This window comes from Streptomyces sp. NEAU-174, from assembly GCF_052665095.1.
In genome coordinates, this window is the sequence record NZ_JBQTCE010000015.1 from 174214 (window position 1) to 231884 (window position 57671).

At 70.5% G+C, this 57671-nt stretch carries 25 protein-coding genes (2 of these 25 only partly in view); 10 read left to right on the forward strand and 15 right to left on the reverse strand.

Going from position 1 to position 57671, the window contains the following annotated elements:
* Positions 1 to 405, forward strand: partial view of a polyprenyl synthetase family protein gene (locus tag ACT2CW_RS36455; RefSeq protein WP_445519640.1) — the 3' end only. It extends 615 nt beyond the left edge of the window; only the last 405 of its 1020 coding nucleotides appear in the window; the start codon falls outside the window, past its left edge; the stop codon is at positions 403 to 405.
* A 66-nt stretch (positions 406 to 471) separates the two neighbouring features.
* On the opposite strand, the gene dpgC is transcribed toward ACT2CW_RS36455, so the two are convergent.
* The 3 genes from dpgC to dpgA are packed head-to-tail and all read right to left on the reverse strand — an operon-like array spanning position 472 to position 3706.
* Positions 472 to 1842 carry a (3,5-dihydroxyphenyl)acetyl-CoA 1,2-dioxygenase DpgC gene (gene dpgC / locus ACT2CW_RS36460; protein WP_445519641.1) on the reverse strand — a complete coding sequence of 457 codons (1371 nt, stop codon included), beginning with the start codon at positions 1840 to 1842 and terminating at the stop codon, positions 472 to 474.
* A complete protein-coding gene (dpgB, locus tag ACT2CW_RS36465; protein WP_445519642.1) occupies positions 1839 to 2579 on the reverse strand; it encodes an enoyl-CoA-hydratase DpgB in 741 nt (246 codons plus the stop codon). Before dpgB ends, dpgC begins: the two co-directional genes overlap by 4 nt.
* Positions 2580 to 2599: 20 nt before the next feature.
* Positions 2600 to 3706 carry a 3,5-dihydroxyphenylacetyl-CoA synthase DpgA gene (gene dpgA, locus ACT2CW_RS36470; RefSeq protein WP_445519700.1) on the reverse strand — a complete coding sequence of 369 codons (1107 nt, stop codon included), beginning with the start codon at positions 3704 to 3706 and terminating at the stop codon, positions 2600 to 2602.
* Between the two features lie 850 nt (positions 3707 to 4556).
* On the opposite strand from dpgA, the gene ACT2CW_RS36475 reads away from it, so the two are divergent.
* Positions 4557 to 6986 (forward strand): ATP-binding protein, encoded by a 2430-nt coding sequence (locus tag ACT2CW_RS36475; RefSeq protein ID WP_445519643.1) that lies wholly within the window; start codon positions 4557 to 4559, stop codon positions 6984 to 6986.
* Here ACT2CW_RS36475 and ACT2CW_RS36480 read toward each other — a convergent pair.
* The 7 genes from ACT2CW_RS36480 to ACT2CW_RS36510 all read right to left on the reverse strand — a co-directional run bounded on the left by ACT2CW_RS36480 (position 6893) and on the right by ACT2CW_RS36510 (position 20278).
* Positions 6893 to 9124 carry a pyridoxal-phosphate dependent enzyme gene (locus ACT2CW_RS36480; protein WP_445519644.1) on the reverse strand — a complete coding sequence of 744 codons (2232 nt, stop codon included), beginning with the start codon at positions 9122 to 9124 and terminating at the stop codon, positions 6893 to 6895. The two genes, ACT2CW_RS36475 and ACT2CW_RS36480, sit on opposite strands and share 94 nt — an antisense overlap.
* Positions 9114 to 10034, reverse strand: coding sequence for a GHMP family kinase ATP-binding protein (locus ACT2CW_RS36485; protein ID WP_445519645.1), 921 nt, complete (start codon positions 10032 to 10034; stop codon positions 9114 to 9116). The genes ACT2CW_RS36480 and ACT2CW_RS36485 overlap by 11 nt, the downstream gene beginning before the upstream one ends.
* Entirely contained in the window at positions 10031 to 11521 is a 1491-nt protein-coding gene (locus ACT2CW_RS36490; protein WP_445519646.1) for an argininosuccinate lyase, read from the reverse strand. Before ACT2CW_RS36490 ends, ACT2CW_RS36485 begins: the two co-directional genes overlap by 4 nt.
* Positions 11512 to 13161 (reverse strand): condensation domain-containing protein, encoded by a 1650-nt coding sequence (locus ACT2CW_RS36495; protein WP_445519647.1) that lies wholly within the window; start codon positions 13159 to 13161, stop codon positions 11512 to 11514. The genes ACT2CW_RS36490 and ACT2CW_RS36495 overlap by 10 nt, the downstream gene beginning before the upstream one ends.
* A gap of 40 nt (positions 13162 to 13201) precedes the next feature.
* Positions 13202 to 16384 carry a non-ribosomal peptide synthetase gene (locus tag ACT2CW_RS36500; protein WP_445519648.1) on the reverse strand — a complete coding sequence of 1061 codons (3183 nt, stop codon included), beginning with the start codon at positions 16382 to 16384 and terminating at the stop codon, positions 13202 to 13204.
* Positions 16385 to 16532: 148 nt separating this feature from the next.
* Entirely contained in the window at positions 16533 to 18368 is a 1836-nt protein-coding gene (locus ACT2CW_RS36505; protein WP_445519649.1) for an ABC transporter ATP-binding protein, read from the reverse strand.
* 152 nt (positions 18369 to 18520) lie between these two features.
* Positions 18521 to 20278, reverse strand: a complete 1758-nt coding sequence (locus ACT2CW_RS36510; RefSeq protein WP_445519650.1) for an ABC transporter ATP-binding protein — start codon at positions 20276 to 20278, stop codon at positions 18521 to 18523.
* A 299-nt stretch (positions 20279 to 20577) separates the two neighbouring features.
* On the opposite strand from ACT2CW_RS36510, the gene ACT2CW_RS36515 reads away from it, so the two are divergent.
* Positions 20578 to 21039 (forward strand): Ohr family peroxiredoxin, encoded by a 462-nt coding sequence (locus ACT2CW_RS36515; protein ID WP_182473575.1) that lies wholly within the window; start codon positions 20578 to 20580, stop codon positions 21037 to 21039.
* Between the two features lie 68 nt (positions 21040 to 21107).
* Here the strand turns inward: ACT2CW_RS36515 and ACT2CW_RS36520 are convergent, their stop codons facing one another.
* Together ACT2CW_RS36520 and ACT2CW_RS36525 are read right to left on the reverse strand one after the other, a co-directional pair.
* On the reverse strand, positions 21108 to 22028 hold the full coding sequence (locus ACT2CW_RS36520) for a sulfotransferase domain-containing protein (protein WP_445519651.1): 921 nt from the start codon (positions 22026 to 22028) through the stop codon (positions 21108 to 21110).
* Positions 22029 to 22192: 164 nt separating this feature from the next.
* Positions 22193 to 41326 carry a non-ribosomal peptide synthase/polyketide synthase gene (locus ACT2CW_RS36525; protein WP_445519652.1) on the reverse strand — a complete coding sequence of 6378 codons (19134 nt, stop codon included), beginning with the start codon at positions 41324 to 41326 and terminating at the stop codon, positions 22193 to 22195.
* Positions 41327 to 41808: 482 nt separating this feature from the next.
* On the opposite strand from ACT2CW_RS36525, the gene ACT2CW_RS36530 reads away from it, so the two are divergent.
* From ACT2CW_RS36530 to ACT2CW_RS36560, 7 genes are all read left to right on the forward strand, one after another.
* Positions 41809 to 42795 (forward strand): class I SAM-dependent methyltransferase, encoded by a 987-nt coding sequence (locus ACT2CW_RS36530; RefSeq protein WP_445519653.1) that lies wholly within the window; start codon positions 41809 to 41811, stop codon positions 42793 to 42795.
* 18 nt (positions 42796 to 42813) lie between these two features.
* Positions 42814 to 43602, forward strand: a complete 789-nt coding sequence (locus ACT2CW_RS36535; protein ID WP_445519654.1) for a 2-keto-4-pentenoate hydratase — start codon at positions 42814 to 42816, stop codon at positions 43600 to 43602.
* Positions 43603 to 43679: 77 nt separating this feature from the next.
* Positions 43680 to 44588 (forward strand): acetaldehyde dehydrogenase (acetylating), encoded by a 909-nt coding sequence (locus ACT2CW_RS36540; protein ID WP_445519655.1) that lies wholly within the window; start codon positions 43680 to 43682, stop codon positions 44586 to 44588.
* Complete coding sequence (dmpG, locus tag ACT2CW_RS36545) at positions 44588 to 45664, forward strand: 4-hydroxy-2-oxovalerate aldolase (protein ID WP_445519701.1); 1077 nt, start codon at positions 44588 to 44590, stop codon at positions 45662 to 45664. Before ACT2CW_RS36540 ends, dmpG begins: the two co-directional genes overlap by 1 nt.
* A 20-nt stretch (positions 45665 to 45684) precedes the next feature.
* On the forward strand, positions 45685 to 45942 hold the full coding sequence (locus ACT2CW_RS36550) for an acyl carrier protein (RefSeq protein WP_445519656.1): 258 nt from the start codon (positions 45685 to 45687) through the stop codon (positions 45940 to 45942).
* A gap of 134 nt (positions 45943 to 46076) precedes the next feature.
* Complete coding sequence (hisC, locus tag ACT2CW_RS36555) at positions 46077 to 47150, forward strand: histidinol-phosphate transaminase (protein WP_445519657.1); 1074 nt, start codon at positions 46077 to 46079, stop codon at positions 47148 to 47150.
* 50 nt (positions 47151 to 47200) lie between these two features.
* Positions 47201 to 48175, forward strand: a complete 975-nt coding sequence (locus ACT2CW_RS36560) for an LnmK family bifunctional acyltransferase/decarboxylase (protein WP_445519658.1) — start codon at positions 47201 to 47203, stop codon at positions 48173 to 48175.
* Positions 48176 to 48238: 63 nt separating this feature from the next.
* Here ACT2CW_RS36560 and ACT2CW_RS36565 read toward each other — a convergent pair whose 3' ends face one another.
* From ACT2CW_RS36565 to ACT2CW_RS36575, 3 genes are all read right to left on the reverse strand, one after another.
* Positions 48239 to 49507: a cation:proton antiporter gene (locus ACT2CW_RS36565; RefSeq protein WP_445519659.1), complete on the reverse strand. Its 1269-nt coding sequence runs from the start codon at positions 49505 to 49507 to the stop codon at positions 48239 to 48241.
* Between the two features lie 9 nt (positions 49508 to 49516).
* Positions 49517 to 50953, reverse strand: coding sequence for a tryptophan 7-halogenase (locus ACT2CW_RS36570; RefSeq protein ID WP_445519660.1), 1437 nt, complete (start codon positions 50951 to 50953; stop codon positions 49517 to 49519).
* 166 nt (positions 50954 to 51119) lie between these two features.
* Positions 51120 to 57671: the 3' portion of a type I polyketide synthase gene (locus ACT2CW_RS36575; RefSeq protein WP_445519661.1), read on the reverse strand. It continues 4500 nt past the right edge of the window; the window shows 6552 of its 11052 coding nt (coding positions 4501-11052); its start codon lies beyond the right edge, outside the window; its stop codon occupies positions 51120 to 51122.

Consider the following 57671-nt stretch of genomic DNA (forward strand, 5'->3'; position numbering starts at 1 on the left):
GTACACGCGCTGCGGAAGTTCGGACACCACCTGGGCCTGGCGTTCCAGCTCGTCGACGATCTCCTGGGCATCTGGGGTCACGACGCCGTGTCCGGCAAGCCTGTCGGATCCGACCTGCGGCGACGCAAGAAGTCCCTGCCCGTCGTGGCGGCGCTCACTTCGGACCGCCCGGAGGCCCGGAAGCTGGACGAGCTGTACCGACTGGAGGCCGGTCCGCTGACCGAGGACGGGATCCGCGAGGTGGCTCACCTGATCGAGCGAGCGGGCGGACGGGCCTGGGCGGAGCGCGAGGCGAAACGTCAACGGGCCATGGCCGTGGCCGCGCTGGAGGCCGCCGCTCCGGCGGAGGAGGGCGCACAGGCACTCGGCTCGCTCGCCCGGATCATCACGCACCGCGACCGCTGAGCGGTATGCCATCGCCCCGGCCGGCGCGGGCCGGGTGCGGTGGCCGGTGCGGGCCGGGTGCGGTGTTCACCGCGCGCTCCCCCGTGCCGCGCGCCGCCGTTCGCGCTCCTGCCAACGCCGTTCGACCTTGGCCAGAACGTCCGGGGCGTAGATGCGTTCGGCCTGTACGACGGCGAACTCGGCGAGGTAGGCGCGGTACAGGTCGAGAGGTTCCTCGGCGACGGTGAGCATGTGGCGGTTGGCCGAGACGGCGGGCGCGCGGAGACCTTCGACAGCCCTCTCGACGGCGCCGTGCATATCCTCGGCAGGCACCACGGTGTCGCACACATAACGGGCCTCCGGTTCGGTCGCGGCGATCCGGCGTCCGCCGAGCACCACCTGACGGGCCAGCCGGGCTCCGGTGAGCCGGGTGAGCCGGAGGTTGCCGAGGCCGGGCACGATGCCCTCCTCGGCGGCGGGCAGGCTGAGGTAGGCGTTCTCCTCGGCGATGACGTGGTCGAGGACCAGCAGGAGCTGCATACCGCCGCCGATGGCGAAGGTGTCGACGGCGCCGATCCACGGCTTGCCCACACTCCGTTCGCATCCGTCACCGGGCGACGGGGCGGTGAGCAGACCGCGAAGCATCTTGTTGACGTAGCCGAGCTCGCGGCCGAGGAGGAACTCGACGAAGGAGATCCGCCCGTCGCGCAGGTCGGTCAGGTTGACTCCGGCGCTGAAGACACGGCGCCCCCGGTACGTGGGATGGTCGACGGTGCCGCCGCGCACCACACCGACCTTGCTCGCGTCGTCGAGCAGGACGAGGTCGACGGCGGTTTCCAAGTCGGCGATCAGCCGGTCGTCCTCCGCGTTCAGCCGGGCGGCGTTGCGGAACTCGATATGGCCGGCGACACCCCGGCGTTCGAGGTACACGGTGTCCAGCTCGATCCGGCCCTCGGTGCGGAAGCCGTCGAGGAGCGTGCGGGCGCGCGGGGTGGGCCCGAGCATCGTCTCGACGAGGTGCCGGCCGGCGGTGGGCGAGCGCAGCACCGCGCCGCAGAAGATGCCCTGGTCGATCTCCCGGCCCTCCTTCTCCGCCTGGACGAAGCGGCGTTCGGCCGCCATCTGGGCACGGGTCGGCACCAGGCCCGGGAACCGGTCGGCGGCCTCGTACACGAGGTCCGCCAGGCGTACGGGACGGGTCAGCCCGTCGGTGAGCACCCCGTAGACGGTCTCGGTGTGCCGGGCGAGGAAGGCCCGGCGGGCCCTGCGGGCGCGCGCGTGGACCGCGACGGCGCGGTCCCGGTCGTGGGGGGCGCGGTCGGGAACGGGCGGCAGCGCCGCGAGCCGCCGCTCGGTGCCGCCGATGTACTCGGCCAGGCGGCGGGCGTCCGCCTCGATGCCGCCGGTCGGCTCGGGTACGGGACCGAGGGAGCCGCCGCCGGGCGCACCGGCGCTCATCCGGCCGCCTCGGCGTGGCCCGCCGCCGTCCCGGCCGGGCTGCCGGGTCCGCTGTTCCGCAGGCGGCGCAGCTCGCGGTCGCAGGCGGCGAGATGCGCGCCGAGGGCGTCCTGGTACTCGGCGGACGCGGCCTCCGTCAGCAATCGGCGGCGGATCCCGGCCTCACGGCCGGAGAGCCGTCCGCGCAGCACGGCCGCGTGACGGACGGCTTCGGTCACATCGTCGCTGACCTCGTCGACGATGCCGAGTTCGACGGCGTCGGGGAGGGGGATGTCGGAGTCCCACAGCACCATGCGACGGGCACGGGCCGGACCGATGTGCTGGACGAGCCGGTAGAGGGCCATACCGGGCCAGAACTGCCCCTCGTTGACCGGAAGCAGCAGCTTCAGGTCGGGGGTGCCGATCCGGTAGGCGGCGGCCAGCAGCACGTCGAGGACGGGGCCGCCACATGTGCCCTGGGCCACGGCGATGGTGATGTTGTCGAGGCGTTCCAGGCGGCGGACGGCCCGTTCCCAGCGGTTGACCTCATGGATGGAGACATCGCCGGGCCATTCGCGGGCCCCGGGCGGTGGCGGCGCGAACCGGAGGACCACGACCGTCCGTTCGCGCTGTTCCTCCGCCTCCTCACACACGGCATTCACCGCCGCGGTCAGCTCGGGCAGCGGGCTGCCGCCGTCCAGCCGGGCCAGGATGCCCGGGCCGTCGGGCAGCGGGGGCCGGTCGGGCTCGGTCTTCATGTCGGCGAACCTTCCTTCCGTCACCAGCCCACCAGGGCGGTCTCGATGGTCGACCCGGGCCCCATCGTCATCAGCACCCCGAGGTCACCGGGTACCGCGACCCTCTCGTCACGCAGCCGCTTGTAGGAGAACAGGAACGAGCCGCTGGAGAGGTTGCCGTGGTCGCGCAGGACCCCGGTGGTGTGCCGCACGTCGTACCGGGACAGCCCGAGGTTCACCCGGACCGAGTCGATGACCTTCTTGCCGCCGGAGTGCACCACCCAGTGGGCGATGTCGCCGATGCGCAGTCCGGTACCCTCCAGGAGCCGTGCCACGGCGGTCTCCGCGTTGGCCCCGACGACGTAGGGGACCTCCGGGTCGAGGTAGAAGCTGAACTTGCCGTGCTCGTCGTCCCAGTCGTAGCGCATCGCGTCGACCGCCTCGGGGATGATGTGGCTGGTGAACCTCAGCAGAGCCGAGTCCGGCGGGGGCTCCTGTGGAGTGGCGCGGACCGCGACAGCCGCCGCGCCGTCGCCGAACAGGCTGTTGACCACGGAGGAGCGCATGGTGCCGTCGAAGACGTAGGCGGCGGAGCAGACCTCGACGCATACCATCAGGGCGAGCTCGCCGGGGTGGCCGGCGGCCCAGCCGACGACGGCGTTGAGGGCATTCAGCCCGGCATTACAGCCCATGCCGACGACGTCCAGGCGCTGGCAGGACTGTTCGATGCCCAGGTCCTTGATGAGCAGCGCGGAGAATCCGGGGGTGAGCAAACCGGTGGAGGTGACGCAGCACAGGTATCGCACGTCGCCGAGCGCGGCGCCCGCGTCCTTCAGACAGTGTCCGACGGCCTCCCGGCCCAGCTGTAGCCCGCTCACGGTGTGTTTGCTCAGCAGGTCGCCCTGGGACTCGACGGCGGGGAGCCCGTCGGGGCCGGTCGGGGGCAGGGTGAGGTTGCGGCGTTCGATGGCACCGCCGAGGAAGACGGAGCGGATCCGCCGGTCGGTGATGCCGAAGGTGTCGAGAATTTCCCCTTGCGTGTAGGAGGTCGGCGGCACAGCGGTGCCGACGCCGGCGATACCCGGGGCACCAGAGCCTGTCCGCTCCGGCGGGTCTTCTGGAGCCGAGAGGACAGTTCCCGTTCGCAAATTGCTCAGACGCACGCGACAGACCACCCGCACTTCATTCGCCTCGACATGGACGTGATGTTCCAGGAAACTTCCGTAAACGGCACCAGTGCTAGCCACAGTTACGGGACGCCGAATGTCCGTAACGCCACGGTCGTCTGCGCCGCCCACGTGACGGCCGTCGGACGCGCCTACTGCGCTCCCGGCACAAAAGGAGCATTTCACGGCAGCATACGGGCATGATTCGGGCAGTAAAGGAGGCGGAAACGGGCTTGGGGCATGCGTTTGGTCATGCCTAGAATCCGGATGCGGCGTGATTGGCACGGGACGCCGAACTGACGGGGGCACAACTGCCACGCGGTCACGGGATACGTGACGTCGAGGTTCGGAACGCCGAAAGGAAGCCCCGGTTTGCGCCTTACCCACGTGAATGAGCCAATCAGCGGCTTCTCGTCTCCCGGAAAGGGGAGGGCGTACGCGCCGTGGGGATCGACCAGCCAAAAGCTCCGGCGTCCCGTAGCAAAAGGTACCAGAAGGTACAGACCTTCCTTTCACTGACTGCCGGTGCACCCTTTTCAATTCTGCACCCATGGCCGGAACCCATAAGACACCCGGTCACACCATTCGCGACGAGCGACGCTGTGCCGCACCCCAGAAATCAGTGACGCGGGGCGGCGCCGCAAGGCAAGGCAGCACTTATGGAAAGGTGTCAGGATTGATCTCCAAATCCTCTACCACCACTATTTCCTGCGATATGTGCGGCAAGCACATCGACAAGAGAAACCCGGAAAGCGCGAGCCCGCTTCGCTCCCGATACTGCTCGAACGCCTGCCGACAGCGTTCCTATCGGCAACGGCAGAAAGCCGGTGGAATGGGCACAGCGGTTGACGGCGGGCCGCTGACCCAGTTGAGCAGCTTCGTCGGCCGAACCGACGAGATGGTGGAGCTGGGCCGGTTGCTCCACGGCGTACGGCTGCTGACGCTGACGGGGCCCGCCGGTGTGGGCAAGACGCGTCTGGCGCTGGAGCTGGCCGGGCAAGAGCAACGCAGCAGGCACTGCGAAGTCGTCGTGGTGAAGTTGGCGACGCTGACCCACATCGACCAGATACGGCGGCAGATCCTGATCGCCCTCGGCGAGCCGGCCGAAGACGGTGCTCCGCACGCACCGCGGGCGGCCCCGTACGCGAACGAGAGTGAACGCCTGCTGGTGCTCGACGACTGCGAGCACGTCCTGGACGAGTGCGGGTTGATGCTGAGCGAGCTGCTGCCCAGCCACCCGTATCTGCGAGTCATCGCCACCAGCCGGGAACCGTTGCGTCTCCCGGGGGAGGCGATGTTCTCACTGTCCGGTCTGGCGTTACCCGATGTGGACGGCGATGCGTCTCTCTCGGAGTGTCTGCGGTCGGACGCCGTGCTTCTGTTCCTGGACCGGGCGCGAACGGTGGTGCCCGATTTCCAGCTCACCCGGGAGAACGCCGGGCACGTGGGCGAGATCTGCATCCGGCTCGACGGCCTGCCGCTCCCCATCGAGATGGCTGCCCGGCTGATCAGGGTGTTTCCGCCGGCCGAGGTCAGGGCTCGCCTGGACGACCGCCTGTCCCTGCTGACAAACGGATGGCGGCTGGCGGACCAACGGCACCAGAGTCTGCGGGCCTCCCTCCAATGGGGCTACGACCTGCTGAATCCGGCCGAACGGTCGCTGCTGCGCGGGCTGTCCGTACTACCGGGCGGCTTCGGGTTCGACACGGCTGCCGCGGTGGCCGCCGGCGGCGGCGCCGCGGAACCGGGAACGTCCGAACTGCTGATCGCCCTTTCGGTCAAGTCCGTCATCACGCCGTACACCGATCAGGACGGTCCGGCACGGTTCCGGCTGCTGGAATCGATGCGAGGTTTCGGCCATGAACGGCTGGTTGCCGAAGGTGAGGACACCGAGACGTACGGGCGGCTGGTGACATGGCTGACACACCTGTCAGAACCGCTCCACAGGGAAACCTTCCTCCAGCCCGCGGCGCTCCAACATCTGGCGGCGGAACACGACAATCTCACCCATGCCCTCCACTGGCTGACCCCCGGCACCGACGAGCGGCAACTGCTCCTGGCCGGCGCGCTGGCCACGGTGGAGCTGTCACCGGGACCCGGGGACGACACGCTGACCCTGCTCTCGCAGATCCTGGACCGCGGCATCGAGTCATCGCCCTACCGGAGCGTCGCTCTTGAGTGTGCGGCCGCGCTGGCGGGGCGGCAGGGGGACTACGGCACGGCCATGCGCCATGCCGAGCAGGCCGTGGAGCTGGAGCGCGGCTACGACCGCGATCCGCTCCTCGGCCGTCTCCTGCTGTTACGCAGTGCGCTCCACGAAACACACGGCGACCAAGGCGGTGCGGTGGCGGACCTGCGGGAGTGCCTGAAGATCGGCCACCGGCTGCGGGACGAAACGCTGACGGCTCTCTGTCGGGTCGGTCTCGCCCGGTACCAGCTGCTCAACGGTGAACCGGACCGGGCCGAGCAGGTGATCGAGGAGTTCCTGCCCCTTCTGCGCACGAGTGTGCCGCCACGGTGGCTGCACGCGGTTCTCGTCACGGCGGGCGCGCTCGCTCTCGAGAAGGACGACCTGCCGACAGCGGAGGCGTACTTCACCGAGTCGTTGCGCAGTCCCGCGGAGCACACGCGCGGACCGGCCGACGCGCTCCAAGGGCTGGCCATCGTCGCCGCCCGCGCCCGCCGGTTCGAGAGAGTGCTTCAGCTGCTCGGGGCAGCCGAGCAGCTCGGTCGGCCTGCTCCGTGGGGTGGCGCGTGGTGGCGGGAGCGGGTGAACGCGGCGCGGTCCGCGGCGCTGAAGGCCCTGCCGCCGAACCGGGCCGGCGCCTCGCTCGAGGCCGGACGCGCGATGCGGCACCGTCATGTCCTCGCCCTCGCCCTCGGCTCCCAGGCGACCGGCGCGACCGCGGAGGACTCCGACAACCTGCTGAGCAAGCGGGAGCGGGACGTGACCGCTCTGGTGGTCGAAGGGCTGACCAACCGGCAGATCGCCGCCCGGATGCATGTGTCGGTGCGCACCGTCGAGACGCATATCCGCCACATCAGAACCACCCTGGGCCTGCGCTCGCGTGCCCATATCGCGGCATGGGCCGCGGAGCGAAGAACAGCGACGGTGCGCCCCGCCGTGCTGTCTCCCCCGGGCCGGAGGCCGCTGGTTGAGGGCGGCGGTCAGTCCTGGACGGTCACCACGTCCACCAGCCGCACGGCGGCGTCCAGGGTCTCCTCGACCTCCCGGGCCGAGCCGCCGGCCGCGATCACGTAGCCGAGTCGGTCATAGGCGTCCCGCGGCGGCCGTACCGCACGGCCCGGGGACCCGGTGGTCACCACCCGCTCGACGCCGGGCACACGCTCCGCCTCCGCTGTTCCCGTGATGGCCACGAGGCGTCCTGTCCGAGGCGCGACCAGGAATCTGATGCCCGCGTGCCGGGCCCTGTCGGCGATCAGCCGCACCGGGTACCCGGCCGCGGCCCGCACCTGCTGCTCCAGCAGGTCGATCCCCGTCGCCGCACGGACGAGTTCGGGGATCATGCCGCCGGCGAGCCTGGCGTTGATCTCGATGACCACGGGGCCCATGTCCGTCATCCTGATCTCGACGTGTGCGGGACCCCGGTCGAAGCCCACCGCCTTGAGCGCCTGGCGGGCCGACTCCGCGAGTTCGCCGGAGGTGGCCTCCGGCAGCTCGGCGGGAAAGACATGGCCGGTCTCGACGAAGTAGGGCAGCGCGCACGCGGTGCGCTGGGTCACCCCTATACAGGCGGCCTGCCCGTTGTCGCAGAACATCTCCACGCTGTATTCCGGCCCGCGGGCGTACTCCTCGATCAGGACCTTGCCGGCAGTGGCCTGGCCGCGAACGTTCTCGGTCACGGCCAGGACGCGGGCGGCGTGCTCCACGGCCGTGGCGGCGTCCTCGCACCACAGCACGTCCTGCGACCCCGATCCGCCCACGGGCTTGACCACGCACGGCAGGCCCACGGACGCGACGGCACCGGCGATGTCGGCGGGATCGCCGAGCACAGCGAACGCCGACTGCGGCACCCCGGCGTCCCTCAGCGCCGTACGGGTCAGCGACTTGTCGCGACAGGCCGTCATCGTCTCCGGGGCGTGGCCCGGCAGGCCGAGCGCGGCGGCCAGCCGTGCGGTGTGCTCCAGATAGAAGTCACTGGTCGTCGTGAGCCCGGCGATGGTCCGCTTCCCGGTCGCCTCCCGAACCGCCCGGAGGACGTCCGCGTCGCTCTCGGTGTCGCAGCCGACCGTCAGGCAGCCGGTGCCGTCGAGGCCGGCGTAGCGAGCGGGATCCTTGGCCAGCAGGACCGGCTCGAAGCCGAGCCGCACCGCGGTGCGCAGCGCGAGCATGCCCGTCCCCGTCGTATTCGACTCCACGAAGACCAGGACGGGACGGTTCTCGCGCGGGATCGAGGCGAACGACCAGCCGGTGACCGTCGTGCCGTAGGGGACCTCGACGGGCCGGGTGGCGATCGGGCCGGCGGGCCGGTGGCGGTACACGCTGTCCGCGTAGCGGTCGCCGCGGTCCGGCAGGATGCCCACCAGCCGGGTGCCGGGCGCCGCCTCGGCGGCGAGGTGGGTCAGGATCCGGTACACCGACCCGGAGGTGTTCCCGGCGAAGATCTGCTGTTCCCGGGCGAGCCGCTGGGTGGCGTCGAACGCCTCGTCGTCCGAGAGCCAGTGCACCTCGTCGAAGAGGCGGTAGTCGATGTTGTCCGGGTACAGGCTGTTGCCCAGTCCGCTCTGTTTGCGGGTCGGTACGTCGGGCTGGCCGAAGAGCACGCTGCCGACGCAGTCGACACCGACCACCTTCAGGCCGGGCAGCCGCTCCAGCAGCGCCGCGGACGTACCGCACAAGGAGCCGCCGCTGCCGACGGAGCCGACCACGACGTCCACCGTTCCCAGGTCGCCGATCAGTTCGTCGGCCAGCGTGCGGTACGCGGCCGGGTTCTGCGGGTTGCTGTACTGCTGGGGCCAGTAGGCACCGGGCATGCCGCTCATCAGCTCCGCGAGCCGCTCCAGCCGGGCGCTCTGCCACCCCTGCCCGGTCATCGTCTCCACCACGTGGACCACGCACCCGAGGGCCTCCAGTTTGGTGCGGGTGATCGGGTCGATGCGGGGGTCGGTGACGATGTGCACGGGGTGCCCCAGGTAGGTGCCGACGAGGGCGATTCCCAGCGCCATCGTGCCGGACGAGCTCTCCACGATGGGCGCGCCTTCTTCGAGCGCACCGGACCGGCGGGCCTCGAGGATCAGCTGCCGGGCGACCCGGTCCTTCATCGCGTAGGGGTTCAGCAGCTCCAGCTTGGCGTAGACCTCGACCCCCTCGGCGGCGTCCACCCGCAGCCGCACGGCCGGGGTGTTGCCTATCGCGTCGACGATGGTGTCATGACGCATGCGCGCTCCCTGGTGACGTGAACGAACGAAAGACGGTGGTGGCGCCGGGCAGGCGCGAACATGCCGCGGCGGCGGCCGACAGCTTGTGCTGGTGGTCGGGGTTGCCGGCGTCGAGCAGAAGGCCGAGCATGGTGCCGCTGTGGGCGCAGACCACGCCCAGCGCGCCGATCTCGTCGCCGACCCGGATCATGGCGTCGAGGTTCCGTTTGGGCGCGAGCCGCTGGTTGAGGACCGCGCTGCGGGTGGCGATCGCGCCCACCCGGGCGAGGTCACCGTCGTCGACGGCGGTGGTGAGGTCCCGCATCAGGCGCTCGTACTCGCGTTTCTGGGCAGGCGTGCGGTGCCGGGGCCGCCGGTTGAAGGCCACCGTGTCGAGGTGACCGCCCTCGTCGACGGCCACCACCGTGGCAGGAGGCAGGGTGCCCAGCGACGCGCGCAACCGGACCGTCCGGTGCTCGAACACCACGATGCCCGGGTGCATCACCCCGTCAGTGGGCTCGATCGGGCGCAGCCAGCCTTCGACGGCCGCGGGCGAGGTGTCCAAGCCGAGCACCGCCCCCACGGCCCTGGCCGTGGCGACCAGGTCGGCGGAGGAACTGGCGAGCCCCTTCCCCACGGCCAAGCCGCTGTCGAGGACCAGGGAGCCGCCGCCGACGACGCCTCGGGCGTCGAACATGGCCCGCGCCAGGCGCAGCGACTTGGTCTTGTGGGAGGGGAAGACGTGCAGCGGGCCGTCGCGGTCGTACCGGAACCATGCCCGGGTGCCGCGGGTGATCGGGAACGTGACGAGGAAGTCGACTCCGTCGGGCAGCACCCCTTGAAGCAGCTCGCCGAAGGTTCCGCAGGCGGTGCCCGCGCCCTCGCGCAGGTCCACGCCCGGCCGGCGGGCGACCAGTGCCGGCTCCCTCATGACCGCCGCTCGGCCGCGGTGAGCAGGTCGTCCCGTTGGCGGGCGGCATCGGCTGATCTGCGTTCGCGCAGTGACCACTCCTCGGTGAGCTTCGCGCATTCGCCGTCCTGCTCGGCGAGCATCGCCCGCACCTCGTCGGGGTGGGCCGAGCCGGCCGATCGCTTGGCCCGCAGTCCTTCGTCCACGTCGAAGGCGGCGACGAGGAGGGCGTCGGTCCGCGCGGCCTCGTATCCCGCGTCGGCGCAGAGCGTGGCCAGCAGCGAGCCGTCCGGTTCGGCCGGCCGCAGGCCCTTCTCCAGGGCGCGCTTGATGTACCGCCCGGAGATCACCTGAGCCGTCCGCCAGGGGATGCCGCACTCCAGCGTCAGCCGGTTCGCGAGGGTGAATCCGCCCAGGTATTCCCCCGCACACGCCTCGCGCATCCGGTCCGCCGAGAAGGCCGCTCCGGCGATGACCGCCCGCGTCAGCCGCAGCACCGAGCGCATGGCGTCGAATTGGGTGCGCAGGTGCCCGCCCGCTTCCTTCGATACCTCCACGGTGTTGGTGTACGCGGTGTTGCGCTGCCCGGCGGCGATGTCGGCCGCGCACCCGGCGACGTGGGCACACCGGCCCCGGATCCGCTCCAGCACGGGATAGTTGCGCTTCTGCGGCATGGCCGCCGAGATGCCCGACAGCTCGTCGGGAAGGTCCAGGAAGCCGAAACCGCTGCCGCCCCAGGCCATGAGGTCGGTGGCGAAACGGCTCAGCGTCACCGCGTAGCGGGCCAGGTCGCCGGAGATCGCCATGGCCCAGCCGCGGGAGGCGACAGCCACCAGCGCATGCGGCTGGACACGGGAGAAGCCGAGCAGCTCGGCCATGCGAACGCGGTCCCAGGCGAGCTCCTGGCCGGCCATCGTTCCCGAGCCGAGCGGGCAGGCGTCGACCTCGTCGTAGGTGTGCAGCATCCCGCGCAGGGTGGCCGTGGTCTCGGCGGCGAGGGCCGTGAGGTGGAAGCCCGGACTGATGATCTGCGCGGCCTGGGCATGGGTGTATCCCGGCATGGGCACGTCGGCGTACCGGCCGGCGAGCGAGATGGCCGCGCGGCCCAGCGACAGCAGGTCGGCGGCCACGGCGGTCAGGTGCTCGCGAGCGGACATCAACTGGGCGCAGACCTGGAGGTCGTTGCGGCTGCGGTCCACGTGCCACGCGGGGAACGGCGGGACCGGGCCGGACAGGACGTGCCGCTCGACGGCGAAGGAGATGTCCGACATGTTCTCCTCCGGGTCGGCGCGGACGACGTCCGGGGTCAGCGAGTCGAGCCGGGCCCCGATCCCGGCCGCCCCGGCGGCGTCCACCAGCCCCATCCGCACGTACTCAAGCAGCAGGACCTTCTCGATGGCGAGGTAGTGGCCGAGCAGGTGCTCCACTTCGTAGGCGAACTGCGGGGCGAGCACCTCCTCGTGCCAGACGTCGCTCGGTACGCCGTCGATTCGGCCCGTCACCGCCATGCCGTCCTCCTCGGGCGCTTGCGTTCGAGTTCGGTGGCAAGACCGGCCACCGTCGGATCGGCGAAGAACGCCTGAATGCTCAGCTCGGAGTCGTGCTCCGCCTCGAGGCGCGCCAGCATGCGCAGGGCCTGCACCGAGTGACCGCCCAGGTGGAAGAAGTCGTCGTGGACGTCGGTCACCGCGGTGCCGAGGACGGCGCTCCACGCGTCGGCGACCAGCCTCGCCGCCACGGTGCGTGGCCTGCCGCCCGGGGCCGTCCGGGCGGGGCGCGTCGCCGGGGCGTCTCCCGGCCGGGGCGCGACCGGGGGACGCGGCAGGGGCATGTCCAAGTCGGAGACTCCCGCGACGAGCAGCGCGAGGTAGTCGGCGAGCAGCGCCTCGGCGGTGCCCTTCTCGACGAGTGCCACGTTGTACTCGACCCGGACCGTGTCGGCCGTGATCTCCAGCAACAGGTCGTCCTCACAGCCGGCGGAACCGGAGGAGGCAGCCCCCAGGCCGCCGTCCGCGGGCACATGGTTGAAGGCCAGTTGGTACAGGGGCGGCACCCCGGGCAGCCGTGGCACGGGCAGCAGTTCGACGAGGGTCTGGAAGGGGATGTCGTAGCGATCCTCGACATGGGCCGCCGACCGTACCCGGCCCACCAGTTCGGCGAAGGTCGGGGCGCCGCCGACATCGACCCGGACCACCAGCATGTTGACGAACGTGCCGATCATCGGCGCCACATCGGCCTGGCGGCGGCCGGTCACCGGCAGACCGACGACGATGTCCTCCTGTCCCGAGTGGCGGTGCAGCAGGGCCACATAGGCGGCGAGGCAGAGCATGACGGGCTCGGTGCCGAGCCGCCGTGCCGCACCCGGCAGCGACGCGGTGACCTCCGGGGGGAGGCCGGCCCGCACCTCGGCGCCCACGAACGTCCGGGCCGCGGGCCTCGGGTGGTCGAGCGGCAGGCGGTGGACGGGCGGGAGCCGGGCCAGTCGCGCACGCCAGTACGCGGCCAACTCGGTTCGCCGGCGGGGCGACAGCCGGTCACGCTCTCGCCGTGCGTAGCCGGTGTAGCTCAGCGGAAGCTCCGGCAGCTTCGGCTCCCGCCCCTGTTCCACGGCCGCGCAGATCTCGGTGAGCTCGGCGTGGAGATTGAACCGTGAGGCGGCGTCGTAGACGAGGTGGTGGGCGGCGAAGACCACCGCCCATTCCGTCTCCCCGAGCGCGAGCAGCTCCGCGCGCCACAGGGGGGCCCGCTCCAGGTCGAAGGGGCGGCGCGCCAGCTCTGTCCTGCGAGCGCGCCGGGCGTCCGCCTGCCGGGTGTCGTCCGCACCGGTCAGGTCGACGTGGCGGAGCGGCGGGTCGATCCGCGGAAGTACGTACTGCGTGAGCCGGCCGTCGACGATCCGCAGGGCGGTGCGCAGGGGCTCGTGGCGCCGCACCAGCAGGGCGAAGGCACGCCGCAGGTCGGCCTCGGTCACCTCGGCGTGCACGACCAGCTCATCCACGATGCGGTACGCCGACGCGTCGGGCGCCATCCGGCTGGCGAACCACACGCGTTCCTGTGCGGAGGACGCGGGGACGGCGCGCGGCGCACCACCGTGATCCGGCCGCGGCTCGACGCGCGCCGCGGGTCCTGGTCCTGGTCCTGCCGTCATGGCGTGGGGCGGGGCGGCCGGGGCAGCGGGCGGGCGCCGGTCACGCCCGCTCACCGCCGGTGCCCGCGTCGGTGCCCGGCCGGACGAGGCCGGGGTTCCGCACCGCGTCACCCATGACCACCACGATCTCGCGCTGTCCCTCGAACGGTTCCCGGCCGTGGGCCATCCTGAGGTTGTCGACGACGAGGACATCCCCGCGTCGCCACGGCTCGCCGACCGTGAACCGGTCGTACACGGCGTTGACGGCCTCCACGGTGTCGCCGTCGATGTCCGTGCCGTCGCCGACCCTCGTGTGGAACGGCAGGCCGTGCGGCCCGTAGACATCGGTGAGGTACTCGCGGACGGCCGGATCCATCGTCAGCCCGTTGAGGAAGGCGATCTGGTTGAACCATCCGGGAACGCCCGTCGTGGGATGGCGTACGACGGCGGCGCGCCGCTGACGGGTGCGCAGCCGGTCCCCGGGCAGCCACTCGTGGTCGATGCCCGCGGCGGCGCAGTACGCGTCCACCTCGGCGCGGTCGTCGGTCCCGAACGCTTCCGGCCACGCCATGCCCACCTCGTGGTACATGCGGGTCAGCAGCCAGCCGTGGCGCTCGAACGGGGCGACGAGATCGGGCGGCAGCGCCTCGAGGACCTGCTGGGAGTCCGCGACGTTCGTCCTGCCGCCCCGGTCGGGGGCCGTGAGACAGCCGAAGACCAGGATGCCGGGGACCGTGGCGGCGTAGCTCAGTTCATGGTGCATACACATCGGCTCGTCCGACGGCCAATGGCTGGACGAGTAGAGCCCCGGGGCGTGGGCGGTCCTCGGGGCGAAGCCCTCGCGTTCGGTCATCGCGGTGATCCCGAGTCCTTCCGCGACCGCGGCGACGTCGGCGGCCGTGCGCACTCCGATGCCGCGCAGCAGCACGACGCCGGACTCGGCGACGGCCGCGCGGACCGCGGTGCGGTGGTCGGCCGCCCAGGCGGCGGGCCCCTCGTCGGGCTGTGCGGCGAGTACGCGTGGTACGGGCCGCGACTCGGCGTCCGACGCCTCGGCGACCTTGCGGTCGACCAGGGCGGCGACGTCCGTGACGGTCGGAGTGCCCCACAGTTCGGCGACGGTCACCTGGCGGTCCAGGGCGATCGACAGACGGATCACGGAGAGCGAGGTGCCGCCGAGTTCGGTGAAGCGGGAGTCGCGTCCGATCCGCTCCAGCGGAATCTTCAGCACCTGTGCCCACAGGTCCGCGATCTTCCGCTCGGTCTCCGTGGCGAACTCCGTGGCCCGCGCGTGTCCGGTACCGTGGCGCTCCCGCTGGGCGAGATCGGTCAGGGAGATCCTGTCGATCTTCCCATTGCCGGACAGGGGCAGCTCAGGGGTGTGGTAGAGGCGCGGCGGGACCATGTACTCGGGCAGGGTCCGGGCGAGCGCCCTGGCGACCTGCCCCGCGTCCGGCGCGTCCGCGCCGGTGTAGTAGCCGACGAGCTGTGGCTCGGTGGCGGATCCGGCGACGACCACGGCGCCGTCCCGGACGCCGGGTACCTGCGAGAGCCGGTCCTCGACCTCGCCGATCTCGATCCTGAACCCGCTGATCTTGACCTGCGAGTCGCGGCGGCCGAGGTATTCGAGCTCGCCGGAGGGCAGCCAGCGGCCGAAGTCGCCCGAGCGGTAGAGGCGCTCGGACGGCCGGTGGGGGTCGCGGCCGAAGACGGCCGCCGTGCGCTCCGGGTCGTTCACATATCCGCGGCCCACGCAGACGCCGGCGATCACGATTTCGCCCGGGAAACCCACCGGGAGAAGCTGGAGCCTGTCGTCCATGACGTAGATCCGCGAGTTACGCACCGGGTCGCCGAGCGGCACGGAGCGGTGTGCGGGCAGGGCGTGCATGACGCCGTGGTTGGAGTCGTCGCTGACCTCGGTGAGGCCATAGCAGTTGACCAGCGGCACGGTGGGGAAGGCGTCGAACCAGCGGCGCACCAGCTCCTTCTTCAGCGCCTCGCCGGTGACCGCCATGACGCGCAGGCCGGGCAGCTCCCGGTGCTCCTCGGCCAGCGTGGAGAGGAAGAGTTCGAGGTACGTGGGCACCAACTGCGCCACGTGGACGCCGTTCTCGGCCAGGGCGTCGATGAACGTGTGCACGTCCATGATCACGTCCTGCTCGACGATGAGCGTCCGGCCGCCCATGAGGAGCCCGGAGACGAGCTGCCACAGCGATATGTCGAAGCACTGCGGCGCGGTCTGCGCCACGACGTCCCCCTCCTGGACACCGAGGTCTTCGATCTTGGCGTAGAGGTGGTTGAGGAAGCCGTCGTGCTCGCACATGGCACCCTTGGGTTCGCCAGTCGAGCCCGAGGTGAAGTAGATGTACGCGAGCTGGTCCCCCGCGATGGCGAGGTCCAGGTCGTGGCGCGGCCCGCCTTCTTCGAGGAGGTCCCGTACGTACAGGCGCCGCGCGCCCCCGCCCGCCAGCGCCTCCTCCAGCGGCGCGACACCGTGGTCGGCGAGCACCCACCGGCACTCTCCCCTGGTGAGCGTGTTCGCCATCCGCTCGGCGGGGAAGTGCGGTTCGAGCGGCAGATAGCAACCGCCCGCCTTGAAGACGGCGATGACGGCCGCGAGCCATTCCAGGGTGCGTTCCATCACCACCGCCACGACGTCCTCCGCGCGCACCCCTTCCCGGTGCAGGGTCCAGGCGATGGCGTTGGCGTTCTCGTTCACCTCGCGGTAGGTCCAGCTTCGGCCGCCCTGGACGGCGGCCACCGCATCGGGGTGGCGGCGCGCCCGCTCCTCGAACAGCTCGTGAAAGCGTCGTCCGGGGAGCGGCTTCTCGGGCCCTGAGCAAAAGTCGATGACCTTCTCGGTCTCGGCGTCGGACAGCAGACCATGGCGGGTATGCGGCTCGTCGGGGCACCCGGTGAGGACGCGCAGAACGTGCTCCACGTAGCCGCCCAGTCGCTCGGCCGACACGTGGGGCTGCTCATCGGTGCGGCCCCAGGCTTCCTGTGCCTCCTCGCGTCCCTCATCGGTGGCTGCGCGCACGATCAGGTCGCGCCAGGTCGCGTCGGCAGGCAGGGCGGGCCCTCCCATGACCACCGAGGCGACCTTCCACCGCGCAGCGAGCCGGACCACTTCGGTATCGACGGCGCAGGACCGAGCCAGGGTGATGGCGGCCTCCGCCACCGCCGGTGCCGCCGAGAGTCGATCCCGTTCGTCGCCGACCTCGCGAGGAACTGCGTCTTCCATGAGGTTCCCTACCTTTCGTCCTGGGTTGGTCGCGGTCATTCGTAAGATCGGGACACCCAGGGGTGCCGGGTGCGGCTGTCATGTTGTTGCCGCGTTCATGGCTGAGGAGGATGGGCAGAACCACCGCGCGCGCACTCACCACCGTCTGTCACCCCTTTGCGGTAGCAGCGGCATCTCCATACGGCTCCTCGGCTCCGGACTCCGGTGTGCCGAACTGGGCTGCGTACATGCGGGCGTAGGGTCCGGCGGTGCGCATCAGCGTCTCGTGGTCGCCCTGTTCCACGACCCGCCCGGACTCCATGACGAGGATGAGGTCGGCATCCCGGATCGTGGAGAGCCGGTGAGCGATCACGAAACTGGTCCGGCCGGCACGCAGGGTATGCATCGCCTTCTGAATGTGCGCCTCGGTGCGCGTGTCGACCGCGCTGGTCGCCTCGTCCAGGACCAGGATCGCTGGGCGGGCGAGGAACGCCCGTGCCACGGTGATCAGCTGCTTCTCTCCCGCGCTGATGACGTCGTCGTCGCCCAGGACCGTGTGGTAGCCCTCCGGCAGGGCTCGCACGAAGGTGTCGACGTGAGCGGCGCGGGCCGCCTCCACGATCTCGTCGAAGGCGGCGTCAGGGTTCCCGTACGCGATGTTGTCCGCGATGGTGCCGCCGAAGAGCCACACGTCTTGCAGGACCATGCCGATTCGGGCGCGCAGCTCCGCGCGGTTCATGCCGGCGATGTCGGCGCCGTCCAGGGTGATCCGGCCGCTGTCCGGTTCGTAGAAGCGCAGAAGGAGGTTGACGAGCGTGGTCTTGCCCGCACCGGTCGGTCCGACGACCGCCACGGTCTGCCCGGGGTGGACGGTGAGGGACAGGTTCTCCAGAACCGGAGTGTCGGGCCGGTACCGGAAGGAGACGTGTCGGAATTCCACGTGACCGCAGACGGTTTCCAGGCGGGTCGGGCGGGCCGGGTCGGCGGGCTGCTCCGGTTCGTCGAGCAGGTCGAACACTCTGCGCGAGGACGCGACACCGGCCTGCATCCGTTGGATGATCTCGCCGATCTGGCCGATCGGCCTGTTGAACTGCGCCGAGTACTGAAGGAAGGCCTGAACGCCGCCCAGAGAGATGCCTCCGGACGTGACGAGCAGGACTCCGATCACCGCGATGAGCACATAGTTCAGGCTGGTGACGAACATGCTCAGGGGCCGGATCATGCCGCTGATCAGCACGGCGCCCACGCTGGACTCGTACAGCGCGTCGTTGTGCTCCACGAAGGAGGCGTCGTCCTCGTCCTGACGGCCGAAAAGCCAGGTCGTCCGGTGTCCGGTGTACTGCTCCTCCACATGGCTGAAGAGCAGGCCGGTACGAGTCATCCGCTCCGCGGCCTGTACCTGGGAGCGCCGGGCGAGACGACCGGACAACAGCAACAGGACCGGTACGGTCACGACGAGCACCAGCGTCAGCAACGGGGAGATGTAGAACATCATCAACAGCGAGCCGGCCACCGTCATGGCCGCGGTGACGGGCTGGGCCAGCTCCAGTCCGATGGCGATGGCGCCGATGTCGTTGGTGACGCGGCTTATCACCTCGCCGCGCGGCCGACCGTCGAAGTAGCGCAGAGGCAGGTGGGCAAGCTTGTCCTCCACCTGCTCACGCAGTTCGGTTACCACGCGCTGCGCCATCATGGTGATCAGCCATCCCTGGAGCAACAGGAGGACCGCGGCGACGGCGTAAAGCACCAGTGCGATCACCAGGTAGTGCGTAACGCGGGAGAAGTCGATCCCCTGGCCGGGTACCACGTCCACCCGGTTGACGATGGCGAGCATCGTGGTGTCGCCGTTTGCGCGCAATTCCTCGAGCATCTCGCGACGTGTGCTGCCTGGTGGGAACCGTTGGCTGAGCATCCCGGCAAACACCTGGTCGGTGGCCTTGCCCAGGAAGACCGGTCCGGCGACGGACAGAGCGACCCCGCAGACGCCGAGCAGAAGGACGCCCATCAGGTGATTGCGGCGTGGCCCCAGAAGTCGGCCGAATACCTCCACGACCGTGAGTTGGGCCGGCGCCTGCTCGGATCCCGTATCGCGCCGGAGCCCCTGCGCCGAGGTGCGGAGCCTCTTCGCGTCGGTTCCACCAGCCATTCGCTCGCCGCTCACGCTCTCTCCGGAATCGTCGTCTGGGACTTCAGGATCTGCTGGTAGATCTCGTTCGATTCGGCAAGTTCGCTGTGCGTACCGCTGCCGACGATCCGTCCCCGATCGAGGACGACGACCTGGTCGGCATCTCGTACGGTGCTGACGCGTTGCGCTACGAGGAGAACCGTGCGGTGCGCTGCCTCCCGGGCCAGTGCCTGCCGGAGGGCGAGTTCGGTGGCACCGTCGAGGGCGGAGAAGGAGTCATCGAACAGATAGAGGGCGGGACGGCGCAGCAGCGTCCGCGCGATCACCAGCCGCTGACGCTGGCCGCCGGAAAGATTGGCACCGGCCTGAGCGAGAGGATGGTCGAGTCCTCCAACCGTTCGTTCCACGAATTCCCGGGCCTGCGCGACATCCAGTGCGTGCCACAACTGCTCGTCGGTGGCGTCCGGCGCACCGTATCGGAAGTTCGTGGCGACGGTGCCCGTGAAAAGGTGCGGCTTCTGCGGCACCAGACCGACCGCGGCCGAGAGCACAGCGGGGTCCAGCTCACGGACATCGACTCCGTCGATCCGAACCGTTCCCTCTGTGGCGTCCACCAGACGCGGGATCAAGTTCAGCAGGGTGCTCTTGCCGCTGCCGGTGCTGCCGATGAAAGCGACGGTCTGTCCCGGACGCACCTGGAGGTCGATGCCCTTCAGCACCGGGCTCTCGGCGCCGGGGTACTGGAATCCAACCCCGCGCAGTTCGAGGGTGCCGCGGACGGCGGAAGGGCGGACCGGGCGCCGGGGCGGGCGAAGACCCGGCTCGGCTCGCAGGACCTCGTCGACGCGGACAGCGGATACCTGGGCCCGGGGCACCGCCATGACCATGCCGCCCAGCATGATCAGCGCCCCGAGGACTTCCGCCAGATATGCCAGAAAAGCGGCAAGGGCGCCCAGTCGCATGTCGTTCGTGTCAATCAGGTGGCCGCCGAACCACACGACGGCGACCCCGCTCAGGTTCATCAGCAGCGTCATCAACGCGACGAGCACGGCCATGGTGCGGCCCACGCGGAGAGATGCCTCCTGCAACTCGGCATTGACGTGAGCGAAGCGGCGGCGCTCGTCTTCTTCCCGGACGAAAGCGCGAACGACACGAACACCGATGATCTGCTCGCGCAGCACTCGGTTCATGGTGTCGATGGTGTACTGCATGCGGTGGAAGGTCGGCCGCAGGCGATGGTTGAAGAGCCCGATGGTCAACGCCAGGAGGGGTATGGCCACAAGCAGCAGGGACGTCAGCGCGACGTTCTGGCGCAACGCCAGGACGATGCCACCGACGCATGCGACCGGTACCGACACCACCAGGGTGAGGGTGAGCAGCAGCAGGGCCTCGATCTGAGCGACATCGTTGGTCATGCGCGCCATCAGTGAGGGCACACCGAACCGTTCCACCTCTGTCGGCGACAGCCGCCGCACCCGGCCGAAGAGTTCGGCACGAAGCTCCCGGGACACAGTCATCGTCGTACGGGCACCGTAGAAAGCCACCCCCAGCCCGGCCGCGCCCTGGAAAAACGCCATCAGCAACATCAGTCCGCCCGCATGCAGAACCTGGCCGGTATCGCCTTTCACCAACCCCTCGTCGATGACTTGGGCGTTCAGGGTCGGCAGATACAGCAGGGCCACAGTCTGGACGGCTTGGAGCAGAACAGAGACGACGATCCCCCGGCGGTGAGGCGCGAGTCGGGGACCCAGCAATGCGGACAATGCGCCACCCCACACGCTCCGTCCCATGGCAGCTTTCCCCTCTGCGCGTAACGACCCAGCGCGCCTGGACACCTGATCACCCATCGTCCCGCTCTGCGCCCCGACACACGTCGGCAAGTGCCGCCGTTACGGTGCGCGCGGTCTCGTCGTCGAAGCTCGCCGCTCACGGCAGGTGGCACAGCCCGGCGCAGCACACCGGCGCCGGGTGGCCAGCAGGGCTTCGGCCACGTCGTAACGGCGGCGATCCACGATGCCGCCGGACTCCGCCGCGGCCGAAGGTGAACGGCAGCGACCTCTGTACGGGCGCTCTACCAAGGAGGACTGACATGGCAGACCTGGACGTCAAGTACATCGGCGTCGCCACAGCCGACGACGGCCGCGACGGCCGTGTGGTCAGCGACGACGGTGTACTCGATCTGACTGTCACGCCCCCTCCGGGTGTGCTGTACAAGGTGGAGCAGATGCGGTCGGTGGCCCCGGAGGCGACCAACGAGCCGGGCACCAATCCCGAGCAGCTTCTCGCCGCGGGCTACTGCACGTCGTTCCACGGCGCCCTGGGCGCGATCGCGAAGCAGGCGGGTGTCGACGTGACGGACTCCAAAGTGACCGCGAAGGTGGCCGTCGGCAAACTCCCGGATCGCAACATGGGCTTCTACCTGGAGTTGTGCGTGTCCGTGCCGAAGGTGGACGACGAGACGGCACTGGAGCTGGCCCAGTACGCGCAGCAGATCGACCCGTATCTGGTCGCGATGAAGGGGAACGCCGACATCCGGCTGACGACCGCCTGACCTCTATTCGCCGACAGGGCATATGAGGCGGCCACACCCTCAGGAGGGTGTGGCCGCCTCATATGCCCTCACTGATGACAAGTGGCTTCGCGGTGCAGCCAATCCAAGAACGGCTTCGGAGCGAGTTCGCCGATCCGCTTCCGGTATGCATCGAGATCGTCCTCGGTGAGAAAATCCCGACTGTCACCCGACCGCCCGCTGCGGAAGAACTTCACCGGATCCTTGAGTATTTCGGTATCAGGCGCCAGCCGCTCCGCGTGACTCTTCATCTCGTCGAACGTCGCGGCCTTCACCAGATCGGGCCAGACCGACTCGTTCACCGTCATGCCCAGCCACTCGGCCAGCGCCGCCATCTGGCCGGCGAGGTCGGCGCACAAGTCGACGTAGTGCAGGAGCCGCACATTCGGCTGCGTCCGCCGTTCCCACGCGTCATAGAGGTGGTGGACCGTCAGGTGCAGGCTCGCAGGAACTGCTATTCCCTGGTCGTCGGTCGGCTGAGGCAGACACCAATACCGCAGCCACTCACGCGCCGACGGGAGCGGTGCGGAAACCGGCCGGGACCGTGAGTCTGAGCCGTCTTGGAAGGCGCGCATCCGCTTGACGTCGATGTTGGCGGATTGATGGTAGAGGGACAGCGCCCGGTCAAGAGGATGCCTGGCGACCACGATATAGCTGACGCGCGGATCGAGCGGTAGACCGTCGAGTGGGGTGTGCGTCTTGATGACACGGCGGTGCTTCTGTTCGGCGAAGCGCGCATAGACCTCCTCCTGCGGTGTGCGCAGTTGGTCCAACCATGGTGACAGGACTTCCAGCGGCTGCGGAAGGTCAGGCGTCTGGAAGATGAGCAACGCACACATCATCTGCACCCACGTCGTACCCGACTTCGGCGGGGTGCTGACGACGATATCACCGTCACGCAACGGAAATTCGTCCCAGCGGACGCTGTCGTGTTCCGACGACCGATATCGGCGCAGTGCTTCTGTCATCATCGCCCCCTGGCCGCGCTGAGGACGCCATTCAGCGCTGGGGCAGGGCCTTGAATACACATGGCAACATTCCTCGTAGGCATACGGAACGAACGGACACGGCCCCAACCTGTCGTTCTCGTGGTGGCGAAACATCCGCGATCACCACAGTTACGGCTTCCGGCGATTCAGTCGGTTCCGGCCAAACCGAACTCCTTCGCGATCGCTTCCCATATCTTCCGTACGGACTCCTGGTCCGACAGCAAGTCGTAGTGGCTCGAGTCGAGCTTGTGCTCGCGGACGGTGCCGGTCACGTAGGGCTGCCACCATTCCGCCTTCCTCTCAGGCCCCGTGCTGATCAACAACGCGTCGCCTGCGAATTCCCGCTCCTTGTGGCCGCGGGCGATGTTCTCGTTGTTCCGTACGATCTCCAGATAGGCCTCGTGCTCTTCTCCCGTGAGTATCCGGACCATCCGCTCGTAGTCCTTGGCGTGTTGCTCGTCCTCTTCTTGAGAGGGCGGCCGTGCCGCGGGGTGGGAGTCCAGAATGACCAGGGCGGCCACCTCCTCTCCCGCCTCCTGGAGTTGAACGGCCATCTCGTGGACGACATTGCCGCCGAAGGACCAGCCGAGCAGGTAGTACGGACCCGTGGCCTGGACGGCGCGCATCTCGGCTACATAGTCGGCGGCCATCTCCGCCAGCGAACCGGGTACCGGGATCTCGTCGCCGACGAGGCCGCGCGGTCGTATGGCGTAGAGCGGGTAGCGGGGGGGCACGTGGTTGGCCAGCCAGCCGTACTCCCATCCCAGGCCCAGCCCCGCGTGCACACAGAAGAAGGGCGGGCGGTCATCGCCGGAGCGCAAGGGAAGCAGTATGCCCCGGCTCCCCTGCAACCCCGCCTGTTCCAGCCGCGCAGCCAGGCCGGCGACCGTCGGCGTCTCGAACACCACCCGGACCGGCAGCTCCACACCCAGCACCGCGCGGATCCGGCTCACCAGCCGCATCGCCAGCAGCGAGTGCCCGCCCAGGGCGAAGAAGTCATCGTCAACCCCCACCCGCTCCACACCCAGCACCTGCCCGAACACCGCGCTCAGGACGTCCTCGCGCACGCTCACCGGGCCACGGCCCCCGCCCGTGTCGGAGGCGTAGTCCGGTGCCGGCAGAGCGGCGCGGTCCACCTTGCCGTTCACTGTCAAGGGCAGCCGCTCCAGCAGCACGACTGCCGACGGCACCATGTACTCCGGCAACCGAGCCGCCACCAGCATCCGGAGCTCCTCGGCCAGACGGGTTCCAGCGCCATCAGTCTCGACGCCGTTACCGAGGGCATCTGCTGCCTCACGGGTCCCGTCCGCTCCCTCGGTCGCTTCCGGTACGGCGTAGGCGACCAGGCGCTTGTCGGCAGCGCCCTCCCCGTGGGCGACGACGACAGCCTGCGCGACGTCTTCATGCCCGGCCAACACCGCCTCGATCTCACCCGGCTCCACCCGGAAACCCCGAATCTTCACCTGATCGTCGGCACGCCCCACGAACTCCAACACCCCCGCCCGGTTCCAGCGCACCACATCCCCGGTCCGGTACATCCGCGCACCAGCCCCCTCGAACGGACACGCCACAAACCGGTCCGCGGTCAGGCCCGGACGGTTCAGATACCCCCGGGCCAGCCCCGCACCCGCCACATACAGCTCCCCCGCCACCCCCACGGGCACCGGAGCCAACCGCTCGTCCAGCACATACAGGCGCGTATTGTCCAACGGGCGCCCGATCGGGAGGGTATCCGCTATCTGCTCAACGTCAGTGAGCGGAATCTGTGTGGCGATCAGCGTCGCCTCGGTCGGGCCGTAGGTGTTGCGAACAGTTGTCCCGGGCACGGCGCGCAGCACCCGACGGACAGCGCCCGCGGGCACCACGTCACCGCCGGTGCTCACCTCGGTGACGCCGTCGAAGGCGGTGGGGTCTTCCTCGGCGATCACGCGGAACAGTCCGGCAGTCAGGTGCACATGGGTCAGGCTGTGCTCGGTGATCAGTGACCGTAGCAGCTCGGCGTCGAAGCGGCCCGTCGGGGCGAGGACCACCTGCTCGCCGCCCAGTAGCGTCACCCACAACTCGTAGACGGACGCGTCGAACGTGTGCGGAGACCGCATCAGGACCCGCTGGGGTTCGGGTGTCTTCCAGCCCCGGTCGGCGGCGAAGTCGACCACATCCCGGTGGGTGATGACGACGCCCTTGGGGGTGCCGGTGGATCCGGAGGTGTAGATGGCGTAGGCCGGGTGATCCGGCGTGAGAGGACCGGCCAGTTCGTCCGGTGCGAGGGGGCCGGCGTCCAGATCGGACACCACCTCCCGCACCGCCGGCTCATCCACCACGATCGGCTCCGGCGCGCACTCCCAGCCGCTCGCCCCCGCCTCGCCCAGTTTGTCACGCATCGCCGCCGCGGTCAGCACGGCCACCGGGGCGGCATCGGCCAGCATGCCCGCGATACGGGCAGCCGGATAGTCCGGGTCGACCGGCACATACGCACCACCAGCCTTCAGCACCGCCAGCAGCGCCACAACCAACTCCACCGACCGGTCCATCACCACCGCGACCAACGACTCGGGACCCACACCCAGGCCGATCAGATGCCGGGCCAACCGGTTGGACGCCATCTCCAATTCCCCGTAGGACACCTGCTGACTGTCCCGGACCACAGCAACGGCGCCCGGAGTGCGCCTGGCCTGCGCGCCGAACAGCTCCGGCACCGTGGCCACCGGCACCGCACGGTCCGTGTCGTTCCACTCCGTGACAATCCGCCACCGCTCGGCGGCATCCAGCAGATCGATACTGTGCACAGGCCGACCCGGATCGGCTACGACCACCTCCAGCACCCGCACCAACCAGGCGCCCAAAGCCCGCACCGTCACCTCGTCGAAAAGATCCGCCGCATACACGATCTCACCGACCAACCCAGCCGGCCGCCCCTGCCCGTCGAACCGCTCGACCACATCGACCTGCAAATCGAACTTGGCCACCGGCAGATCAGCCGGACCGGCCTCAACCTCCACGCCCGGCAGATCCACCATCGCCTCAGGCACGTTCTGCACCTCCAGCATCACCTGAAACAGCGGATGCCGAGCCATCGAACGGAACGGAGCCAACTCCTCCACCAGCCGCTCGAACGGCACATCCTGATGCTCGAACGCCCCCAGCGCAGCCCGCCGCACCCGCCCCAACACCTCGGCGAACGACGGATCCCCCGACATGTCCGTCCGCACCACCAACGTATTCACAAAGAACCCGACCAGATCCTCCAGCGCATCATCCGTCCGGCCCGCCACCGGACTACCGATCGACAGGTCCTGCCCCGCCCCCAACCGCGACAACAACACCGCCATCGCGGCGTGCCACACCATGAACATCGTCACGCCCTGCTCACGCGCCAGCCCCGCCAACCGCTCATGCAACTCAGCAGACAGATCCAGAGGAACCGTCCCACCCCGGTGACTGGGCACCCGCGGCCGGCGGCGGTCCACCGGTAGAATCAACTCCTCCGGCGCATCCTGTAGTTCGGCCTTCCAGTACGCCACCTGTTCGGCCATGACGCTGTCCGGATCCCCGGCGTCACCCAGCAGTTCCCCCTGCCAGAGCGTGTAGTCCGCATACTGCACCGGCAACGGTTCCCACTCCGGCGCACGTTCCGCACACCGCGCCGCATAGGCCACCGACAGATCCCGCCACAACGGCCCCATCGACCACCCGTCAACAGCGATGTGATGCATGACGAGGCAGAGAATCCACTCGTCGCCATCGGCATTCTCGCCCTGCGGAGGCGACTGCGACGACACCGTGGCGAACAGTTCGGCTCGTACCGGCAGTTCGGCGGCGAGGTCGAAGGTGTGATGGGCGAGCCGCTCGATCCGCCTCGGCAGCTCCTCGGCGGTGACGGTGGTGAGGGGCAGATCTACCACAGCCTCGTCCGCGGGCATGATCCGCTGGTACGGCTCCCCGTCCACCTGGGAGAAGCACGTCCGCAGACTCTCGTGCCGCGCCACCACATCCCGCAACGCCGCCCGCAACGCCGCCACGTCCAACCGCCCCGACAACCGCGGCGAGAGGGAAATATTGTAGGTGGAGTTCGGACCCTGCAAGCGGTCCAGGAACCACAACCGGCGCTGCGCGAACGACAACGGCACCATTTCGGGACGTGCACCCGCCACCACCGTCGCCCGCGCGGCCGCACCACCCGACTTACCCAGCCGTCGGGCCAACTCCCGGACCGTCGGCGTCTCGAACACCCCTCGGACCGGCAGCTCCACACCCAGCACCGCGCGGATCCGGCTCACCAGCCGCATCGCCAGCAGCGAGTGCCCGCCCAGGGCGAAGAAGTCATCGTCAACCCCCACCCGCTCCACACCCAGCACCTGCCCGAAGACCCCACACAACAACTCCTCACGCAGATCGGAGGGGCCACGCCCGGCGCCCGCCACAGCCGCGAAGTCCGGCTCCGGCAAGGCAGCCCGGTCCACCTTGCCGTTCACCGTCAGCGGCAGCCGCTCCAGCACCACAACCGCCGACGGCACCATGTGCTCCGGCAACCTGTCGACCACGTGGCCCTGCAACGCGCCCGCCAAGCTCGCATCCGCCACACCAGAAGCCGGGGCCACGTAGGCAGCCAGGCGCTTGTCGGCAGCGCCCTCCCCGTGGGCGACGACGACAGCCTGCGCGACGTCTTCATGCCCGGCCAACACCGCCTCGATCTCACCCGGCTCCACCCGGAAACCCCGAATCTTCACCTGATCGTCGGCACGCCCCACGAACTCCAACACCCCCGCCCGGTTCCAGCGCACCACATCCCCGGTCCGGTACATCCGCGCACCAGCCCCCTCGAACGGACACGCCACAAACCGGTCCGCGGTCAGGCCCGGACGGTTCAGATACCCCCGGGCCAGCCCGGCGCCGGCCAGATACAGCTCTCCCGGTACCCCCGCCGGCACCGGAGCCAGCCGCTCGTCCAGCACATACGCCCGGGTGTCGGCCAGCGGGCGCCCGATGGGGATGTCGCCCCCGTCGCCGACGTCGGCCTCGGTGACCGGGTGGGTATGGGTGTAGGTGGTGCTCTCCGTCGGGCCGTACCCGTTGATGAGCCGGGTTCCCGGCAGGGCTTCGAGAAGGGTCCGGCACTGCGGTACCGAGAGCACGTCCCCGCCGGTGAGGAGGGCGCGGACGCCGCGCAGTGCCTCGACGTCGATGTCCACCACCTGGTGCAGCAGGCCCGTGGGCAGCACCGCGACGGTGACCTGTTGGCTGGTCAGGAAATGCCGGAGGTCGGCCACGGACAGCGTCCCGGCCGGTCCGACCGCGAGTGTCGCCCCGTTGACCAGGGCGATCCACATCTCGAAGGTGGTGCAGTCGAACGACACCGAGGCGAGGTGCGCCACCACGTCACCGGGACGTACATCGGCGTACCCGGCCGGACGCACGAGGCGGTCGATCCCCCGGTGGGTGACCGTGACTCCCTTGGGGGCGCCGGTGGAGCCCGAGGTGTAGATGACATAGGCGGCCTGGTCAGGACGCGGCGGCGCGGCACGGTCCAGCCGGGTGAGCGGGCCCTCGTCATCGGCGGCCACCGCCGCCCGCACCGCCGGATCGTCCAGCGTGATCCGGGCCGGGCCTGACTCCGGGTCGAGGGGGCCCGCGTCGGACTGGTCGAGTCGGCCGGCGAAGGACGCGGTGGTGACCAGGGCGACCGGCGCCGCGTCGGCCACCATGAGACCGATGCGACCGATGGGGTACGACGGGTCGATCGGCAGATAGGCGCCCCCGGCCTTCAGCACCGCCAGCAGCACGGCGACCCTCTGTGGCGAGCGGTCCATCACCACCGCGACCACGGACTCGGGGCGTACCCCGTGTCCGATCAGGTGCCGGGCGAGGCGGTTGGACTCCGCGTCGAGCTGCGCGTACGTCATCCGCTCGTCGCCTCGGACCAGCGCGACGGCGTCGGGGGTGCGGGCGGCCTGCGCGCCGAACAGCTCGGGCACGGTGGCCGCGGGTTCCGGGCGTGCCGTGTCGTTCCACTCGGTCAGGATTTGCCGCCGCTCGTCGGCGTCGAGCGGGTCGATCCCGTGAAGGGACCGGTGGGGGTCGGCCGCGGCCGTGCGCAGGATGTGGACCAGCCGGGTGGCGAGCGTCTCGGCCGTGGTCCGGTCGAAGAGATCGGAGGCGTAGGTGATCCCGCCGTTCAGACCGGCCGGCCGGCCCTGGTCGTCGAAGCGCTCTTCGACGTGGAAGTCGAGGTCGAACTTGGCCATGGAGACCTCGGAGGGCCGGGCCTCGACGTCCAGGCCCGGCAGGTCGATCGTCGCCTGGGGAACGTTCTGCACCGCCAGCATGACCTGGAACAGCGGGTGCCTGGCCAGCGAGCGGGCCGGGGCCAGCTCCTCCACCAGCCGCTCGAACGGCACCTCCTGGTGCTCCAGCGCGCCCAGCGCCCGCTGCCGCACCCGCCCCAGCAGCTCGGCGAAGCTCGGGTCGCCGGACAGGTCGGTGCGCACCACCAGCGTGTTCACGAAGAACCCGACCAGGTCCTCCACCGCCTGATCGTTCCGCCCGGCGACCGGGCTGCCGATCGGGATGTCCTCCCCCGCGCCCAGCTTCGACAGCAGCACCGCCAGGGCGGCCTGCCACACCATGAACATCGTCACACCCTGCCGGGCCGCCAGCTCCGCCAGCTGGGCGTGCAGGTCGGCCCGCAGGGTCAGCGGCACCCAGCCACCGCGGTGACTGGCCACCGCGGGCCGCCGCCGGTCCACCGGAAGCTCCAACTCCTCCGGCGCACCCCGCAGTTCGGCCTTCCAATAGGCCACCTGACCTGCCAGCACACTGTCCGGATCCTCCGGATCGCCGAGCATCCCCCGCTGCCACAGCGCGTAGTCCGCGTACTGCACCGGCAGCGGCTCCCAGCCCGGCGCACGCCCGGCGCGGCGGGCGGTGTAGGCGGCCGACAGGTCCCGCAGCAGCGACCCCATGGACCAGCCGTCGCCCGCGATGTGGTGGACGACCAGCACCAGCACCCAGTCGCCTGGGGCCACCGACCCGGCATCGGGTGCCGGCTGGTCAGTGCCCGAGGTGAAGAGCGTGGCGCGCAGGGGCGGCTCGCCCGCGAGGTCGAAGGCGTGCGCGCAGGCCCGGTCGATCCGCGCTTCCAGTTCATCGGCGGCGACCGGGATCAGAGGCAGCTCCACGCCCGCCTCGGCGACGGAGGCGATCTCCTGGTACGGCTCCCCCTCCAGCTGCGGAAAGCGCGTCCGCAGACTCTCGTGCCGGGCCACCACATCGCCCAGCGCCGCCCGCAGCGCCGAGATGTCCAGCCGTCCCGACAGCCGCAGCACCAGCGGAATGTTGTACAACGCGCTCGCGCCCTCGAGCCGGTCCACGAACCACAACCGCCGCTGGGCGTAGGAGAGCGGCAGCACCCGCGGACGCGGCCCGGCCACCACCGCCGACCGCGCCGGCACACCACCGGCCTGCTCCAGCCGCGCCGCCAGACCGGCCACGGTCGGCGTCTCGAACACCGCCGGGACCGGGACCTCCAGACCCATGACCGCCCGGATCCGGCTGACCAACCGCACGGCCAGCAGCGAATGCCCGCCCAGCGCGAAGAAGTCGTCCTCCACAGTGACCCGGGGCAGGTCGAGTACCTGGGCGAACACCGAGCACAGAATCTCCTCGTACACGGTGGCCGGTCGCCTGCCCGGTCCCGCGCCTGCGCCGGACACGTGGTGCGGCGCGGGCAGCGCGGCACGGTCGACCTTGCCGTTCACCGTCAGCGGCAGCCGCTCCAGCACCACCACCGACGGCACCATGTACTGCGGCAGCCGACTCGCCGTGAAGTCCCGCGCCACCGCGCCGAATTCCGCGTCCGCCGCGCCGTGGGTGAGGACGACATAGGCGGCGAGGTACTTGTCACCGGGGGTGTCCTCGCGGGCGATGACCACCGCCTGGGCCACCTGCTCGTGCTGGGCCAGCACCGCCTCGACCTCACCCGGCTCGACGCGGAAGCCACGGATCTTCACCTGGTCGTCCGCCCGGCTCACGAACTCCAGCTGACCGTCGCGGTTCCAGCGCACCACGTCGCCCGTCCGGTACATGCGCCCACCGCCGCCTTCGAACAGGCAGGCCACGAACCGCTCACCGGTCAGCCCCGGACGGTTCAGATACCCCCGGGCCAGCCCGGCGCCGGCGATGTACAGCTCACCGACCACCCCCGCCGGCACGGGGTTGAGGAATTCGTCGAGCACGTACATCCGCGTGTTGTCCAGCGGATACCCGACCGGCACCACATCCCCGATCGCCTTGGGGTCCTGGATCGGGATCTGGGTACCGATGACGGTCACCTCGGTCGGACCGTAGGTGTTGCGGACCGTGATCGAGGGCACGGCCTCCAGCACCTGCCGCACCGCCGCGGTGGGGACCACGTCCGCGCCGGTGTACACCTCGTGCAGCCCGGCGAAGGCGGTGGGGTCCTCCTCGGCGATCACCCGGAACAGCCCCGCGGTCAGCTGGGCGTGGGTCAGCCCGTGGTCGCCGACCAGCGACCTGAGCAGCGCCGCGTCGATCCGGCCCCGGGGGGCGATGACCACCTGTCCGCCGGTCAGCAGCCGCACCCACAGCTCGAGGGTGGAGCCGTCGAAGGTGTGCGGCGCGGCGAACAGGCCCCGGGCCTGCCCAGGGAAGTGCCAGCAGCGGTCACCGGCGAGTTCCACCACGTCCCGGTGGGTGGTCGCGATGCCCTTGGGCTCACCCGTCGATCCGGAGGTGAACATCACGTACGCCAGCTGGTCGGGCATGACCGGCACCGGTACGGCCGAGTCGGGCGCATCGGCCCACGCGGCCTCCGCCTCGTCCGCGTCGGCCACGACCACCGTGCCGGCGTGCTCCCGTACGGTCGGCGCGTACACCTCGTCGACCAGGCACACCTCCACACCGGCCTGGAGCAGCACCTGTCCGATGCGCTGGGCCGGCTGGCCGGGATCGACGGGCACATACACGCCGCCGGCCTTCACCACCGCCAGCAGAGCGGTCACGAGGTCGATCGACCGGTCCATGACCACCCCGACAAGGGACTCGGGGGCCACCCCACGGTCGATCAGATGCCGGGCGAGACGATTGGACCGGGCCTCCAGTTCGCCGTACGAGACCCGCTCCTCGCCGGACGCCAAGGCGATCGCCTCAGGGGCGCGGGTGGCGTGCGCGGTGAACAACGCCGGCACGGTGTCGGCGGCCGGGCGGCGGTCACCGTTCCATTCCGTCAGCAGTCGCCGCCGCTCGGCGGGGTCCAGCAGGTCCAGGCGGCTGATGGGACGGGCAGGGCCGGCGGCGACGGTCTTCAGGAGCCGGACCAGCCGGGTGACCAGCGTCTCGGCCGTGGCCTGGTCGAACAGGTCGGTGGCGTACGTGAGTCCGCCGAGCAGACCGTCGGGCCGCCCCTGTCCGTCGAACCGCTCGACGACTTGGAAGTCGAGGTCGAGCTTGGCCATGGTGGCATCGCCCGGGTGGACTTCGACGTCCAGGCCCGGCAGGTCGATCGTCGCCTGGGGGACGTTCTGCACCGTCATGGTGACCTGGAACAGCGGGTGCCTGGACAGCGAGCGGGCCGGGGCCAGCTCCTCCACCAGCCGCTCGAACGGCACCTCCTGGTGCTCCAGCGCGCCCAGCGCCCGCTGCCGCACCCGGCCCAGCAGCTCGGCGAAGGTCGGATCGCCGGACAGGTCGGTGCGCACCACCACCATGTTCATGAACAACCCGACCAGGTCCTCCACGGCCTGGTCGGTCCGTCCGGCGATCGCGCTGCCGATCGGGATGTCCTTACCCGCGCCCAGCTTGGACAGCAGCACCGCCAGGGCGGCCTGCCACACCATGAACATCGTCACGCCCTCGGCACGGGCCAGCTCCGCCAGGTCGGCATGGAGTTCCGGCGGAACGTCGATCACCGCCCAGCCGCCCCGGTGACTGGCCACCGTGGGCCGCCGCCGATCCACCGGAAGCTCCAACTCCTCGGGCACGCCTTGCAGTTCGGCCTTCCAAAAGGCCACCTGCCCGGCCAGCACACTGCCCGGATCCTCCGCATCGCCGAGCATCCCCTGCTGCCACAGCGCGTAGTCCGCGTACTGCACCGGCAGCGGCTCCCAGCCCGGCGCACACCCGGCACACCGCGCCGCGTACGCCTCCGACAGATCCCGCCACAGCAGCCCCATCGACCAGCCGTCGCCCGCGATGTGATGCACGACCAGCACCAGCACCCAGTCGCCTGGGGCCACCGACCCGGCATCGGTCGGCGACGGGCCGGTGGCAGAGGTGAACAGCGTGGCGCGCAGGGGCAGCTCGCCCGCGAGGTCGAAGACGTGCGAGCAGGCCCGGTCGATCCGCGCTTCCAGCTCGTCGGCGGCGACCGGGACCACCGGCAGATCCACGCCCGCCTCGGCGACGGACACGATCTCCTGGTACGGCTCCCCCTCCACCTGCGGGAAACGCGTCCGCAGACTCTCGTGCCGCGCCACCACATCACCCAACGCCGCCCGCAGCGCCGAGACGTCCAGCCGTCCCGACAACCGCAGCACCAGCGGAACGTTGTACAACGCGCTCGCACCCTCGAGCCGGTCCACGAACCACAACCGCCGCTGGGCATAGGAAAGCGGAAGCACCCGCGGACGCGGCCCGGCCACCACCGCCGACCGCGCCGGCACACCACCGGCCCGCTCCAGCCGCGCCGCCAGACCGGCCACGGTCGGCGCCTCGAAAAGGGCCCGGACGGGCAGTTCGACCCCCAGCACGGTGCGGATCCGGCTGGCCAGCCGCACCGCCTGGAGCGAGTGTCCGCCCAGTTCGAAGAAGCTGTCGTCGACCCCGACCCGCGGCACGCCCAGCACCTGGGCGAAGACCGCGCGCAGAAGGTCCTCGCGCACCGTGGCCGGTCGCCTTCCCGGCGCCGCGCCGGATCGGGGCTCGGGGGCGGGCAGGGCGGCGGAGGCGGGGTCCGCCTGCTCTTCCGCCCGGCGCACGAGCTCCAGCTGACCGGCGCGGTTCCACCGCACCACGTCCCCGGTGCGGTACATCCGGGCACCGGGTTCCTCGAACGGGCAGGCCACGATCTGCTCGGCGACCGGACCCGGACGGTGCCGTTCCGCACGGGCGAGCCCGGCACCCGCTAGATACAGCTCACCGGCCACCCCCGGCGGCACCGGTTCGAGAAGGGCGTCCAGGACGTAGACACGCGTGTCGGCCGACGCATCCGCGATCGGTACGCGCTCCCCACCGGGTACCGGCGTCGCCGCGTCATTCCACTCCGTCAGGATCCGCTTTCGCTCCGCGGCGTCCAGCAGGTCGATTCCACGGATGGGCCGACGGGGGTCGTCGACCGCCGCCCGCAGGACCCGGATCAGCCGGGTGATGAGCATGTCCACCGTGGCCTGGTCGAACAGATCGGTGGCATACGTGATGCCGCCGTCCAGACCGGCCGGCCGACCCAGCGCGTCGAAACGCTCGATGACCTCGAGGTCCAGGTCGAACTTGGCGCCCTGTGCCCCGGACGGCATGACGCCAACCTCGACCCCGGGCAGGTCGAGCGCCACGTCCGGGACGTTGTGCAGCGTCAGGGCGACCTGGAACAGCGGGTGCCTGGCCATGGAACGGGCCGGGGCCAGCTCCTCCACCAGCCGCTCGAACGGCACCTCCTGGTGCTCCAGCGCGCCCAGCGCAGACCGCCGCACCCGCCCCAGCACCTCGGCGAAGGTCGGGTCACCGGACAGGTCGGTGCGTATCACCAGCGTGTTCACGAAGAACCCGGCCAGATCCTCCAGGGCCTGATCATTGCGCCCGGCCACCGGGCTGCCGATGAGGATGTCCTCCCCCGCGCCCAGCCTGGAGAGCAGCACCGCCACCGCCGCCTGCCACACCATGAACATCGTCACGCCCTCGGCACGGGCCAGCTCCGCCAGCTCCGTATGCAGTTCGGCGGGCATCCGGAAGCCGCACAGCCCGCCCTGGTGGCCGGCCTCCACAGGTCGCGGCCGGTCCACCGGCAAGGTCAGTTCCTCCGGCGCCCCGGCCAGCGCCTTCCGCCAGTACGCCAGCTGGCCGGCCAGCACGCTGTCCGGATCGTCCGCCTCACCCAGCACCTTCCGCTGCCACAGCGTGTAGTCCGCGTACTGCGCCGGCAGCGGCTCCCAGCCCGGCGCGCTCCCCGCACGGCGCGCCGCGTACGCCACCGACAGATCCCGCCACAGCAGCCCCATCGACCACCCGTCGGCCGCGATGTGGTGCACGACCAGCACCAGCACGGACTCACCCGTCACCACCAGGCCGTCCTCCGGCGGCGGCTGGTCCGAGTCGAGCGCGAACAGAGTGGCCCGCACCGGCAGTTCGGCTGCCGCGTCGAAGGCATGGGAGGACGCCCGGTCGATCCACGCCGCCAACTCGTCAGCGGCCACCGGGATCAGCGGCAGGTCGACACTCGCCTCGGCGACAGGCACGATCTCCTGGTACGGCTCCCCTTCCACCTCCGGAAAGCGCGTCCGCAGACTCTCGTGCCGCGCCACCACATCGGCCAGCGCCGCCCGCAGCGCGGAGACGTCCAGCCGTCCCGACAACCGCAACACCAGCGGAACGTTGTACAGCGCGCTCGCGCCTTCGAGACGATCCAGGAACCACAACCGGCGCTGAGCGTACGACAGCGGCAACACCGGCGGACGTGGTCCGGCCACCACCGCGGGCCGCGCCGCATCGCCACCGGCCCGCTCCAGCCGCGCCGCCAGACCGGCCACGGTCGGCGTCTCGAACAGCGCCCGCACCGGCACCTCCGCACCGAAGACCGTGCGGACCCTGCTGACCAGCCGCACCGCGAGCAGTGAATGCCCGCCGAGGGAGAAGAAGTCGTCCTCGGCCCCGACCCGGGACAGGCCCAGCACCTGGGCGAAGAGCGAGCACAGGAGCTCCTCGCGCATGGTGACGGGCCTCCGTCCCGCGTCGGAGGCGTAGTCCGGCACCGGGAGGGCGGCCCGGTCGAGCTTGCCGTTCACCATCAGTGGCAGCCGCTCCAGCACCACGATCGCCGACGGCACCATGTACTCCGGCAGCCTGCCCGCGAGGTACCCGCGCACCGCCGGCTCCAGCCCTTCGCCGACGGCCGTGCCGGGGTCACCCGCGGGGACGACGTAGGCCGTCAGACGCTTGTCACCGGGAGTGTCCTCACGGACGATGACCACGGCCTGCGCCACCCGCTCGTGCCCGGCCAGCACCGCCTCGACCTCACCCGGCTCGATCCGGAAACCGCGGATCTTCACCTGGTCGTCGGCACGGCCGACGTAGAGGAGCTGGCCGTCGGCGGTCCAGCGCACCTTGTCGCCGGTGCGGTACATGCGCCCTGCCTGCCCGCCATCGGGCCGGGAGTGGCTCCCGGCCGCCGGGCCGGAGGAGAGGGGCCCGGCCGCCCCGCGGAACGGATCGGCCACGAACCGCTCGGCGGTGAGCCCTGGGCGGTTCAGATACCCCCGGGCGACACCGGCGCCGGAGACGTAGAGGTCACCGACCACCCCCACCGGCACGGGCGCGAGGTGTTCATCGAGGACATAGACGCTGGTATTGGGCAGCGGCCGGCCGATGCTCGGCAGGTCACCGGGGCGCAGCGGGCCCGCGGCGGCCGCGATCACGGTGATCTCGGTCGGTCCGTACGCGTTGCCGAACCAGCGGTCGGCGCCCCACCGGTCGACGAGTTCGGAGCCCAGAGCCTCGCCCGCGACCAGCAGCGTCCGCACGGAGGCCAGTTCGGCCTCGGTCTCGACCATGCCGAGGACCGTGGGCGGGAGCTGCATATGCGTGACGGCGTGCCGGGCCACCACACCGGCCAGCCCGGCTCCGGGCAGCAGGTGCTCGGCCGGCGCCACCACCAGGCATGCCCCAGCGGAGAACGCCATCATGATCTCCCAGGTCGCGACGTCGAAGCCGATCGACGCGAACTGCAACAGCCGACTGTCGGAGTCCAGGTCCGGCCATCGGTCGGCCATGAGGTTCACGGCGTTCGCGTGCGGTACCACGACACCCTTGGGCGTCCCCGTCGAGCCGGAGGTGTAGATCACATAGGCGGCGTGGTCCGGGCGCAGGGGGGCGATCCGGTCGGCCTGGGAGAGTGCGCGCGCGTCCTGGCCGGCCACCGTCGCCCGGACCACCGGGTCGTCCAGCGTGATCCACTGCGGGCCGGTCTCCGGTCCGTGCCCGTCCGCGTGGGGCTCACGCAGTCGGCCGGCGATCGCCGTGGTGGTGAGCAAGGCGACCGGGGTGGCGTCGGCGCACATGAAGGCGACGCGCTCGGCGGGCTGGCCGGGGTCGATGGGGAGGTAGGCGCCACCGGCCTTCACCACCGCCAGCAGCGCGGTGATCAGGTCGGGCGAGCGCTCCATCACCACCGCGACCAGGGACTCCGGCCCCACTCCGCGCGTGATCAGATACCGGGCGAGGCGGTTGGCACGCGCCTCCAGCTCGGCGTAGGACAGCCGCACGTCTTCGTAGGCCAGAGCGTCGGCGCCGGGGGTGCGGGTGGCCTGGGCGGTGAACATGTCCGCCAGTGTGGTGACGGGCACCGGGCGGGCGGTGTCGTTCCACTCCGTCAGGATCCGCTGCCGCTCGGCCGTGGGGAGGACGTCGATGTGCTCGAGTGGGGTGTCCGGGTGCTGTTCCAGAGCGCTGATCAGGTTTTCGGTGGTGGTATGCAGCAGGCGGGTGATCAGCTCCGGGTCGATCGCCGCGGCCACCTGCACCTCGAAGGCGAAGTCGTAGTCACTGTCGTCCACGGACACGACCAGGGGGTAGTTGGTCCGGTCCCAGGAGCCGAGGACCTCGGTCCCGTGTGGCTTCGGCGCCACCCAGTCGCCGCTGAAGAAGTGCCGGTAGTTCAGCAGGGCGGTGAACAGCGGAGCCGGGGCGCGGACGCCGCTGGCCCGCTGGGCGACGGCCAGTGAGGCGTGTTCGTGCACGATCAGGTCGGCCAGCTGAGTCTGCATCGAGCGCATCGCGTCCCGCACACCGATGCCGCTGCCGGTGCGCGCGCGCACCGGCAGCGTATTGATGAACAGCCCCGGGACACGGTCGGCACCCGCTCCGGCGTTCATCCGTCCGAACAGCACGGTGCCGAACACCACGTCGTCGCGGGCGGACACCGACGCCAGGACGCGGGCCCACACGGTATGGAACACCGTCGCGGGGCTCACCCCCAGCACACTGGCCTGCTGCCGCAACCGCACCGCCAGCCGCCCGTCCACCGGCAGACGGGCCTCCCTGACGGCCGTACCGTCCCCGTGCACGTCCACCAGCCCGAACGGGGCCGTCGGCTCGGCCACGTCTCCCAGCAGCCCCGCGAAGTACCGCTCGTGCTCGGCCGGAGGTATTCCCATCCGTGCCTGCGCCACGAAGGTACGGAACGGCAAGGGCACCGGGAGCTCATCCCCTCGCCCGTCCAGGACCGTCTGCACCTCGTCCAGCACCACATCCAGGGCGGTGTGATCCTGCACGAGATGGTGGAACTGCAACACCCCACGCCAGCGTTCACCGTCCGGTTGGGCCGCGACACACATCCGCAGCAACGGACGCCGGCTGATATCCATCGCCGAACCGCTCGCGGCCAGCAACTCCTGGACCGTGTCAGAGGCTGTGCCCTCCAGGGTGATCTCCTGAACGGGGAGCCGGGCTTCGCGGAGTACCACCTGGACCGGCTCCCGCAGTCCTTCCCACAGGAACACCGTCCGGAATGTGTCATGCCGGTCCACGACCGTCTGGAAAGCGTCCACGTACCGGTCCAGACGGGTCCGGGAATCAAACTCCAACACGATGGACACGACGTATGCGTCGTTGCCGCTGTCCCGCATGAGGTGGTGGAAGAAGATGCCTTCCTGCAACGGCGCCAGCGGATATATGTCCGCCACGTTCGCCGCCCCGCCCGGGACCTGCTCGACGATCCGTGCAATCTCCTCACCGGTCAGCTCGACGAGCGGCAGCATGTCCGGCGTGATCGCCTCCGCCCCCACCGGAATCATGTTCGGCGGGACCGTGATCTCGGACTGACCGGCCACCACGGCCAGACTGGCCACCGTCGGTGCGGTGAACAACGACTGCACGTCAACTGTCAGGGCCCGCTGCCGCAGCCGTTCGACCAACGACACCGCGAGCAGTGAGTGTCCGCCCAGCTCGAAGAAGTTGTCGTCGATGCCCACCTGCGGCAGCCCGAGGACCGTGGCGAACTCCTCGCACAGGATCTCCTCCCGCGGAGTGCGCGGCCCGTGCGCCGACACGGATGTGTCAGGCGCCGGCAGCGCCTTCCGGTCCAGCTTCCCGTTCACCGTCAACGGCAGGCCGTCCAGCACCACCACCGCAGACGGCACCATGTACTCGGGCAGGCGCTCACTCGCGTAGCTGCGCACTTCACCGGCCAGTGCGCTCATGGGCGCGGATTCGCCACTCGCCGGAACCACGTACGCCACCAGACGCTTGTCATCAGGCTGATCCTCACGGACCACCACCGCGGTCTGCCCCACCCGTTCGTGGGCGAGCAGCACGGCTTCCACCTCACCCGGCTCGATCCGGAACCCGCGGATCTTGACCTGGTCATCCGCCCGTCCCACGAACTCCAGCCGCCCACCGCTGGTCCAGCGCACCACGTCCCCGGTCCGGTACATCCGGCCACCAGCACCCTCGAACGGGCAGGCCGCGAACCGCTCGGCGGTCAGGCCCGGACGGTGCAGGTAACCCCGGGCCAGCCCGGCGCCGGCCACGTACAGCTCACCCGCCACGCCCACCGGCACCGGATGGAGGAAGTCGTCGAGGACGTACACCCGAGTGTTGTCCAGCGGGTGGCCGATGAGGCTGCCCGGGTGTTCCTCGTCCGCCATGGCCACGTCGAGCCGGAGGTGGCTGACATGCACGGTGGTCTCGGTGATGCCGTACATGTTCACCAGCGTCGGCGCCTCACCCCGGTGGCGGGCGTACCACTCCCGCAACCGGCGGAGATCGAGCGCCTCACCGCCGAACACCACCAACCGCAGCGCCAGTTCGGCACCCACCTCGGCGTGCCGCCCGTCGGCCCGCACGAGCTGGTAGAACGCCGAAGGAGTCTGGCTGAGCACCGTCACCCGCTCCCGCACCAGCAGGCGCAGGAACTCCCCGGGGGAGCGCGAGATGTCAAACGGAACCACCACCAGGCGCCCGCCGTGCAGCAACGCGCCCCACAGCTCCCACACCGAGAAGTCAAACGCGAAGGAATGGAACCAGGTCCACACGTCCCCGCTGTCGAAGCCGAACCGCTCCCCCGCCCCCTGCAAAAGGGCCGCCACATTCGTATGGGCGACAGAGACACCCTTGGGAGCACCGGTCGATCCAGAGGTGTAGATCACATAGGCCGGGTGTTCGGGCCGGAGTGGGGCGACTCGGTCGCCCTGGGCCAGGGCGTGTGCGTCCTGTCCTGCCACCTCGGCCCGTACCGCCGGATCATCCAGCACGATCCACCGCGGCACGGACGGTCCGGCATGTGGTCCTTCCCGGCCCAGCCGACCGGCGACCGCGGCAGTCGTCAGCAAGGCGACCGGGGCCGCGTCCGCCACCATCGAGGTGATGCGCTCGGCCGGGTATTCCGGGTCGACCGGCAGATACGCACCACCCGCCTTCATCACCGCCAGCAGCGCCGTGACCAGCTCGGGCGAGCGGTCCATCGCCACCGCCACCAGCGACTCCGGACCCACACCCCGCGCGATCAGGTACCGGGCCAACCGGTTCGACTCCGCCTCCAGTTCCGCGTACGAGACCCGTTCCTCGCCCGATACCACCGCCACGGCCTCGGGAGTGCGAGCGGCCTGCGCGCCGAACAGCTCCGGCACCGTCGCAGCCGCCACCGGGCGCGCGGTGTCATTCCACTCGACCAGCGTCCGCCGGCGTTCGTCGGCGTCCATCACCTCGATACGGTCCAGCCCGATGCCGGGATCGGCGGCGACCTCGCACAGGATCCGGACGAGGCGGGTGACGAAGCCTTCGGCCGTGGCCTGGTCGAACAGGGCGGTGGCGTAGCTGAGCACGGCCTCCATACCGGCCGGCCGGCCCTGGCCGTCGAATCGTTCCATCACCTGGAAGTCCAGGTCGAACTTGGCCAGGGGTATCTCGCCGGGGCGGACCTGGACCGTCAGGCCCGGCAGGTCCAGCGTCCCCTCGGGGGTGTTGTGGAGTGTGACGTTGACCTGGAACAGCGGATGCCGGCCGACCGAGCGGGCCGGGGCCAGCTCCTCCACCAGCCGCTCGAACGGCAGATCCTGGTGGTCCAGTGCGCCCAGGGCCGCCTGCCGCACCCGTCCCAGTACCTCGGCGAAGGTCGGGGCACCGGACAGGTCGGTGCGCACCACCAGCGTGTTCACGAAGAACCCGACCAGGTCCTCCAGGTCCTGCTCGGTCCGCCCGGCGACCGGGCTGCCGATCGGGATGTCCTCGCCCGCGCCCAGCTTGGACAGCAGCACCGCCACCGCGGCCTGCCACACCATGAACATCGTCACGTCCTGCCGAGCCGCCAGCTCCGCCAACTCGGCGTGCAGTTCGGCCGGCAGGTCGAGCCGCACCAGTCCGCCGTCGTGATCGGCCGTCGCGGGCCGCGGCCGGTCCACCGGCAGGGCCAGCTCCTCCGGCGCCCCGGCCAGGGCCTGCCGCCAGTACGCGAGCTGCCTGGCCCGCACACTGTCCGGGTCGTGTGCCTCACCCAGCAGCTCCTGCTGCCACAGGCTGTAGTCGGCGTACTGCACCGGCAACGGCTCCCAGCCCGGCTCACGCCCGGCGCACCGCGCCGCATACGCCTCTGAGAGGTCCCGCCACAGCGGGGCCACCGACCACCCGTCGGCCGCGATGTGGTGCACCACCAGCACCAGCACACACTCACCGGTCACCGGCGAGTCGCGGTCCACCGTCGGTTGCCCGGACACCGGCGTGAGCAGTGTGGCCCGCAGGGGGATTTCGGCCGCCAGATCGAACACGTCCAGGGAAGCGCGGGCGATACCGGATTCCAGCTCGTCGGCAGGGGTGGGAACCAGGGTCAGCTCGACGCTTGCCCCGTCCGGGGGAAGGATCTCCTGGTACGGCTCCCCGCCCAGCTGCGGGAATCGCGTGCGCAGACTCTCGTGCCGGGCCAGGACGTCGTCCAGCGCGACCCGGAGCGCCGCGACGTCCAGCCGTCCGGACATCCGCAGCACCAGCGGGATGTTGTAGAGCGCGGTCGGGCCTTCCAGCTGGTCCAGCAACCACATCTGACGCTGCGCATACGACGCGGGGATCACAAGAACTCCTTACGGGCGGGAGCATCCGACGAAGGAAGGAGAACGACTGTGACGGACTTCGGGCAGTCGCGATCCCGACGGCGGTCGGGGATCCAGGCGCCAACCAAACCGTGCATCCACTCCAACGGGGCGATGCTCCAGGGACACGCCTGTTCACGGCATCGGTAGGAGCCACAGTTACGGCTCGCCCCCGCGGTTTCCCCGTCGTTCCGGCAGCCGAGTCCGCCACGGGCGGCGCTTGTGCCGCCCCTCGCGGAGGGCACGCGGAAGAGCTCTCGGCAGGAAACCCGGGCCCGGCGGGGAATGCCTCGACGATGCCCCGCCGGTGTCCGGCCGTGGGGTGGCGCGACCGTAACGGCGGTCGTCACCGATGTCGTTGGCCGCGGGTCACCGAATGATGACACATGGACCCGGCTCGCATGCGCGGGACGCCTTATGACGCCTTACTTCGAGAAGTACCCTCCTCGATTCGGGAGCGACGCATGAACAGGACCGACTCCAGGGAGACCGCCGCCGATCTGGCCGCCGACGCCGCTCTCCTTGAGATCGCCGAGGGCCTCGGCCTTTCCGCCCTCCTGGACCGGGCCGCGCCCTTCACTCTCCACGAGGTGACGGCCGCCGCCGATGTGCCGGAGTCCGGTGCCGCGGCGTTTCTCGACGCACTGCTCTGCGCGGGACTGGTGGAGCGGGGCGAGGACCCGCACCATTTCCTGCCCTGCTCCGACATGGCCGACCGCCGGTACGCGGCCGGCTACCTCTCCTGGGCGCTCAATGCGAACCGCCCGTACATCGACAACGCGACGTCGTTCCTCCGCGAGCCGGCGGCGGCAGGCGCGCGGTACCAGCGGGACGGGCGCCGGGTGGCGGTCTCGTCCCGCTGGATCGGGTCGTACGGCTTCTACCCCGGCGTCATCTCGGAGATCACCAGCCGCAAACCGCGGCGGATCGTGGATCTCGGCGCGGGAGCCGGCGGTCTGCTGATCCACCTGCTGACCGCGCTGCCGGACAGCACCGGACTGGCCCTGGACCTGAGCGCGGCGGCCTGCGAGGAGGCCGAACGGGCCGCCCGGCGGGCGGAGGTGGGCGATCGTCTCGACGTGGTGAACCGTTCGATCGAATCGCTCGTGGACGATCACTCGCCGGTCCGGGACGCGGACGTCGTGCACGCGGGATTCGTGATGCACGACGTGGTGAGCAGGCCCGATGTGCTCGAGGGCGTGCTGCGCGCCTGCCGGGCGTCGATCGCGGACGGGGGGTGTCTCGTGGTGACCGACGCGGTGCCCTACGTCGCCGGTCCGAGGGAGCGGAGCTTCAGCGCGCTCTTCACATACCTGCACTCCAGCTCGATGGACGTCACGCTGCCGCCCGAGGAGGAATGGCACGCCGCGTTCCGTCGGGCCGGGTTCTCCGACGTGACCAGCACACCGCTGCGGATGCCCGGCAGCCGGATGTTCGTGGCCGCCGGATAGGACGGGAGCGCTGTGAGGATGTCGGCCGAAGACACCGTGGCAAGGGCGAGGGCCCTCTACGAGGCGCGCGCGAAGCGGGTACCCATCGCGCCGTTCACCGACGCGGACCCCGCTTTGGGCATGGACGACGGATATGCCGTCCAGCGTGAACTCGTGCGCATGCTGGTCGCGGACGGCGACCGCGTCGTCGGGTACAAGGCGGGCCTCACGTCCGCTGCGATGCAGGAGATGTTCGGCGTCGACACGCCGGACTACGGTCCCGTGCTGGCCTCCACCGTGTACGCCGACGGGGCGACCGTGTCGTGCGACTCGTTCATCGCGCCCAAGGTGGAGGCCGAAATCGTCTTCCGCCTCGGCGCGCCCCTCACGGGTCCCGGCGTCACGCCGGAGCAGGCGCGCGGAGCCGTCGCGGAGGTCATGGCGGGGCTGGAGATCGTCGACTCCCGGATCGAGAAATGGCGCATCGGACTCGCCGACACCATCGCCGATCTCGCGTCGAACGGTGCCGTCGCTCTGGCCCCGCCAGTCGTCTCCGCCGCGGGCCGCGACCCCCGTCTGATCGGCATGGTGTTCTCGCGCAACGGCGAGATCGTGGCCACCGGCGCCGGCGCCGCGGCCCTGGGAGATCCGGTCGCCGTCGTGGCATGGCTGGCGAACGTGCTCGGCGAGCGCGGGGTGTCCCTGGACGCCGGGCAGTTGATCATGACGGGGGCGCTGCACGCCGCGGTCCCGATGAGTCCCGGGGACACGTTCGTCGCCGAGTTCGACCGCTTGGGCTCCATCACTCTGCACGTGGACGGCCCCTAGGCAACCGTCCTTCCGACCGGAACGCCGTACCCGGGCTCGTCAAGGCGGGTCTGCTCACAAGGAAGGGCGGTACAGCCATGAGCAGTACAGCCAGGGAGAGAAGCGGACGACTATCCGCGGCGGTGCTCGGCGCCGGCCTCATCGGAGTCGACCTGGCGGCCAAGATCATGCGTTCGCGTTCCCTCGACTGCCGGCTGGTCGTGGCACGTCACGACGACACACCGGGTCTGCGGCACGCGGCCGGACTCGGGCTGCCGACCGCGACGGGCGGCGTCCAGTCCCTGGTCGACGCTCCGGACCCGTTCGACGTGGTCTTCGACGCCACCAACGCCGTGTCGCACGCCGAGCACGCGGAGCGGTTGAGGCCCCTCGGGGCGATGCTCGTCGATCTGACGCCGAGCAAGGTGGGGCGGATGGTGGTCCCGACCGTGAACGGGGCGGACGTCCTGGACCACGGCGACATCAACATGATCAGTTGTGGCGGTCAGGCGTCGATACCGATCCTGCACGCGATCGCGCGGCAGCATCGGGTCGACTACGTCGAGGTGGTGACCACCGCGGCCAGTCTGAGCGTGGGCCGGTCCACCCGGCTGAATCTCGACGAGTACATCGAGACCACCCAGGACGCGGTCCGTGACTTCACCGGGGTCAAGGACGTCAAGGCGATCCTCAACGTGAGCCCCGCCAGGCCGCCGGCGACCTTCCGGGTCGCCATGTCCGTGCTGGGGGAAGAGCTGACCGCGGAATCGGTGCGCGCTGCCGTGGCGACCGCGACGGAGCAGGTCCGGGCGTTCGCCGGTGGCTTCGAGGTCGCGGCGTGCGTCGTGGACGACGGGAAGGCCCTGATCGCCATCGAGGTCACCTCGTCCGGCGACCGCATCCCGCGGTACGCGGGCAACCTCGACATCATCAACTCCGCCGCGCTGCACATCGCCGAACTGTACGCGGCGTCCCACCTCCCGACTGCCGGCGCGGTGATGTCGTGATCCGGACGGCAGACAGCAAGAGCGGCGGGCGGAAGCCGGTTCTCGTCCATGATCCGACCCTGCGCGACGGACATCACGCGGTCCGCCACAACCTCGGACCCGACCAACTGCGCGGGTACGCGGCCGCCGCGGACGCCGCGGGTGTTCCGGTGGTCGAAGTGGGGCACGGCAACGGCCTGGGCGCGTCCTCCCTCCAGGCCGGCCAGGCTCGGCTCGGCGACGACGAGATGCTGTCCGTCGTGCGGGAGGCCCTGCCGAACAGCAGGATGGGCGTCTTCATGATCCCCGGATGGGGCACCGTCCAGGACCTCAAGAAGGCCATCGCCCACGACGTCGACGTGGTGCGGATCGGCACGCACTGCACCGAGGGGGACCTCGCCGAGCGGCATCTGGGGTTCCTCCGCGACGCCGGTGTCGAAGCGCACGGCGTCCTCCTGATGAGCCACATGGCCAGCCCCCGGCAACTGGCGGAGGAGTGCGCCCGGCTCGTGGAGTACGGGGCGAGCGGGGTGGGGATTCTCGACTCCTCCGGTCATTTCCTCCCGGCAGACGTGGCGGAGCGCATCGGCGCCATCCGCCACGCCGTCGACGTACCGGTGATGTTCCACGGTCACAACAACCTCGGCATGGCCGTGGCCAACTCGGTCGCCGCGGTCGAGGCGGGGGCGAGCATCGTGGACGCCTGCGCCCGGGGCTTCGGGGCGGGGGCCGGCAACACCCAGCTCGAGGTCCTGGTACCCGTGCTGGAGCGGATGGGATTCGCCACGGGCATCGATCTGTACGGTCTCCTGGACGCGGCGGACATCGCCGGACGCGAGCTGATGCCCGCCCCGCCGACCATCGACTCCGTCGGTGTCGTCAGCGGCCTGTCCGGAGTGTTCTCCGGATTCAAGAACCGGGTCCTCGACATCTCCCGGCGCGAGGGGGTCGACCCGCGCGACGTCTTCTTCGAACTGGGCGAGCGCCAAGCGGTGGCCGGCCAGGAAGACCTCATCGTGGACGTCGCACTCGCCTTGCGGGAGGGAGCCCACAGCGGCCGGCCCGCCGGGGAGTCGCGGGCTTCCGGTCAGGTGTGACAGCGAAAGAGGAACAAGCCATGTACGAGGTACTCAAAGGCATCCTGGTGGGCGACCTCCAGATGAGGGAGGAAGCGGTCGTGCCGACGGCCGGCCGCGAGGAGGTGGGTCTCGACTCCCTCACGGCGGTGGAACTTGCGGCGCTGCTGCGCGGCCGGCTCGGCGTCGAGATCCACGACTACGAGCTGATGGACGCCGCCACGGTCGCGGACGTCGCACGTCTGCTGGAGGAGCGGCTGCCGCACGCCGGAGCCGAGGCCGCCGAGGGGCGCCCCTGAGTCCGTCCCGCGACCGCCGGATCACCTGCCGGATACCGCCGGATCACCTGCCGGATACCGCCGGATTACCTGCCAGATCACGACGCACTGGCCTCGCGTGCTGACGCACTGGCCTCGCGTGCTTGGGAGCCCCCTTGTCCTTGCCTCGACTCCGCACGGTCCTCGGCCGTCTCACCGCGTACCAGCCGACCGAAGGGGTGCATGCGGCGGCGGCGCGCACGCGCCCGCTGTCGGCGAACGAATCTCCCCACGGCCCGCTGCCGGGCATCGTGGAAGCGATCGCGGCGGCGGCTTCGACGGTGAACCGCTACCCCGACCCGGGGTGCGGCGAGCTGACGCGTGCGATCGCGCGAACGCACGGGATCGCGGAGGACAGGGTCGTGGTGGGCGCGGGGTCGGTCGCGCTCCTCCAGACACTGCTGCAATCCGTCGGCGACCCCGGCACCGAGGTCGTCTACGCCTGGCGGTCGTTCGAGCTCTACCCCATTCTCGCCGACCTCGCCGGCCTGCGCTCCGTGCGGGTGCCCCTGGTCGAGGACGCGCACGACCTCTCGGCCATGGCCGACCGGATCACCGACGCCACCCGACTGGTCCTCATCTGCAATCCCAACAATCCGACGGGCACGGTGGTCGCCAGGGAGGAGCTGCGGAAGTTCCTGGCGCGCACCCCGCCGACCTGCCTGGTCGCCCTCGACGAGGCGTACTACGAGTACGCGCGCGAGCCGGCCGCCTCAAGTGGCCTGGACCTCGGCGAGGCGCACCCGAATCTCGTGGTGCTGCGCACGTTCTCGAAGGCGTATGGACTCGCCGGCCTCCGGGTCGGCTACCTCGTGGGTGATCCCCGCGTGGTCGAGCAGCTGCGCAAAGCCTGCCTCGTCTATGCGGTGAACGGGATCGCGCAGCGAGCGGCCGTGGCGGCCCTCGGGCTCGAGGACCAGTTGTTGCGCCGCGTCGACGCCACGGTCGCGGAACGCGGCCGAGTCCGGGACGCCCTGGTGGCCCATGGCCGGGACGTTCCGGCCAGCCAGGCCAACTTCCTCTGGCTCCGGCTGGGCGATGCCTCGGCCGAGTTCGGCAGGTGGTGCACGGGCAGGGGCATCGCCGTGCGGACGTTTCCGGGCGAGGGCGTGCGCGTGTCGATCGGCCGCGCCGAGGACAACGACGCCTTCCTCGCCGCATCGGCCGAATGGCTCAGGCACCCCTGGTGAGCCAACCCCGCGACATGGCTCACTCAGCCCGATCAGAAAGGCAGGGAACGGTGCATCGGAGCACTACGACACGGCCCGACCGGGAGGTGGACGACAGTTCGCTGTCCCGCCACGTGGTCGTCGCCCCGGGCATGTGCAGTGGCGGATCACTCGTCTTCGGTCAGATCGGGGACTGGACCTGGGAGGCGGTGGCTGCCGCCTGCCGCACCAATGTGCACGCGGCCCGCACCTCCGAGGGGCAGCCCGCCTATCTGTCCTTCTACTACTTCCACGTACGCGGCGGGGACGTCGTCCATCCGCACGGCCTCAGCTTCGGCGACGAACTCCAGGTGACCTCCCGGGTGTTCCAGTTCGGCAGCCAGTCGGTGATCACGCTCCACCGGCTCGCACCGGCGGGGCTGGGCCTGGCCGACACACCGCTGGATCCCGCGGAGCTGTACGAGCGCCCCCATCCGGACTGTCTCTACGCCGAGAACTTCAACCGCTGGATCGCCCGTAGCCGCCCGAGCAGCAACCGGCGGTTGTCCCAGGTCGCGCCGCCGGACTTCGCCTACGGCGACCTCCCCCGGCTGCCCAACTCCTACTCGCCGCGCACCCTCGTCGGACGCGCCCGCGAGGCGGGCAGCTTCTACTCGGCGGCGCCGCCCGGCCTCGTCGCGGCCGGGCCGGCCCACACGTCCGAGTACACGCTGGACGTCGTGCGCGACCTCAACGGTGCCGGGCTGGTGTACTTCGCCTCGTACTTCTCGATCTTCGACACGGCGCTGCTGCGCGTGTGGCGGTCGCTAGGCCGCGGCGACGAGCAGTTCCTGCGGCGCAAGGTGGTCGACCAGAAGGTCGGGTACTTCGGCAACGCCGACCCGGGCGCGGTGTTCACCATCACGGTGCACAGGTGGCGCAGCACGGCGCGGCCGCGGATCGAGATCGCCGACATGACCATGTGTGACTCCGGCACGGGTCGTCTGCTCGCCGTCGCCGGTATCGAGATCGACCTCGATGCGTCCTCCGCGGACGCGTCGCCGTGACATCCGCGGACGCGTCGCCGTGATACTCGCCCTCCGGGCCGGTATCAGCACCGCGCTCGGCCGCTACCCGGCGACGTACCCGCGGAAGCCTTGCCGCTCGTACTCGAACTCTCCGAGCTGTCGCGCGTCCCCACCGGCGCGCCGCTCCAGGACGCGCAGCATCGGCCCGGTCATGGCGGTGGTCACCAGAGCCATGAGAATCATCAGGGAGTAGAAAGAAGCGTCGATCACGCCCAGTTCGAGACCCGCGGTCAACAGCACGATCTCGGTGAGACCGCGGGTGTTCATCAACGCGGCCAGGGCGGTCGCCTGGAGCATGGGAATCCCGCTCAGCCGCGCACCCGCGAAGGCACCGAGGAACTTTCCGGCGAGTGCGACGAGCAGGATGAGGACGAGTTCCCCGAGTCCGGCGAAGCCGATCCCGGAGAGGTCCACCCGCAGTCCCGACAGGACGAAGTACACGGGCAGCAGAAGAACACCGCTGATCGACTCGATGTGTCCGGTGAGCTCGGACTTGGCATCCGCCCGCTCAGTGCGGGGTGTCACCGTACCGAAGAGGAAGGCCCCGAAGATGAAGTGGATCCCCACCCACTCGGCGGCCCAGCAGGAGAGCATCAGCCCAGCCATGACGCCCACCAGTGGGCCGCCCGTGCCCCCGCTCCCCTCCACCGCGGTGAACGCCCGGCGCAGCAGCGGGCGTACCAACGTCACCATAACGATCAGGCCGAGGGGCACCAGCAGCAACCGCGCCTGACCGGTGCCCCCGTTGACGGTCACGACGAGGCCGAGAAGCAGCCAGGCCAGAACGTCGCCGATCCCGGCGCCGGCCAGGGCGATGCCACCGAGACGGGTCCGGTCCAGTCCGTAGTCGGTCAAGATCCTGGCCAGCACCGGGAACGCCGTGACCGACATCGCCGGGCCCAGGAAGAGCACGAAACCGGTCTGGCTGTGTACGTGGTGATCGCGGACCAGGTACAGCGCGAGCAGCACACCGAGGACGAAGGGCACCGCCACGGAACAGAGCGAGATCCGAAGGGCGACCCGCGCCTTGTCACGCAATTCGTCGAAGGGCAGCTCATAACCGATGACGAACATGAACAGGGCGAGGCCGACGTTGGCAAACGCCGCCAACAGCGGGCGCGTGTCCGCGGGGAACAGGAAATCCGCGAGGGCACCCCCGAACAGCGATGGCCCGATGAGGATTCCGGCCAGGATCTCCCCGACCACCGCAGGCTGTCGCAGGAGACGGGCCCCGGCGCCGAACAGCGTGCCGAGCACGAGGACGGCGACGAGGCCGAGGAACAGCCACTGAACCTGGTGAGTGGTCAGCACATGGGTCCCTCAGGAAGCGGGCTGTTCGGGGCGAGCCCAGTGCATGCCGTCGGGTGACTCGACCAGACCGCCCTCGTACAGGGGAGCGTCCCCCAGGCTCTCCCCGAAGAGCGCCTGGACCTGAACCCGGGATCCCTGCCAGTGGATCTTCCGCGACCGCTCCAGCAGATCCGCCCTGCGCTCCTGGCTGAAGGAGGGCGCGGTACCGATCAGTGCCTCCTCATTGGACGCGCCGCCGCCCACCAGTTCCGCGAAGGACTCCGCCGCCGGGGCAGAACTCCCGATGACGCTCTTCGCCTTGCGGAAGTACGCGTGTTCATCATTCTGTAGGTCGTAGAAGGCGACCAGGAAGTCGTGGAATACGTCGTACTCCCTGCGGTAACGGGTTTCGTACTCGCGGAAGCAATGAGCCTCGTCGATGGCGCCGCGCAGTGTGGTGTTGATCGATCGGGCCGCCAACAGGGCACTGTAGGTGGACAGATGAACGCCGGAGGAGAAGAGCGGGTCGATGAAGCAGGCGGCGTCGCCGACCAGCACCATGCCGGGCCGCCAGAAATTCTCCTGAATGTAGGAGTAATCCTTGCGGACGCGGACCTGCCCGTACGGCCCCTCCGTGACGCGCTCCGCCTCCGACAGGTAGTCGGCGATGAGCGGGCACTCGTCGATCAGGGACTCCAGCACCTTGTCCCGGGGCCCGTCCTGGAGGCGTGCCAGCGCCTCACGCCTCAGCACCGCACCGACACTGGTGAGCTCATCGGAGAGGGGGATGTACCAGAACCAGCCGAGATCGAAGGACGCGCAGGTGATGTTGCCCGTCCAAGGGGCGGGCGCTCGCCTTCCGCCTGTGTAATAACCGAAGAGGGCGATGTTCTGGAAGACGTCCGAGTACGTGCGCGCACCGCCGATCCGCTTGTGGATGCGGCTCTTGTTTCCCGAGGCATCCGCCACGAACCTGGCGCGGACCTCCCGCCGGACGCCTTCGGCGTCGTCGTACCGCACACCGCGGATCCGGCCCTCCTCCTCGAGCACGTCCACGACCTCGCTGCGCTCACGGACGTCCACACCCTTGCTGCGGGCATTGTCGAGGAGGATCTTGTCGAACTTCATGCGCTCGACCTGGTAGGCGTAGGAGGTCGGGCCCGAGAACTTTTCGGAGACGGAGAAATCAAAGGTCCAGGGCTCGGCGTTGAGCCCCCAGCGGAAGGTGCCTCCGTGCTTCTTCATGAAGCCGGAATTCGCCAGCTCATCCGTGACTCCGAGGAGGCGGCAGATTCCGTGCACAGTGGAGGGGAGCAGCGACTCGCCGATCTGGTGCCGCGGGAACTCCTCCTTTTCCAGGAGCAACACCCGATGGCCCTGGAGGGCCACCAGTGTCGACAGCGTGGATCCACCAGGACCGCCCCCGACGACCACTACGTCATAATCTGACTGAACAGCAGAATTCACGCCTTTCGCTGCCTCTCATATCGTTCGCCGGTGGGTCATGTCGTTCGCCGGTGGGCAAGGGTTCTCCACATCTCTGCCATCATCACCGCGCGGCAGTGAGCCCGGCATCGGCGAGAGCCACCGTTACACGACGTGCCTCAGCCCGCGTCGGTCGCGACCGACGCCGTCATGCCCGGTCTCGTGGCCGCAGCCGGGGCCTCGGTCGCTCGGGGGGAGCCGCGTACGTGGCGAGCAGGTGGCCGGCCAGAGCGGTCGGCGTGGCGTGGGCGAACACCGTCGCGGCGGTGAGCTGGATGCCCGTGGCCGCGCCGAGCCGGTTGCGCAGGCGCATGGCGGTCAGGGAGTCGAATCCCACCTCGGTGAAGCGGCGGCCGGGGGCGATCGCGTCCACGCCGGTGTGCCCCAGCACGGCGGCGGCATGGGCGCGCACGAGTTCCAGCAGCTCCCGGCTCCGTTCGGTCTCGGGCAGGGATTGGAGGCGCCTGGCGAGCGCGGCCGGATCCTCGGCCCGCGCCACGTCGGTGTCGTCGGCCGCGTCAGTCATGAGCTGCCGCACTTCCGGGATGCCGCTGAGCAACCGTTCCAGCGGGCGGGCCTCGAACGCACCGATGAAGCGAGGCCAGTCGGCGTCGACGACGACGGAGGTCTCGCCCTCCGCCAGTGACCGCTCCAGCGCCCTGAGGGCCGACCGCGGATCCATCGGGGCCAGACCACCGCGCCGGACGTCGTGGCCGGCCTCGCCGCCGCCGACGGCCATGTCGTCGTCGGCCCATGGCCCCCACGCCACCGAGGTGGCCGTCAGCCCCTCGGCCCGCCGCCGCTCGGCCAGCGCGTCCACAAGTGCGTCCGCCACCGCGTGGTTCGCCTGCCCGGCAGCACCCACGACGCCCGCCAACGAGGAGAACAGCACGAACGCGGAGAGCCCCAAGTCCCGGGTGGCCTCGTGCAGATGCCACGCCGCGGCGCTCCTCGACCGCAGGACCTCCTCGAACCGCTCCACGGTCAGCGCTTCCAGCGCACCGTCGTCCAGGACCCCGGCCGTGTGCACGACTCCTGTCAGCGGCGCCCGCGCTGTCACGTCCGCCACCAACTCGGCGACGGCCGTCCGGTCACCCACATCGCAGGCCACCAACTCCACCCGCGTGCCCAGCCCCTCCAGTTCCTTGCGCAAATCGTCCGCCCCGTCGGCACCGGGGCCGCGGCGGGACACGAGCACCAAGCGCTCGGCGCCGGCGCGCGCCAGCCACCGCGCCACATGCCGACCCAACGCTCCCGTACCGCCGGTGACCAGCACGGTCCCCGAGGGCCGCCACCCCGCACCGCGGTGTCCGCCCGCGGCGGCCCGCACCACACGGCGGCAGAACACACCCGCGCCCCGGACCGCCACCTCGCTCTCGCCCGAGCCGCCGCCGAGCACCCACGCCAGACGATCCGTGACCCACCCGTCCAGCACGTCCGGCAGGTCCACCACCCCGCCCGAACGCTCCGGCGCCTCCAGGCCGACCACACGTCCCAGACTCCACACCCCGGCCTGCTCCGTGCTCCGCACCCGTTCCGCGCCGTTCACCGACATGGCCCCGCGCGTGACGCACCACACCGGGGCCCGCACCCCCACCTCGCCCGCCGCCTGCACCATGGCCAGCGTCAACGCCACGCCCAGTGACACCGACCCATGCACCGCGTGCCGTCCCTCCGCGAGCGCCAGCAGCGACAGCACGCCGACGATCCCCGCGTCGCCGGCCCGTGCCAGCGCCGCGCGCAACGGTCCGGCCACCGCGTCGCCGTCCGTGGCGCCCGACGCGAGCTCCACGACCACCGGGGACGCCCCGCGCTCCGCCATCGACTTCACCACGTGCGACACCCACGCGTCCCCGGTGTGCCCCTGGGGGACGACCACCAGCCACGCCCCCGTCAGCGTGCCCGTCCCACCGGCCACCGGCGACCACGCCACCCGGTAGCGCCAGGCGTCCACCGACTCCAGCTCCCGCCGACGCCGCCGCCACGCCGACAGCACCGGGAGCACCGCCGCCAGCGACTCACCGGCGCCGTCCCCGTCCTCGACCGACAGCTCGCTCGCGAGCGCGCTCGCGTCACCACGCTCCACCGCCTCCCAGAAACCGGCGTCCGCCAGGCCCCCGGGCAGCGCGTCACCGGCCGTCGTCGCAGCGGTCCCGGCGGTCGAGCGCAGCCAGAAGTGCTCCCGTTGGAAGGCGTACGTGGGCAGGTCCACGCGCCGCGGCGACGAGCCGCCGGCAGCGATGACGGCTGCCCAGTCCACTGCCATGCCCCGCACATACGCCTGGGCGAGCCCGTCGACGACCGAGCTGGTCTCGTCCACGTCCCTCCGCAGGACCGGCGCGAACACCGCGTCGGGCAGGCACTCCTGCCCCATTCCGGAAAGCACACCGTCGGGACCGAGTTCGACGAACGTCGTCACTCCCCGCCCGGCCAGGGCCGCCACCCCATCGGCGAAGCGCACCGTCTCCCGCACATGCCGCACCCAGTAGTCAGGCGCGCACAACTCCTCGGCCGAGGCCACCGCGCCCGTCACGTTCGACACCACCGGAACGCGCGGCGCGCGGAAGGAGAGCCCGTCCACCACCTCGCGGAACGGGGCGAGCATCGGCTCCGTCAACGGCGAGTGGAAGGCATGCGACACCCGCAGCCGCTTCGCCTCCACGCCCCGTTCCGCCAACACCCCCACCACCTCGGCCACCGCCGCTTCCCGTCCCGAGAGCACGACGGACCCGGGGCTGTTGACCGCCGCGACGCTCACCTCGTCCGCATGCGCCGCCAGCAGCGGCGACACCTCCGCCTCCGCCGCCCGCACCGACACCATCACCCCGCCCCCAGGCAACTCCCCCATCAACCGGCCCCGAGCCGCCACCAACGCACAGGCGTCCGCCAACGACAACACCCCCGCCACATGTGCTGCCACCACCTCCCCCAGCGAATGACCACCCACGAAATCCGGCCGCACACCCCACGACTCCACCAGCCGGAACAGAGCCACCTCGACCGCGAACAATCCACACTGCGTGAACTCCGTCCGGGCCAACGCGTCCTCGTCCCCGAACACCACCTCCCGCAACGACCGGTCCAGCAGGGCGTCGAACCGGGCGCACGCCGCGTCGAACGCCTCCGCGAACGCGGGGAAGCGCTCGTACAGCTCCCGCCCCATGCCGACGCGCTGGCTGCCCTGCCCCGAGAACAGCACCGCCGACTTCCCGGGAAGAACGGCGCCGCGCACCACACCGGCCGCCGGCTTCCCCGACGACAGAGCCGCCAGGCCCGCCAGCAGCCCGTCACGCCCCGCGGCCAGCACCACACCGCGGTGCTCGAACACCGACCGGGACGTCACGAGTGACGACGCCACCGCCGCGGGCGACAGGCCGTCATCAGCCCGCACGAACTCCGCCAAGCGCTCCGCCTGGGCGCGCAGCGCCACCTCCGACCGCGCGGAAACCACACACGCCACCACACCCGCGTCATCCGCTGACGCCTCCACACGCTCCTCCTCGTGCGGAGCCTGCTCCACGATCACGTGTGCGTTCGTCCCGCTGATCCCGAACGACGACACACCCGCACGCCTCGGCGCTCCCTCCGCAGGCCACGCCACCGCGTCCCGCAGCAGCTCCACCCCGCCGGCCGGCCAATCCACGTGCGGCGTCGGCTCGTCGATGTGCAGCGAGGGCGGCAGCACACCGTGCCGCAGCGCGAGCACCATCTTGATCACACCGGCCACACCAGCGGCCGCCTGGGTGTGCCCGATGTTCGACTTCAACGACCCCAGCCACAACGGCCGGCCTCCGCCCGCCCGTTCGCGCCCATACGTCGCCAGCAGCGCCTGCGCCTCAATCGGATCCCCCAGCCTCGTCCCCGTACCATGCGCCTCCACCGCGTCGACTTCCGCCGCCGACACCCCCGCGTCCGCCAGCGCCGCCCGAATCACCCGCTGCTGCGACGGACCATTCGGCGCCGTCAGCCCGTTCGACGCGCCGTCCTGATTCACCGCACTGCCACGCACCACCGCCAGCACCCGATGCCCCCGCCGCCGGGCATCGGACAACCGCTCCACCACCAGCACCCCCGCCCCCTCGGCGAGCGATGTCCCGTCCGCGCCCGACGCGAACGCCTTGCACCGCCCGTCGAGTGCCAGACCGCGCTGCCTGCTGAAACCCATGAGCGGGCCGGGATTCGGCATGACGGCGACACCGCCGGCCAGCGCCATGTCGCACTCGCCCTGACGCAGCGACCGCACCGCCAGATGCAAGGCCACCAGCGATGATGAACACGCCGTGTCCACCGTCACCGCGGGCCCTTCGAAGCCGAAGGCGTACGCCACGCGCCCGGACAGGACGCTGGCCGCGCTCCCCGTCATCAGGTGGCCTTCGGAACCCTCCACCGCCTCGTGCAGCCGCGGGCCGTACTCCTGGTAGTGGGAGCCGACGAAGACACCTGTCCTGCTGCCGCGCAGCGACGACGCGACCAGCCCGGCACGTTCGAGCGCCTCCCACGAGGTCTCCAGCACCAGACGCTGCTGCGGGTCCATCGCCTCGGCCTCACGTGGTGAGATCCCGAAGAACTCCGCGTCGAACTCGCCCGCGGCGTAGAGGAACCCGCCCTCACGCGCATACGTCTTGCCGGGCGCGTCGGGGTCCGGGTCGTAGATGCCGTCGAGATCCCATCCACGGTTGGTGGGCAGTCCGCCGATCGCGTCCCCACCGGAGACGACGAGCTGCCACAAATCCTCCGGGGACATCACGCCGCCCGGGTAGCGGCAGCTCATCCCGACGATCGCGATGAGGTCGTCGTCGGACGTGCCATCGCCTCCGCCGGCCGGGGAGGGCGTCGCCGCCGCGCCGTCGGCGTCGGCCCGCCCCGCCAGTTCGGCCAGGATGTATGCGCTCAGTGCCCTGCTGTTCGGGTAGTCGAAGGCCAGCGTGGCGGGCAGCCGCAGCCCGGTCGTCGCGCTCAGCAGATTGCGCAGCTCGACGGCGGTCAGGGAGTCGAGACCGAGATCCTTGAACGCCCGGTCGGGCTCGACCGCGTCCGGCGTGGCATGCCCCAACACGGCCATCATCTGCGTGTGGATGAGCTCCAGCACGGTGTGGCCGCGGTCGGCGGGACTCATGCCGAGCAACCGCTGCCGCCATTCGGTGGCCTGGTCGACCGTGCGGAGCGCCTCGGCGTGGTTGAGGGTGCGTCGTGCGGGGACCGACCGCCGTATGAGCCCCTTGAGCATGGCGGGTACCGCGGCGCCGGAGGCGGCCGGGGCACCGGTGTCCAGCCGGGCGGGTACCACCAGGCTCTCCGCCAGGGCGTGCGCCGCGTCGAAGAGCCGCAACCCCTCGTCGGACGAGAACGGCACCACACCGACCCGCGCCATCCGCGACAGATCCGCCTCGCCGAGGTGCTCCGTCATACCGGAACGCTCGGCCCACATGCCCCACGCCAGCGACACGCCGGCCAAACCCAGAGCACGGCGATGCGCGGCGAGCCCATCCAGAAACGTATTCGCCGCCGCGTAATTCGCCTGCCCCGCCGAGCCCAATACACCGGCGGCCGACGAGAACAACGCGAACACCGCGACATCGTGGCGCCGCGTCAACTCATGCAGATTCCATGCCCCGGCCACCTTCGCCCGCAGCACCGCGTCAACCCGCTCCGGCGTCAGCGACGCCACGGTCGCGTCGTCCAACACGCCCGCGGCATGCACCACGCCCGTCACACCACGTCCGCCGGGCATCCGCGCCAGCACCTCCGCCAGGGCGTCGCGATCCGCCACATCGCATGCGGCGACGGTCACCGACGCACCCATGCCCGTCAGCTCCGCCTCGAGCTCCGGCATGCCCTCGGCCGTCGGGCCACGTCGGCTGACCAGCAGCAAGTGACGCACTCCACGCTCGGCCACCAGATGCCGGGCCACCAAACCACCCAACACGCCGCCCGCCCCCGTCACCAGCACAACCCCCTCCGGATCCAAGGCGGCCGGAACGCTCAACACCAACTTCCCCACATGCCGCGCCTCGCGCATAAACCGATACGCCTCACCCGCCCGGCGCACATCCCACACCCGCGTCGGCAATCGCGTGAGCGCACCCTGCTCGAAAAGGCCGACGATCTCGGTGAGCATCTCCCCGATGCGCTCCGGCCCCGCCTCCATCAGGTCGAACGCCCGGTATGTCACACCGGGGTGCGCCGCCGCCACCTCGTCGGCGGACCGCACGTCCGCCTTCCCCATCTCGATGAAGCGCCCGCCCTCGCCGAGCAGCCGCAGCGAGGCGTCGACGTACTCACCCGCCAGGGAGTCCAGCACGACATCAACACCGCGACCACCCGACACCGAGCGGATCCGCTCCTCGAACTCCAGCGACCGCGACGACGCCAGATGCGCGTCGTCAACTCCCAGACCGCGCAGTACGTCCCACTTACCAGGGCCGGCGGTGGCGAAGACCCGGAGGCCGAACACCCGCGCCAGCTGCACCGCAGCCATCCCCACTCCACCGGCCGCCGAGTGCACCAGCAGCGACTCACCGGGCCGCACACCCGCCAGCTCGCGCAACGCGTACAACGCCGTGACGAACACCACCGGAACGGACGCGGCTTCGGCGAATGACCAGCCGTCCGGGATCCGGGTCAGGGTGCGGTGATCCGCCACCGCCAGCGGCCCGAAACCGCCGGTCCACAGACCCATCACGCGATCGCCGACGGCGCA

Excerpts from the sequence above, each read along its gene's own strand:
- ACT2CW_RS36520 (WP_445519651.1), bottom strand. The coding sequence starts at position 22,028 with ATGATGACAGAAGCACTGCGCCGATATCGGTCGTCGGAACACGACAGC.
- ACT2CW_RS36505 (WP_445519649.1), bottom strand. The coding sequence starts at position 18,368 with ATGGGCGTCCTTCTGCTCGGCGTCTGCGGGGTCGCTCTGTCCGTCGCC.
- ACT2CW_RS36535 (WP_445519654.1), top strand. The coding sequence starts at position 42,814 with ATGTCGGCCGAAGACACCGTGGCAAGGGCGAGGGCCCTCTACGAGGCG.
- ACT2CW_RS36480 (WP_445519644.1), bottom strand. The coding sequence starts at position 9,124 with ATGCGTCATGACACCATCGTCGACGCGATAGGCAACACCCCGGCCGTG.
- ACT2CW_RS36550 (WP_445519656.1), top strand. The coding sequence starts at position 45,685 with ATGTACGAGGTACTCAAAGGCATCCTGGTGGGCGACCTCCAGATGAGG.
- ACT2CW_RS36495 (WP_445519647.1), bottom strand. The coding sequence starts at position 13,161 with ATGACGGCAGGACCAGGACCAGGACCCGCGGCGCGCGTCGAGCCGCGG.
- dpgB (WP_445519642.1), bottom strand. The coding sequence starts at position 2,579 with ATGAAGACCGAGCCCGACCGGCCCCCGCTGCCCGACGGCCCGGGCATC.
- ACT2CW_RS36530 (WP_445519653.1), top strand. The coding sequence starts at position 41,809 with ATGAACAGGACCGACTCCAGGGAGACCGCCGCCGATCTGGCCGCCGAC.
- ACT2CW_RS36475 (WP_445519643.1), top strand. The coding sequence starts at position 4,557 with ATGGGCACAGCGGTTGACGGCGGGCCGCTGACCCAGTTGAGCAGCTTC.
- dpgC (WP_445519641.1), bottom strand. The coding sequence starts at position 1,842 with ATGAGCGCCGGTGCGCCCGGCGGCGGCTCCCTCGGTCCCGTACCCGAG.
- ACT2CW_RS36500 (WP_445519648.1), bottom strand. The coding sequence starts at position 16,384 with ATGGAAGACGCAGTTCCTCGCGAGGTCGGCGACGAACGGGATCGACTC.
- ACT2CW_RS36510 (WP_445519650.1), bottom strand. The coding sequence starts at position 20,278 with ATGGGACGGAGCGTGTGGGGTGGCGCATTGTCCGCATTGCTGGGTCCC.
- ACT2CW_RS36485 (WP_445519645.1), bottom strand. The coding sequence starts at position 10,034 with ATGAGGGAGCCGGCACTGGTCGCCCGCCGGCCGGGCGTGGACCTGCGC.
- ACT2CW_RS36515 (WP_182473575.1), top strand. The coding sequence starts at position 20,578 with ATGGCAGACCTGGACGTCAAGTACATCGGCGTCGCCACAGCCGACGAC.
- ACT2CW_RS36490 (WP_445519646.1), bottom strand. The coding sequence starts at position 11,521 with ATGGCGGTGACGGGCCGAATCGACGGCGTACCGAGCGACGTCTGGCAC.
- ACT2CW_RS36540 (WP_445519655.1), top strand. The coding sequence starts at position 43,680 with ATGAGCAGTACAGCCAGGGAGAGAAGCGGACGACTATCCGCGGCGGTG.